This is a genomic window from Beijerinckia indica subsp. indica ATCC 9039 (assembly GCF_000019845.1).
Taxonomy (GTDB): domain Bacteria; phylum Pseudomonadota; class Alphaproteobacteria; order Rhizobiales; family Beijerinckiaceae; genus Beijerinckia; species Beijerinckia indica.
The window spans coordinates 57,502-115,172 of sequence record NC_010581.1 but is presented as its reverse complement, the minus strand read 5'-3'; the positions used below and the strand labels follow the sequence as shown (position 1 = coordinate 115,172).

Below are 57,671 nucleotides of genomic sequence, written 5' to 3'. Positions count from 1 at the left end.
ATCGCAGACGGTCTATCGCATTTTTCGTTCCGGCAAGATCACTTGGATCTTGCCAGCACTTTTGATGATTGCCTTATCCGAAACAGACTGTCTTTTTTATGGACAATCAATCTGTTCCGAAGCTTGAGATTTTCTCAGGCCGTGGTCCGTCCCGCGAGCCAGGTCGAGATTTCGCTCCGGAAGTTTTCAGCCGCTTTCTCGTCTTCGAGTTCGTCCACGAGCTCGGCCGCGAAGGCTTCAAGAAGCAAGGCCTCGGCTTCCTTATAGGGAAGACCACGCGCCTGCAGATAGAAGATCTGCTCTTCACTCAGGCCGCCGCAGGTCGCACCATGCGCGCAGGCGACATCGTCGGCGAAGATTTCAAGCTCCGGCTTGTTGTTCATCGCGACGCCATCGGTCAGCAGCAAGGCCTTGCTGAGCATCTTGCCGTCCGTATGCTGCGCCTCCGGGGCCACATGAATCTTGCCCTGGAACACGCCGACAGATTCCTCGTCGAGGATATATTTGAACAATTCGCGACCGACGCAAGACGGCGCAAGATGTTCAACGAACAAAGTGGTGTCGGCATATTCGCGCCCGCGCAACAGCGAGGCACCCCGCAGAGCAGCTTCCGCCTCTTCGCCATTGAAGCGCAAGAAGATCTGCCGCCGCGTCAGGCCCGCTCCAGAGACCAAGGCGAAACTGTCGAATTTCACCTTGGCGCCGAGGCTGACCATGAACGTGTCGATCCGGATGCTGTTCGCCAGACTGCCGGTCAATTGCGTCGTATGATTGACCTTGGCTTCATCGCCGACCGAGAAGATCAGACAGCCGTTGGTTTGACCGCTGCGGCCACCTTCGCCGAGGCTCGATTCCGCAATGGTCACGGAGGCTTTGGCACCGACAGCGACGAGCGAGCGCGAGAAACGCGCGACCGGCATCGCGGATGCCGTAGCATAGATCAGGTTCAAGGGCTCAGCGATCACCGCGCCAGGCGCGACTTCGACGACAATCCCGTCCTGCATCATGGCGGCATTCAAAGCGACAATCGCATCGCCCGCGCCCAATCCCTCGCCGGACAGCAGCGTGAGAAGCTCGGCCGGTCCCTTTGTCAGAACCGAGGCAAGGGAGTGAACGGTCACCCCGGCCGGGACAGTGTCGGAGAGTTCCGGCACGAAAGCACCGTCCACCAGCACCAGTTTGGTGCCGTGGAGAGTCAGCGCGCCAACATCCTTACGCAGGCCTTCAAGTGCGGCCGGCGTCGGGACGGGGGCAAGAGGCAGAGCCTCACGCATGATCGTGCGCAGGTCGGTATAATGCCAAGACTCGACGCGGCGATGCGGCAAGCCCGCTTCGACAAAAGCGGCGAAATTTTCTTCCCGCAACTTGGCGACATCCGCCGTTCCCGGCAGGGTCGCCTTGACGGCGCCGAAACTCTCGACGAGCGTGGTCTCGGCCGGCGTTCTCGAAGGAATGATCTGAGCGCTCATAATGGGTTTCCTTCCGGCAGGGATCCTTACGCGGCCTTTTCTTCACCGAGATATTCGGCATAGCCGCTTTTCTCGAGTTCAAGGGCGAGTTCCTTGCCACCCGTCCGCACGATCCGGCCGCCGGCCATGACATGGACGGTGTCGGGAACGATATAATCGAGCAGGCGCTGATAATGGGTGATAACGAGGAAGCCCCGGGTCGGCGAACGCAGCGCATTCACACCTTCCGACACGATGCGCAACGCGTCAATGTCAAGGCCGGAATCGGTCTCATCGAGAATGCCGAAGGAGGGTTCGAGCAGCGCCATCTGGAGAATGTCCATGCGCTTCTTTTCGCCACCCGAGAAGCCGACATTCAAGGCGCGCTTCATCATGTCGGATTTGATCCCGAGCTTGGAAGCCGCCGCATTCACGCGCTTCATCAGTTCGGGCGTGGAGAGTTCAGTCTCGCCACGATATTTACGCTGCGCGTTCAGAGCGGCCTTGAGGAAGGTCATGGTCGCAACGCCAGGAATTTCCAAAGGATATTGGAAGGCGAGGAAAAGACCTTTGGCCGCGCGCTCGTTCGGTTCGAAATCGAGCAGATTGACGCCATTCAGCAGAACCTCGCCGGATTCGACCGTATAACCGGGGCGGCCCGACATGACATAGGACAGGGTCGATTTACCCGTCCCGTTCGGACCCATGATAGCTGCGACTTCACCATCCTTCACAGTGATGCAGAAGTCGTTCAGGATTTTGCGGTCGCCGATAGAAACGTTGAGATTCTTGACTTCGAGCATGATGACCCTCGTTAAAAATTCGAATAAGGGAAACCCACGTGACACTGCCTCACGGCAGTATGCGGGCAGCCAAAAGCCATGCGCGCTAAGCCAAGCGCCAAAGCCTACGCGCTCTTGCCATCCATGGCCGGCGATTGATCGAGAAGCGAATATGACCGTTCGAGGCTAGTTCAGCCGCCACTCTCTTCGGCCCCATTCAACGAAGCAGAAGCCACGTCAAGAGCCGAGAGAGTGAGGAGCATTCGCTTGGACGAACCCATCAGGATAGAAATCGAGCGGGATCCGTCCAGGCATGACCTCGGCGGGTCGTCTTAGCCGACGCTGCCTTCAAGAGACACGGCGATCAGCTTTTGCGCCTCGACGGCAAACTCCATCGGGAGTTGTTGCAGAACGTCACGAACGAAGCCGTTGACGATCAGAGCCGTCGCCTCTTCGGCGGAGAGACCACGCTGCATGCAATAGAAGAGCTGGTCCTCGGAGATCTTCGAGGTGGTCGCCTCATGCTCGAATTGCGTGCTGGGATTACGCGATTCGAGATAAGGCACTGTATGCGCACCGCAGGAATTCCCGATCAGCAGCGAGTCGCAATTGGTGAAGTTGCGGGCTCCGGTCGCCTTGCGATGCGAAGAGATCTGACCCCGATAAGTATTTTGCGAATGACCCGCAGAAATACCCTTGGAAATGACCCGGCTCGTCGTGTTCTTGCCGAGATGGATCATTTTGGTGCCGGAATCGACCTGCTGATGGCCATTCGAAATGGCGATCGAATAGAATTCACCGCGCGAATTATCACCACGCAGCACGCAGGACGGATATTTCCAGGTCACAGCCGAGCCCGTCTCGACCTGCGTCCAGGAGATTTTCGAATTGGCGCCACGGCAATCGCCGCGCTTGGTCACGAAATTATAGATACCGCCCTTGCCATCGGCATCGCCCGGATACCAGTTCTGCACGGTCGAATATTTGATTTCGGCATCGTCCAACGCGATCAATTCGACGACCGCCGCATGGAGCTGGTTCTCATCGCGCTTGGGCGCCGTGCAACCCTCGAGATAAGACACATAGGAACCCTTGTCGGCAATGATCAGGGTCCGCTCGAATTGTCCCGTATTCTGCTCGTTGATACGAAAATAGGTCGACAATTCCATCGGGCAGCGCACACCTTCGGGAATATAGACGAAGGAGCCATCCGAGAACACGGCGCTGTTCAGCGTCGCATAGAAATTATCGGTCGTCGGCACGACGGAGCCGAGATATTTCTGCACCAGTTCGGGATGCGTATGCACCGCTTCCGAAATCGGGCAGAAAATGACACCGGCCTTGGCCAGTTCTTCGCGGAATGTAGTGACGACCGAGACCGAATCAAAGACCGCATCGACGGCGATCTTGCGCTCAGGCATCGGCACGACATTGCCTTCGTCGTCGATCATCTCATTCTCGCCCGCGACGACGCCGGCGAGAGCGGCTTGTTCCTTCAACGGAATGCCAAGCTTCTCGTAGACCTTGAGCAGTTCCGGATCGACCTCATCGAGGGATTTCGGACCCGCGGCGCTCTTCGGCGCGGAATAATAATAGAGATCCTGATAATCGACCTTGGCGAAATTGACGCGCGCCCATTCCGGTTCGCGCATGGTCAGCCAGCGACGGTAAGCCTCAAGGCGCCATTCGGTCAGCCACGCCGGCTCGTTCTTCTTCGCCGAAATGAAGCGAACGATATCCTCGTTCAAGCCCTTCGGAGCCTTGTCGGCCTCGATCTCGGAAAAGAATCCGTACTTATATTCGCTTACGTCGATCGACTTGACCTGATCGACGGTCTCTTTGGCCGCTGCCATGCTCTTCTCCTCACCTTCGCGGTTTCAAGGACCGCTGGTTCAGACCCTTCGATCGGGCCTGAACCCGATCAACCCGAGTGGTGACCGGACATTGCCCGATCGTCTACGCGGCAGATTTGACCTGCCTCGCCTTGATCGTGCGGAAAGCCTTTTCAAAGGCCTGCATGAACAAGGCACATTCTTCAAGATGACTGGTCCACCCCAGACTGAGCCTGATTGCCGCACCAGCCAGGGACGGATCGACCCGCATTGCCTCTAGCACATGCGATGCCTTGACCTTGCCGGAGGAACAGGCCGCGCCGGACGAAACCGCCACTCCCTCTACATCCAAAAACATAAGCAAGACCTGTGCCTCCATCCCCGGAACGGCGAAACAGAGCGTGTTGGGCAGACGCTCCACCTCGGTTCCAAAAAGGACGGCAGCCGGCGCGAGAGTGCGAAGAAAGCTCTCGAGCTGATCCCGCAGCTGCGCAAGCCGGACACTGTCCTGCACAAAAGTCTCGCGCATGTCCACAAGGGCGCCAGCAAGACCAGCAATGGAGATCACAGCCTGCGTCCCGGCGCGCTGGCGAAATTCCTGACCGCCGCCGCGCAACAAAGGCTCCCCGAGCAGCACATCCTCGCGCAGGCAAAGAGCCCCGATCCCAGCCGGGCCACCGAATTTATGTGCCGAAAAAATCAGCGCATCGGCAGGCAAGGCGTCGAAATCACATGCGATCTTGCCAGCGGCTTGCACGGCATCGCAGACGAAAAACGTATCAGACGAAGCCGCGCGCAGCAGGGCTTCCGCCTGCAGAACCGGCTGCACGACACCGGTCTCATTATTGGCTGCTTGCAGGGCCAGCATGATGCGCCGCCCCGCATAGCGCTCAAGGACCTTGGCGAGCGCGTCGAGATCAAGCCGCCCGTCCGGCGTCATGCCAATCGTTTCGACCGCGTCGGCAGAAAAGCGATGCCCAAAAAGCACGCTCGCATGTTCGCCGGCATTGACTAAAAGAACATCAAACGGTGCCGTGGGCCGGTTTGACCGTTCGAGACGTGGTGTCAGAATAGCGTTGAGCGCCTCGGTGGCGCCGGAGGTAAAGATCACCCGGCGCGGCAAAGTCTTGACGAAACGCGCCATTGCCTCGCGCGCACCCTCGATTAGAGCGCGCGCAGCGCGGCCTTCGGCATGGATCGAGGAGGCATTTCCGCATAGATCCATGGCCGCGATCATGGCGGCGCGCGCCGCCGGCCGCAAAGGCGTCGTCGCATTATGGTCGAGATAGACTCGCCGCGCCGTCAAACTGATAACCTTCTCCGCGTTCCGTCCATGAATTCGACCGGAGCCCTAGTATCCACCCTCATTTAACCGCGACTCATCGCGGTTCAATGAGGACAAGTGGATAAGTTTAAAACGTGACGTATCGAGAATCTATGATTCTCGATACTAGGGCCGTTCCAGCCCTGCCCCTATATAATATCGCGCCGCACAATTCTCCACGGGGAACTCACCCCATGAGATCGCCCTTTGAGCACGACGCACGCGCACCTTGGGCATCAGAAGGACCGCGCTGTTCGGCAAGCGGATCGGTCATAAGACGGGTTGAAATGGTCCGGCCAAGAATCCTATTCTAAAATGCTTGCAAAATGACCGTTGGCTTGTGTTAAAAGCCACTTCCTCGAGATGACGTGATCGAGATGCATAAGCAAGATCCATGGCCTGGCTCGGGGAAATAGTCGCGATCGCCGCCCTGCGTTTCGAATAGAGTTTCTCTTGATGAGACCAGTTTAAAGAAATTCTAGTCTTTCAAAACCTTGTACGTCAAGCTTGTCCCGGGAGCATGGGGACAGGATAGAATGTCCGAGGTCAGGGCATGAATAGGCGTAGGAGGAGAACGCGGGCCTGCGTCGAGAACAGTTGATGACCTTGCCCGCACAAGCTGGTTCCAACTCCGTGGAGCCTGCGGAGGCCTGGCGGCGCGCCGCAATCAGAATATGGAGCGATAATGCCTGAGGTTATATTTAACGGTCCAGCCGGCCGCCTGGAAGGTCGTTTTCATCCCTCGACCATCCGTGGCGCTCCGATCGCCATCGTGCTGCATCCGCATCCGCAATTTGGCGGCACGATGAACAATCAGATCGTCTATAATCTCTATTATGCCTTTGCCGAACGCGGTTTCTCGGTGCTCCGTTTCAATTTCCGCGGCGTTGGGCGCAGCCAGGGTGGTTTCGACCACGGTCAGGGTGAGCTGTCCGATGCGGCAGCCGCGCTCGATTGGGTGCAAAGCATCAATCCCGAGGCGCGCGCCTGCTGGATCGCCGGCATTTCCTTCGGCTCCTGGATTGGCATGCAGCTTTTGATGCGGCGTCCGGAGATCGAGGGGTTTATCTCGATCGCTCCGCCTGCCAATCGTTTCGATTTCTCTTTCCTGGCACCCTGCCCCTCCTCGGGCCTCTTCGTGCACGGGGATCAGGATCGCGTCGCGCCTTTGAAGGAAGTGATGGGCCTGATCGAGAAGCTGAAAACCCAGAAGGGCATTCTGATCGAGCATGAAGTGGTGGCCGGCGCCAACCATTTCTTCGAAAATTGCGTGGAGGATCTGGTCGAGAAAGTCGGCCTTTATCTCGACCGGAGGCTTGGCAATCCGCCGCGCCTCCCAACCCCCGCCCGCAGCGAGCCGGCCGAACGCTCATCGTGAGCGCTGCGGTTCATCCCGATTTGAAATCCAATTGCTGTCATTCCAACGGTCATCACAAGGGCTGTTGGAATGGTCTTGCCTTGAGCTCAGGCGATAAGGAATGATCCCATGGAGAAAAAGCCTGAAGCGCCTCTCGATCCCTGGCTGAAACTCTTGCTGGAAATGGGGCCTTTTCTGCTCTTCTTCTTCGCCAATGCATGGCCGAAGGTGTTTGCGCCCCTCACGGCACCCTGGCTGCCGCCAAGCCTGATGGCTGGGGAGAATGCCGGCCTCTTTACCGCGACCCTGGTCTTGATCCCGGCGGTTCTTCTGTCGCTGGCGGTCTCCTATGGCCTGACACACCGCCTGCCCGTCATGCCCGTGGTGACGGCTCTGCTGGTACTGATCTTCGGCGCCCTGACGCTCTATTTGCAGGATCCGAGTTTCATCAAGATCAAACCGACCGTCCTCTATGTGGGATTTGCCCTTGCCTTGTTCGGCGGCCTCCTGTTCGGCAAGCCCCTTTTGCCGATCATGCTCGATCACGCCCTGGCTTTGAGCGAACGCGGCTGGCGTCTTCTCACCATCCGCTGGGGCCTGTTCTTCCTCGGCATGGCGGTCTTAAATGAAATCGTCTGGCGGACGCAGAGCACCAATGTCTGGGTGACTTTCAAATTTCCCGGCACGATGATCCTAGTGTTTCTATTCACCCTCTCACAAATTCCGTTCTTGAAACGCCACGAAATTGCCCCCGACGCGGCGTCGCACAGTCCCGATCATTTTTGAACGGATCTCTTGCGGCATCAAAACGGCCGCTGCACTGACGCGCCCTGACGTATCGCTCATTGAAGCGGAATGAAACATAAGGGCCTCAATCTTCAGCAACACCCAAATCATCCCCAAGGGAGACCCAAGGCAGCCACCCTTTGGGATTGAGGCCTAGCGGCAAAAAAAAAGCCGCCCACAAGGGGCGGCCAGCCGAAATGGAGCCTATACAATGGGGAAATGAATGGACTCCGTCGGACTAACGCAGCCGTGCCGTAAAGGTTCGGCCTATCGCATGGACGAAACGCACCCCTCCGCTTTGGGTTGCGTGAAAAAACAGACCTGCGACATTTTAGCCCAAACACTTCTTGGTACAGCCTCGAAAACCTATCCATTGATTTGAAAAATAATGGCTTTCTAAAGAGCTATAAGTCGCTACCGTCTCTCCGACCCACTACCAGCGGTGGAAGGAATCGGCCAGGAGGCCACTCGAAAAACATACGATCGTCGGCCGGAAAAACCGGACATAGCCGTAAAGGTCGAGTTGCGGCTGCGGAATGAGTCGGCAATTGGGGTCGAGCGAAGGCCCCGCCGATTCATGCGGAGTGGTTTCCATTCTAGGCGTTTTGTACCGATCGAGATCGGCCGCCTTGGCCGGCAAAGCCCCGACACCCTCGACCAGAAAAACCACCCCGAAAACAGCCAAGAACAAGGCCAAGACGATTAAGGCTTGCCCCGGAAACAGGCAAAACCTTCTGCTCGTGCTGCGGTGGGGGGGCAAGATCGCATCGCTCATGGTTAGTCTCTCCCATCCGATCGCCCGCCCATGCGGTCCAAAACGATAGCTGAGACTTATTAAACCACGAACATTGCTTGAAGATTGCGCCGCCAGAAACCGCTTTAAAAAGAAAGCATTAGTGGAATTTTGTGACGGGCTCCCGCTTTTCGGAGCCACATCACAAGGCCCGTGAAAGGGGCGCCCCTTCCGGCAAGAATGGCCTATTCCTCCGGCTTGAGGTCCTTCAGTTTCGCGAAGACGGAATCAAGATCGATCGCATCCTCCCCGGCTTCCGGCCGATGCCTGTCGACTGTACCGAAGACGTCTTCCTCGTCACCTTCCTCGTCATAGGCTTGCGTCGTCACTTCGGCGGGCATCAGAGTCTGGCCGCGATCCTCGAGAATCGGACGATCCTTGGCCGCACGATTGACCTCGAAATCAAGATCCATCTGCGTGCAGAGCCCCAGCGTCACCGGATCCGTCGGCGTCAGCGCGGCGGAATTCCAATGCGTCCGGTTGCGGATGGCCTGCAAGGTGGTTTTCGTCGTGCCGACGAGCCGCATGATCTGCGCATCCTTCAATTCAGGATGGTTGCGGACCAGCCACAAAATGGCATTCGGCCGATCCTGGCGGCGGGAAAGCGGCGTATAGCGGGCACCCCGCCGGCGGGTCTCCGGCAGGCGGACCTTCGACTGGGCGAGCTGCAAGGCGCGGCTCGGGTTTTTCTCGGAATGGGCGATCTCCTCGCGGGTCAATTGGCCGGAGGTGATCGGATCATGGCCCTTGATACCGGCGGCGACCTCGCCATCGGCAATTCCCTTGACCTCCAGCGGATGAAGTTTGCAGAAATCGGCGATCTGATCGAATGTCAGCGAGGTATTTTCCACGAGCCAGACGGCGGTGGCTTTCGGCATCAACGGCGCATTGCTCATGACATTCTCCTTGAGACATTCCCCTGCATGAAGCGGGAAACGCTTTCCATAGGCTTGGTTCCCTTCTCGAGCTTGCGGATTTCGCCGCTCATGGCCAACCGAATCATAGCCAGCCGGCCTTGGACGCGTGAAGCCATGCGTCTTGGAACAAACCCCTCCCGCCGGCTCAAGCGCAAGGCTCGAGCCCAAGTCGATTCCAGTCAAGAAAAGGAAGAATCCTTATATAGAGTTCTCCTTCACTAAAAGCAAATGGCGCAACGTCCGGGCCGGGTTCAGAAAAGAGCCCGCGGGAAAGATGTTCCAAGAACCCGTGCATCGAAAAGAGCACATGAAAAAAGCACACAAGGAAATCATTCGCCAAGATCAGCGGCAAGGGGCAGAATGTAGGCTCAAGCCCAAGGGAGCTCTCCATGTGGTTTCATAAGAAAGTGACCATGCCGACCGCCGCCGAGGCCCTGCCAGGACGGGCGGAGCCTATGGCGACGGCGCAAACCCATTTCGTCAACGGCCATCCCCTGCATCCGCCTTTTCCGGCGGGATATGAGACCGCTCTCTTCGGTCTCGGCTGTTTCTGGGGCGCAGAGCGAAAATTCTGGCAAATCGGTGATGCCGTCTTCACCACGGCGGTCGGTTATGCGGGTGGTTTCACCCCCAATCCCACCTATGAAGAAGTCTGCACGGGCAAGACCGGGCATAATGAAGTGGTTCTGGTGGTCTTCGACCCGAAACGCGTGACCTATTCCGATCTCTTGCGTGTGTTCTTCGAGAACCACGATCCCACGCAAGGATATCGGCAGGGCAATGACGTCGGCACGCAATATCGCTCCGGCATCTATGTTTTCGATGAAGCACAGAAGCAAGCGGCGCAAACCGCCAAGGCCGCCTTCGAACCCGCGCTCGCAGCCGCCGGTTTTGGCCCCATTACGACTGAAATTCTCGATGCGCCGCCGTTCTATTATGCGGAGGATTATCACCAGCAATATCTCGCCAAAAATCCAGACGGTTATTGCGGGCTCGGCGGAACGGGTGTGTCCTGCCCCATCGGAACAGGCGTGGCGGCCGAATAGATCAAATCGGCCTTATCTCTTTAAACGCATGGCAAGCACCGGGGAGGACAATGGCGGGACTTCGAGATTTCGATCTCGCGTCTCTCGCCTTCAGGACCCTATGTCCTGATTTTTGCCGGTCCCTCCGCCATGAGCCCGTCCAAGCCTTCCAGCGCCCCCGATTTCACAAGCCTGCTCGACAAGCTCGACCGGAATGACGGGACGATTGGACAGGAAACACAGATGCACGAAGGCGAAAGCGTTGGCGCATCCGTCGACCCTTCGCTTACCCCTTGGAAAAATTGGGTGAACCAGCTTTTCGGTTCGTTCACCCGTTCCGTGCCCTTCGATGCCGCCTGGGCCTCCGCCTATCAGGAAGCCGCAGCCGCCCAGGATGCACGAGACGCCCAAGATCCTCTCACCACCAAGGGAGAGGACTCCCGCGCGCATACCGAAAAACAGGCTAAGACACGGGCTCAGGATCGTTCCTACGCCCATATCCAAATCCAGATTCAAGACGAACAGGAATGGGTTGTCCGGGAACTCGGTCTTCGACCGGATCTGCCGGCGGCGGATCTGCATCGCATCCGCCGCGATTTTGCAAAACGGCACCACCCGGACCGTTATCCGCCGATGGAACGCGCCCTCGCCACGCGGCGCATGGCGCTGGCTAATCTTTTGATCGACCGGCATTTAAAACAAAGGCACGATTGAACCAACGGTGGGATCAGCCACCATTCAGACTGGTCGCCACCCAGTCGAGGACTGAATCATGCCTCGGCGCCCAGCCCAATTCCGCGCGCGCCTTGCCGGCACGCACCCGGCTGTTCGATCCGAGCGCAAAGACAGCGAGTTCGCGTCCCCATTTCGCGATCGCTTCTTCCGCCGACCAGCTTTGCGCCACACCAAGCCCCAATGTCTTGCCAATCACGCGCACAAGATCGCCGAAGGTGGCTTCACCATTTTCGACATAATAGAAACGGCCAGCCGGCGCCTTTTCGAGCGCCAACGCATAAAGATCGACCAAATCGGCAATATGGACATTTGACCAGATATTGAGACCACGACCGATATAACGCGGAATGCCGCTCTCCTTTGCCTGCGCGACCAAAGGTGGAATCTGCACGCTCTGCGCAGGCACGCCCAATGTATGACCATAGATGAGGCTGTTGCAGAGCACGATCGTCCGCACGCCGGGTGCCGCCTCGAGAATCAATTTATTCAAGGCGACGCGATGCACCTTGTCGGGCTCGGGTTTGACCGGCGTTTCCTCGATAAAAATTTTATCGGAGGGCTCACCCATGGCCTCGTCGCCGACGAGGCTCGTCCCGCTCGTATGGATAAAAACCTTGCCGGAGCCCGAAAGACCCGCGAGCAGCGCCTCGACCGCGCCTTGATGATCGCTATCGGCGCAATTGATGACGGCATCAGCGGCACTGGCCTCGGTGCGCAACAGATCGGCATCGTCGAGCGTAAAGATGACCGGTGTAATGCCTTTGGCGCTAACGGCCTCGGCTTTGGCGGGATTGCGCACAAGGCCCCGTACCACATGCCCTTTTTGCGCGAGCGCGGCCGCGACTGAACCGCCAATATAGCCACTTGCGCCCGTGACGAAGATCCTCATAGCCTGACCCCTTCGCCGTGATAAACGGAATAATCGGTATAGCCATGCGCGCCGCCCCCATAATGAAGCGAGCGGTCGGCCAGAGCGAGGGGAAGACCTTTTTCCAGCCGCGCGACGAGATCCGGATTGGCGATGAAAGGCTCGCCAAAGGCCGCCAGATCAATCATTCCTTCCGCGATCAGCGTCTCCGCCCGATCGCGTGTCAGGCCGCCGGCCAGGATCAGCGCGCCTTTGTAACAGGTGCGGAATTCGGCCAGGAAGTTTTGAGGAATGGCCGTGCTGCCGCGCGATTTCTGATCCATCAGATGCACATAGGCGAGGCCGCGCCGGCTGAAGGCATCGGCGAGGAAAAGATAGGTTTCCTCGATTTGCGGATAGGGCTGCATATCGAACAGCCCCCCATAGGGTGACAGCCTTATCGCGGTGCGCTCCGCACCAATGCGGGCAATGACTGCGTCAATGGCCTCAATCACGAAGCGGGTGCGCCCTTCCAGAGTATCGCCGCGATAGGCATCCGTGCGATCATTCACATTGGGATTGAGGAATTGTTCGATCAGATAGCCATTGGCTCCATGCAATTCGACACCATCGAAACCCGCGGCAATCGCATTGGCCGCCGCTTTGGCAAAATCCTCGATCACGCCCGCGACTTCCGCCGTGCTCAACGCACGCGGCGTGGAGACCGGAACCGCGCCCGGCGTGCCATCGTCACGCAAACCCCAGGCCTCGGAATGAAGCGCCGGATGCTCTGTCGAACTGACCGGCGCAATGCCACCCGGCTGGTTCGATACATGGCTGACGCGCCCCACATGCCAGAGCTGAGCGAAGATCGTCCCACCTTCCGCATGGACCGCATCGGTCACCTTTCGCCAGCCGATGATCTGGTCAGGCCGAAAAAGGCCGGGAATGAAAAGAAAACCCTCGGCACTGGGCGAGATCGGCACACCTTCGGTCACGATCAATCCAGCGCTGGCGCGCTGGCGATAATAGAGCGCATTGAGGTCATTGGGGACACCATCGGGATTGCGGGCGCGGGTCATCGGCGCCATGACGACGCGATTGCGCAAGAGATATTTGCCGAGACGGAAGGGTTCGAACAAGCGGCCCATGGATGCTCCTTTCGGATTTCATGCGCACAGATGACAGCCGCGCTCCGGCTCGATAAGCCGCCAGCCTTTCCCAAAACCTGTGAAAAATATTCATAGATCGAATTGAAGGGACAATTGCGCTGACGAAAGGCAATTTTCTCTATGGGTCGTGGGGCGCAATTTCACGCTTCAGCAAGGGACCATCACCACCAACGTCTTTCGCCCATCCTCAATCATTGTGTTGAAACAAACATCAAGAAAGGCGGCGTCTTCCGTTGAGACCATCGGGGCGAGCAGAACAGACCAGTTTCGAGAAAGTATCCCCAGATACAGTGTATCGCCATTCTGTGCAGAAAGATTTTTTCAAACAGGTGCCGTATGCAATTCAATCATCAGAAGCGCTATCTGGTCGTCACTGCCTATTACAAGGAAGATCGCTCTTTTCTGGAGCGCTGCATCCGTAGCGTGCGGGAGCAAACCATGGCAACCGACCATTTGCTCGTCGCGGATGGCTTCGCACAGGATTGGGTGCAGAGAGCAGGCTTACGTCACATTCAACTTGATCAATCCCATAATGACTACGGAAACACACCTCGGGGCATAGGCGCCCTACTCGCGATCTCTGAACGATATGACGGTTTCTGTTTTTGTGATGCAGATAATTGGTTTGAGCCCAATCATATAGCATCCTGTTTACAGACTGCCGCCGATGCGGAACAGGACTGTGATTATGTCGTCGCCCGTCGTTATCTGCGACGTCCGGATGAAACGATCATACCGATCAATGATGAACCCATAGAAAGCCATGTCGATACAAATTGCTTCTTTTTCCTTCCCGGTTCATACCATCTTGTGCATTTGTTTGCGAATATGCCACAAGAATTGTCATCGATTGGCGACAGAGTCTTCTATAACGCATTGCGTCGCCAAAAATTGAACATGGCCGTCGTCCATGAACCGACAGTCAATTATCATTGTCTTTGGAAACCGGTCTATCAAGCCATCGGTGAGATTCCACCCTTGGAGGGAAAGCCCTCGATAGATAATTCTTCTATTCAGTACTGGATTTCCAATCTCAATCCACGCCAGAAAGAACTTCTTTCGCGTCGCACGGGCTTAAGTTTCGGTTAGCGCATCGATCTGGGACATTGATCTGGAATGTCAGCGCCACTTTTTGGAAGGCTCGATACAAAGACTTTGAGCTCATCTCCTATCCGCGCAAAGAGCAACGCGATTGGAGTCAGCCTCAGCTCAAGGCTGTTGCCCTATGACTCGTATCCATCCATCCCCGACATACCAAGCTGTTGACATAGAGATTTTACGTCCTCGATGATCAGGACCAGCACTTAGCGAAAGCTGGATGCTGGTCCTAATCTTTCTCAAAGAAGTGGGTCCGCCATTGCGGGTTGACGCAAAATGCCGACGTCAAGAAATCCACGGCACCCCGGAATATCGAGACGCTCAAGAGCCTCGATGTCAAGATTGAATGGTCTTACGGTCAAATCCAGCTTGCCAGATCGAATCTCGGCACCATCGCTGATATCCGCATTAACGGCGGCATTCCCGAGAGCATCATGATTGGCGATTAAGACGGCTGGATAGGTCGAAAGATTGCGGATGGCCTTGCTGATACTATCATTCGAAAGATGCTGGAGAACCTGCCGAATGATCGCGAGATCCGCCACGCCGATCGGCTTCTCGACGATATCGCCAACGTCAAAGCTGCAATTTGGAAGGTTGGCATATCGGATACGATTGCGCTGAATGAGCATCGGAACAATGTCGATCCCGATAAAAGCCGTATCCGGACAGCGCGCGGCGATCCTTGACCCGATACGAAAATCTCCGCATCCGATGTCATGGACCACTTTAATTTTGTTTGCCTTAATATAATTCGTGACCAGGTCAAGATAGGCCGACATATGTTCCGGATCAGATCCTGGCCCCGAAGAAAAGCCATCCTCCGCCTGCCCCCAAACGGAATGGCGGTATATGGAATCGAATATATCGGCGCGCGCCTCGGTACAATAAGGCGTGACCGCGGATTTGCGCACGGTCATTTGCACGTTGATCAGGCAGACAAGGTTCGACAAAAGCCGCGCCGTCTGTTCTGATACGGGGATATTATATTGCTGCAGGATCGCCTGCATGTCACGATCAACGACCTGCGTAACTTGGTCGACCTTGAAATCGATATTACAATAGAGAGCGATCGGTGTCTTGGAATCACGGCTTGCCACCCAGTGCCGGCAAACCTCCGCATCAAACATATAAAATGTTTCCGGCATGAACCGGCGGACATGCGTTGGATCCGTCAAAAACCAGTCGTGCCGGGGGTGGGGAACCGAGATCGATATTTTCGCCCCATTCCGGCAAACCCGGTACATCTCCCGCATAAAGAACTCAAAGCCATCCCCGATATGTTCAAGGATATGGTGCGCGCGGATTTCACAGATACTATTATCGGCGAAGGGCCAAGGGTCCCTTTCCAGATTTGCGACTATGTCCGGGAAGGCATCCGCGAACATATCCACATTGGTCCACCCCGCCAGATAGACGGGTCCTGAGCCCAAATTCAAACGCGCCTTGCCACTCGCCACATGCGCGGCTTTGATGTTTTTCAGACGATCATATTCCTTCGCGTCGATATAACGGCGAGCGATATGATTATAGGTCGTCTCTTCGCTTCTTATACTGTCTTCATTGAAACGGGAAATATCCGTCCAGGACCTGCTTTCCCAGAGGTGATGACAATAAGCATCGGGAAAGCGCTGATCGGCATGAAACAGAGTTTTTAAACCGGCTTCATCCCAGGTCGGCTCGAAAAAGGCGGAAGGGGGAAGGATTGTGATGTCATCCGGCATAGTTTGTGCGATGACATAAGGAAGCAGAACAGAATGCCTATTCCATTCCGAGTCATCGAACGATCTGTAAGCCTCCCACCATGTTTTGAAAAACAAACTGTTTGGCGGCGCAATCATGACGGCATTGCATAGGCCTTGGATCGGGCGGTCGGCATGACTGCCCGCGAGTTCTTGCCCCATCACGGGTTTTCCCCGAAAAAGCGGTGTGAGGGGACGAACGCAAATCGTATCGAGATCCAGATAAATGCCGCCATAGCGGCAAAGCACTGCCATTCTTACGACATCGGCTTTATGAGCATAGTGCCGGATCGGGCGCCCAAATATCATTTCAGGCGCATAGATGTGAGCCGGTTCTACCAGGTCTTTGACCGCATCCCAATAGGCACTGCATGGCTCATAGGCATACCAGAAGATCAATCGGCACTCTGGATGCAAATCATGGGCTGATTTGATAGCCATGTAATGGACGAAACCGAAAGGCTTATCGCCGAGATCCGGCTGCATGCCGAAGACAAAATGGATCAGTTTCGGAAGCTGTGAGCTATCAAATGAAGGAGTCAGCGGACTTGCAAGTGATGTATCTAAACGCGAAAGCGTTTCTTCGTCTCCGTAATCAAGAAACAAAATAGTGTTATTGCCTTCTGGATTGGCCATTGACGTGTTCTTTCCGCACAATTGTTTAATCAAAAAGCGTAATACAAAGACGATTGGGGATAAGGCATTTTTTCACGGGCACCAGAGCCCCCGAGAAACCGTTTGATATTGCATACAGTCAAACAGGAGCGGGACTCATGTGCTGATAGAACACTGGATACAAGGAGATGAAAGACCGTTGATCGTTTCACATAGCGATTGGTACATCCAACACGGATACATCTTTCTCACGGAGAGCGATGTCTTGCCCATCGAAAGGGCTCGCTCCCAATCGTGATGAATCACTTTTATTCTGGTGAAAACCACATTATCCCCGCGTTCGCTATCCTCCCGCGATCCTTTAGAATCGCGGGTCCTTTCGTTCTCTCAGCACCTGAATATGCCGGTTGAAACTTGTGCGAACTTTTCGTTCTGGGGCTGGGGCATCAAACCCAAAAATGGGTCCCTGTTTGGAATCAGCTTGATGCATTGACCAGATTTGGATCAGCAGCTCATCCGGTCAAATATCGCGGCCCTCGACCGAGAGGGTTAGTTTCTTGACGATGGCTTCGACGGCTGGCTGGTGGGGATAAAGCGCCAGGGCCTTACGCAGGACAGTCAGCGCCTGGCTGTCAAATCCGGTCTGCTCCAGAATGATGCCCATAGTCGTCAGGGCATCGAAATGCCGGGGTTCCAGTTTGAGCGTTTCATCGACATCGGTCATGGCGCCCTGGAAATTGCCAGCCAGGAAGCGGACCTTGGCGCGCTGGTTGCGCGCTTCCGCCCAATCGGGGCGCAAAAGAATGGTTTTGTCGAGGATATCTTCAGCGAGCGGATAGTGCTGCGCCTGGATCGCGGCCAAAGCGCGATTCATCAAGAGCGTGGCCGTGACAGAGGTGGACCGCAGCCAGGTTTCCTCGATCGCCTGTGCCAATCCCCTGGCTTCCTCCTCATCCGAGGCGGCTTGCAAATGATCGAAAAGCTTCGCAAGGAGCTTTTGCCGCTGCACGACAGGATCGGGCGGTGGTACCAGAGCCTTTTTCAAGGCTTCTTCTGGATCGGGCTTGGGTTTCGGTTTCAATCTGGGATTGGCCCGGCCTTGCAACTGGCCGTCACCCCAGGCCGGATCCCGTCCCGGGCGCGCCCTGTTTCCCTCACGAGAAGAATTGCCCGCCCCCTTTTGGTCAAAAGGCCAGCCCTGAAGCGGATTCAGAGGATAGGATGGCGGGTTTGCACCGTCTTCCTGCATGCGCCAGTCGGGGCCGAGTGGCGACGGATGCGGGAAAGGATAAGGGTCCGCCAGCGCCAAGGACCAGCAAGACGACAAGACGATAAGTGCCGACACCGTCCCGACCGACCACAACCAAAGGCGTGGAGCGGGAAAAGGACCAGTCCTTCTGGACAAGGAATCGGGGCCGGGCTGGCGGGCGCGTGCGGAAGACATTAACCTCTGCATGAGGTCGAAATTAGACCAGCCTTGCGCACAGGTCAAAAGCTGACTGATTCGTCAGCCGATTATTTGCCCGCGAAAAGCTCAACCCTGGCGGGCTTTGTAGCGCTTCTGGGTCTTATTGATGATATAGACCCGGCCCTTGCGACGGACCAGGCGATTGTCGCGATGGCGCGTGCGCAGCGACTTCAGGGAATTGCGGACTTTCATCGTATTAATCCTGGGACCATTCGCCGGGGCGTGCGGCATGCATAGAAAGGCGCCACCGGGCATCTTGTGAGCGGTTCATATGCCGCAAGCCGGGCTTTTGCGCAAGTCCTTCCCGCAAAACAGCCTTGAAAACACCGGTGTCGAGGGCCAATGCCTGCGGGGCAGGCATATAACCTGCTTGGTCCTGCCCCATAAAGGGAAGCTTGTCCGCGAAAGCTAAAAAAGACGCTAGTGCTTCCCGAATTTACGGAATACCGATTTCTCGATCCAAGCATGCGTCGTTCTGTCGACCTCGCGAAGCTCGCTATCAGATCAACAGGGGAAAGGTTCGATGAACAACGAACAAGTGGAAATCGTCAAAAGAACGATCATCCGATTGCTGCCTCCCCGACCGGAAGGCAATAGCGAAATCATCATCCAACGCTATGAAAAGCAGAAGAGGGACGCCAACCAGGCCTTCGGCGATGTTTTCTATCCGAAGCTTTTCGAACTGGCGCCCGATACCCAGGAATTATTCAAGGATCTCGAGGGCACCAAGCAAAAATTCCCCGACATGCTGACGCTGCTCGTGCGCTCGATGAACCGCCTGCATGATACGTTGAACACCATGCAGGAACTCGGCGTCACCCATATGAAGCTGGGCGTCAAGGTTGAGCATTACCAGCCTTTCGTGAAGGCACTGCTCTGGACGTTCCATAAGCAATTGGGAGATGAGGTCTTCAACGGCCACGTGGCGGAAGCCTTCGTCGCCGTGCTCTCCCGCATTTGCGGCATCATGTGCAATTCCGCCTATCCGCAAATTCGCGGCTTGCCGGTCGATGCACCCATGCCGACGACGGAGGGTTCTTCCACTCCGCCGACCACCTGAACAATCCGTTCACTCAGCCGCGGCGAGCGTGGTCGCCGCGGAACTGGCCGCTAGCTGGCGCATCAATAAGGCTTCCTCAGCCTGCGCGGCTTGGCGATGCCGTTCCCGCACGGGGCCAAAGCCGCGAATCTTTTCCGGCAAGGCCGCGAGCGCCACAGCCACCGAATGATTGACCGGCGTGAGGCGTGACAGGATGTCAGCGATCGTGCTCTCATAATCGGCGAGCATTTGGCGTTCCTCGCGGCGCTCGCGTTGATAGCCAAAAAGATCGAAAGCCGTACCGCGCACCACCTTCAAACGCGCGAGCAGCCGGAAGACTGGCAGCATCCAAGGGCCAAGGCTGATCTTCGCCGGTTGGTTTCCGGTGCCTTTTCCCTTGTCCTCCGCCCCCTTTTCGTCCACCCGGCGCCGCCACAAGGGATGACGCAGGTAAAAGGTGAAAACCGGCTCACCCTCGAAAGTCTGGCCGATCTGGCGGGCGAAAGAGCCGTCGCTATAGAGCCTGCCAACTTCATATTCGTCCTTGATCGCCAGCAGCTTGAAATAATTGCGCGCGACGGCTTTGGAAAAATCATCGCAGCCGGGCATGATCCTTCGCTCGGTGGCGATAGCCTGTTCGACAAGAGCGAGATAACGCTCGGCATAGGCTTCATCCTGATAGGCGGTCAGGAAAGCGGCACGGCGGGAGACAATCTGGTCCAGCGTCGTCGAAACCGGGAGGATGCGCCCGCCGTCCTTGGCTTGCGCTTTGACGATAATAGCGGCGACAGAGGCTGGATGGGCGGCGGCGCGGCGGCCCCAGAGAAAAGCCGCCTCGTTCATCGCCACCGCTTGGCCGTTGAGGGCGATCGCCGCAAGGATCGAGTTTTCCGCAAGCGGCACCAAGCCTTGCTGCCAGGCATGGCCAAGCAGGAACAGATTGGCGGCGAGCGATTGCCCGAATAAAGCCGTCGCCAGATTCGTCGCCTCGATAAAGGTCACGCCATCCCCGGCGGCCTCCAAAAGAGCTTGGCGGCAGGCCTGCGCCGGCAGATGGTAATCGGCATCGCGCGCGAAATCGCCCGGCAGGATTTCCGCATCGTTGACGAGAACGGCGGTCTTGCCCTTGACGATCGCGGTCAGGATTTTGCGCGATGCCGTGGCGACGAGATCGCAGCCGAGCACCAGATCGGCTTCGCCCTGTCCGATGCGAATCGCATGAATCTGGTCTTCAGCCTGCGCGATTCTCACATGGCTGAACACCGCACCGCCCTTTTGCGCCAGCCCGGCCATATCGTTGATGCCGCATATCTTGCCCTCGAAATGGGCGGCGACGCCGAGCAGGGCGCCAATCGTCACCACACCCGTGCCGCCGATACCGGTCACGATAATGCCGAAAGGCCTGTCGCCGATCACCGGAAGGGAGGGTTGCGGCAAAGCGGGAAATAGATCCGCGACAGTGTCGGCGATCCGTTTCGGCTGCACACCCTCAACGCTCACGAGCGCGGGACAAAAGCCTTCCAGACAGGAGAAGTCCTGGTTGCAGCTCGATTGATCAATGGTGCGCTTGCGCCCGAATTCGGTTTCCTTCGGCTGGATCGCGACGCAATTCGAGACCAGCCCGCAATCACCGCAGCCCTCACAGAGCAATTCATTGATGAAGACACGGCGCGACGGCGCCGCCGCCTTGGCCCGTTTGCCGCGACGGCGTTTTTCAGTGGCGCAGGTCTGATCGTAAAGCAGGACAGTGACGCCGGGCAGCGTCGCAAGGCGGCGTTGCACCGCGTCGAGTTCCTGTCTCGGCTCGATGGTGACACCAGCCGGCCAAGCGATGCCGGGGGTATATTTCTCTGGCTCATCCGTGACCACGGCGATCTGCGCAACGCCTTCGGCGGCGAGCTGACGGGCGATCCGATCGACCGTCGGGCCCCCTTCGAGCCGCTGACCGCCCGTCATCGCCACGGCATCGTTGAACAGAATTTTATAGGTAATATCGACGCCCGCCGCGACGGCGAACCGGATGGCGAGGAGGCCAGAATGGGTATAAGTGCCATCGCCAAGATTTTGAATGATGTGGCCGCGGCGCGAAAACGGCGCCTCGCCGATCCAGTTCGCACCCTCCGCGCCCATATGGGCAAAGCCCTGGGTCGAGCGATCCATGCCGAGCGCCATGAAATGGCAGCCGATGCCGGCATAGGCGCGCATGCCATCCGGCACTTGCGTCGAACGATTATGCGGACAGCCGGCACAAAAACCCGGCAGCCGTTGCGCCACATCGGTGAAACGAGCGGATAGCCGGCTTCCCTGTCGCAAAGTCTCGAGGCGATGGGCCAAAAGCTCCTTGGCCGGGCCGCGCCGGCCATGATCAAGCAGGAAGTCGCCGATGGCCAAAGCGATGTCGCTGGCCTCATAGGCGCCGCTCGCGGGAAACAAGGAATTGCCGTGGCGATCCTGCTTTCCGAGAATGAAAGGATGATCAGCCATGCCATAAAGAATGTCGCGGGCCTGCATCTCGATCAGGGCGCGTTTTTCCTCAATGACGATGATAAGGTCCAGTCCATTGGCAAAAGCGCGCAGTCCCTGCGGCTCGAGCGGCCAGGAACAACCGACTTTATAGAGTCTCAGCCCCAGCTCCGCTGCAGCGTCTTCATTCTCGATGCCGAGATGGACGAGGCCCTGACGCAAATCGAGATAAGTCTTGCCCGAGGCGATCAGGCCGATGCGCGGGGCCTCCCCGCCATTGAAAATCAGCCGATCAAGCCGATTGGCCCGCAGAAAAGCGCGCAGGGCCTCCTGCTTGGCCGTTTGCAAACGCTCGTCCTGAGCAAGAAATATATCCCCAGCCCGGATTCCAAGTCCGCCCGGCGGCAGCCGATAATCGGTGGGGAGAACCGGCTGGATGCGATCAAGGGAAGCATTGACAGTGCTTGTCGCCTGGACGATCTCCTTGACACATTTCATGGCAACCCAAGTGCCGGTGAAACGACTCATCGCCAGGCCTAAAAGCCCGTAATCGAGGATTTCCTGCACATTGGCCGGCGCCAGGACCGGGATCATCGCATCGATGAAAGCGAATTCCGACTGATAGGCCGTGGAGGAGGATTCCGCCGTATGGTCATCACCGGCGAGCGCCAGCACGCCGCCATGGCTCGCCGTGCCCGCAAGATTGGCGTGACGCAGGGCATCGCCACTACGATCAACACCCGGCCCTTTGGCATACCAAAGCGAAAAAACGCCATCAAAACGGCCCTCGCCGGAGAGACCCGCCTGTTGCGCTCCCCAGACGGCGGTCGCCGCCAGATCCTCGTTAAGGCCAGGCTGGAAATGGATATCCTGCGCGTCGAAATGTTTTTTGGCCTGGACGAATTGCAGATCGAGGCCGCCGAGCGGGGAGCCGCGATAGCCCGAGATGAAACCTGCGGTTTTGAGCCCGGCGCGCCTGTCGCGCTCCTTTTGCATCAAAAGCAGCCGCACAACGGCCTGGGCACCGCCGAGCAGCAGCCTTTCCCGCGTCAGATCATAGGGATCCCAAGCGGTTCGAGACCCGGGCTCATTGCCCCGACTGGTCTCCCCATTGACCGCCACCTTCACCATAAAACCCTCCGCCGGAGCGCCGGCTGTCGATCATCAGAATAGGGTGGCCGCAAATTCATTCCAAGCCGGGGTAGCGCGTCGTCAGGCTGTTTCGATGGGAAAATGAGTTTTGCAAGCGTCAATTCTCTGCAATTTTCTGCAACCTTTTGCGAGAATGACCGAGCAAAGCCGGCGTGCCTCGCTTTGGCCGGGATGCAGTATCAAAGAATGCGGTAAAAGGTTTTACCATTTTCTATCCGACTGATTTCGTCTAGAGCATCGAACTTCCAAATTGACCCTATCCGATGCTCGATCTTTCTGAAAATGCACCAAATTCATCCAAAAGAGATGTTCTCTTTTGGATGAATGCTTTCTCCCACACCGCCATCGAGCCTCAATGCGCATGACCATCGGATTACGATCACACCATGCCTGTTTTTCTCCTATTCAGATGAATCTGAGATGTAGGCCGAAGAGAAAATCCCTTTTTAGGAATCTGCCGCGGCTCGGCCTCTGGCTCATCCTGATGACCATGTCGGGGCAAGCGCTCGCCCATCCGCATGTCTTCGTGACGGCACGAGCCCAAATTATTTTCGATGACCAAGGCAAGATCACAGCAATCCGCAATGCCTGGGTGTTCGACCCTCTATATTCCGCCTTCGTCACGCAGGGCCTCGGCAAGGACGGCGGAACGGCGACGCGCGAGGAACTGGCGCCACTCGCCAAGAGCAATGTCGAATCCCTCGCCGAATTCGATTATTTCACCCATGCCAAAGCGGGCGGTGCGCCCCTCGTGTTTGGACCGCCGCAGGACTATACGCTCGAGGAACAGGCCGATAAATCGGTGGTGCTGCGCTTCACTTTGCCGTTGCAGACACCGGCAAGCGCCAGCCGGAGCTTTTCCTTCCAGATCTACGACCCAACCTATTTCGTCGCTTTCACCATGGCCCAGCAATCTCCCGTTCTGCTCGACAAGGCACCCTCGGGCTGCTCAACGAATCAGATCGACGCCAAGCCGCTCGCGGCTGATGAAAGCAAGAAACTGGATGAGGCCTTTTTCAGCGGCTTATCCCCGGGCAGCGATTTCGGACTCAAGCTGGCGAGCCGGATCATCATCGCCTGCCCTTGAATCGATACCCTTGAGTCTCATGCCATCGATCAAAGAATAATCGGTGGGGCCGCAATCACCCTCTTCATCATGAGCTTTTGCAAAGGAGACGTCATGCCCCAGCGCCGCATGCCATCACTCCGCTTGGCCTCCTTTGGCCGACCCCACAGGCTCCTGGTTCTGACCGGCCTCATCCTTTGTGGTTTTGCTATGAGCTCCGGCTTCGCCCAGGGCGTCCACCATCCTTTTGCGGTCGGCGTCAACGAGGGTGCAGCCTCCACGCAAGGTGTGTTTGGTTTCTTGCTGGGCGAGGAAAGCCGTTTCTATCAGCGTCTGACCGCAGCTCTCCGCGCGAGCCGCACCGATGGCGGCGCGGCGGCCACCCTCATCGCCTTGAGTTTCGCCTATGGCATCTTTCACGCAGCCGGTCCTGGCCATGGCAAGGCGGTAATTTCCGCCTATCTTCTCGCTAATGAAAAAATGGTGCGGCGCGGGCTTGTCCTGTCCTTTTGCGCGGCCTTGCTCCAGGCCGGCGTGGCCATTGCGCTGGTCACCATCGCCGCGATGATGGTGCATGCGACCGCGCGGCAAATGACTGATACGGCGCATATTCTCGAAATCGCCAGCTATGCTGGCATGGCTATCCTTGGTGCGAGTCTCACCTTCAACAAAAGCAAAAAGCTCGTCGCCATGGTCTTGGCCGCGCGGGATCAGGCCGCGCGCAAGATGCCGGCGGGCCTTGTTTTTACACCCGCCGGCGCATCCTCAAACTTCACCGCAGCACCGCGTGCATCGGCCTTCAAGGCCGAATCCGTCGACCCCGCATCACCCATCGGTGCATCCACGGGCGCACAAGCCTTCGCTTGCGATGACGGTTGCAACCATCTGCTGACTCTTGCGCCGGATGCCTCGGACAAAGGCATTAAAAGTGCCCTGCTCGCCGTTCTGGCGGCTGGAACGCGGCCCTGCTCTGGAGCCATCCTCGTGCTGATTTTCGCTTTGTCGCAGGGGATCTTTCTGACCGGCGTCAGCGCCACTTTGGCGATGGCGCTGGGCACGGCCATCACCACCGGTGCGCTCGCGCTCTTGACCGTTTTCGCCAAAACCTCGGCGCTCAAACTGGTTGCCGCCAAGACGCCGCTCTCCGGTGGGCCCTATGGCCCTGTGCTCTTGTCCCTCTTCGAGATGGGCGCTGCTTTGCTGGTGCTACTGTTTGGCCTCGTGATGTTGGGGGGCAATTATTTCGGGAAAACAACTATTTTCTAAACAACTTTAACAATAACCGCTCTATAGTTTATGATTTTTCCCATGTATTCTTAAGATATTGCGGTGCATGATGCTCAGAATACCTCCCTGAAAAGCCGGGATTTTCATGAGCGATTCATCCGCACTGCAAGAACGCCTCGATTTCATGGAGATCGAGGCCGCAACCAAAGCTTCGCTGAACGCTTTGTGGCCACAAGTTGAATCGGCCATCGGACCGATTTTGACTCGGTTTTACGACAAGATCAGCCGCACGCCGGCGACGAGCCGATTCTTCACCGACAAGAGCCACATGGGCCATGCGCGCCAGCGGCAGTTGGACCATTGGAAAGTCCTGTTCAATGCCGAATTCGGTGCCGATTATGAGCGCGCTGTTCTCGCCATCGGCCGAACCCATGCGCGGCTCGGCCTCGAACCACGCTGGTATATCGGCGCCTATGCGCTGATCGGGGAAGGGCTTGTCGAAACCTTGATCGAACAGCAATGGCCCAAGCTCTTGCCCTCCGCGCACAAACAGGCGGCAAAAGTGTCATCAAGCCTCGCCAGTGTCTGGAAAGCCTTGCTGCTCGATATAGAACTTTCCATCTCAGCCTATCTCGAAGCGATCGAGACCGAACGGCGCAAGGCCGAGGCTGAGCGCCTCGCCATCGAGACGGAGCAGAAAGAAGCCATCCACCTGCTTGCGGGAGCGCTTGCCCGGCTCGCGCAAGGCGATCTCGTGTCGCGCCTCGATGGTGAGATCGGCGCCGAATTCGCCTCCTTGAAAGAAGATTTCAACGATACGGTCGGCAAGGTGCATCGGATCTTGACCGCCGTGGTGCAGGCCACCGATTCCATCCGCGGCGGCACCGATGAAATGGCACGGGCGGCGGATGACATGGCGCGGCGCACCGAGCAACAGGCGGCGCGCCTGCAAGAAACCGCCGCTTCCCTCGACAAGGTCACACGCGGCATTGGTGAAGCCGCCACGCAGGCCCATCAGGCCTCGAAAATCGCCGCCTCCACGCGCGAGGAAGCCATGCAATCGGGCCAGATCGTCGCCGAGGCCACGACAGCCATGAGCGCCATCGAGGCATCGTCGGGGCAAATTTCACGCATTATCGGTGTCATCGACGAGATCGCCCTGCAGACCAATCTTCTCGCTCTCAATGCCGGCGTCGAGGCGGCAAGGGCCGGCGAAACCGGCAAGGGCTTTGCCGTCATCGCTTCCGAGGTCCGGGCCCTGGCGCAACGTTCCGCCGAGGCGGCCAAGGAGATCAAGAGCCTGATCCGCACCAGCGAGGCGCAAGTCGGCGGCGGCGTCGCGCTCGTCGGCAAGGCCGGTGAAGCGCTCGAAAGAATCATCACGCGCGTCGGGGAAATCGATGGTTTCGTCGCTGAAATCGCCCATTCCTCAGAACGGCAGGCGCGCGGTCTTTCCGAGATCAATGCCACGATCAGGCAAATGGATCAGATCACCCAGCAAAATGCCGCCATGGTCGAGGAATCGACCGCCACCACGCATTTATTGGCGGCTGAAACCTTCGATCTGGCCAAATTGATGGATAATTTTCAGTTGGAGCGCAGGGGACCAGGGACACGCCCGGCAAAACCGGACGCTGGAAAACCGGCCCAAGTCCTCGCCTTTCCCGCACGGGCCTGACGAGCGGAAAAACACGCCAATAATCGTGACTTTGGTTGATTGAAGGCAAGGCTTAAACCAGGCTCGCGCAGAAACGCTGGAGCCTGGTGCAGGCTTCCTCCAAAATCGGCGTCGCCGTGGCATAGGAAATCCGGAAATTCGGTCCCTGTCCGAAGGCCGAGCCCTGCACCACGGCCACGCCCTCGGTCTCAAGAAAGGCCGAGACGAAATCCTCATCGGTTTCGATCAATGTGCCGTCTGGAGTCCGCTTGCCGATCGCCTCGGCGCAGGAGGGAAAGACATAGAATGCGCCTTCCGGCGTGGCACAGCGCAGATATTTCGCCTGATTGACCATAGAGACGACGAGATCGCGGCGCTCCTCGAAAATTTTGCGCCGCTCGGCAATGAAATCCTGCGGCCCTGTCAAAGCCTCGACCGCCGCCCATTGCGCGATGGAACAGGCTCCTGAAGTCTGCTGACCTTGCAACATATCCATGGCCTTGATCAGCTTTTCGGGTCCCGCCGCATAGCCGATGCGCCAGCCCGTCATCGCATAGGATTTCGACACGCCATTCATCGTCAAGGTGCGGTCGATGAGTTCCGGCTCCACCTCCGCCGGCGTCACGAAAGTGAAATCGCCATAGATCAGATGCTCGTAAATATCGTCGCTCAGGACATAGATCTGGGGATGGCGCAACAGCACATCCGTCAGGGCCTTCATTTCCGCGCGCGAATAAGCGGCGCCCGAAGGATTGGAGGGCGAATTCAAAAGCAGCCATTTCGTCTTGGGCGTGATCGCGCGCTCAAGCGCCTCGGGCTGCAATTTGAACCCCTGTTCGATCCGTGTCTCGACAATGACCGGCGTGCCACCGGCAATCGCCACCATATCGGGATAGCTGACCCAGAAAGGAGCCGGAATGATCACTTCATCGCCCGGATTGACGGTGGCGAGAAAGGCATTGAACAGAATGTGCTTGCCGCCCGTTGCGACAATGGTCTGCGATGGCTTGTAGTCGAGATGATTCTCGCGCTTGAATTTTTGAACGATGGCCTCGCGCAGGGGCACGATGCCGGCGACCGGCGTATATTTGGTATCGCCCCGCTCGATCGCCTTGATCGCCGCCTGCTTGATATTGTCGGGCGTGTCGAAATCCGGCTCGCCGACCGACAGCGAGATGACGTCGCGTCCCGCATTCCGAAGATCGCGCGCCTTTTGCGTCACCATGATCGTGGCGGAAGGTTTTACACGCAACAGGGCATCGGCAATGAAGGACATGACTCTATCTCTGGGCGGAAATTCAGGAGAAACCAGGAAAGGAGCTGTTTTACGGGGCTCTCGCCACGCCGACAATTGAAAAAGATTGAAGAGCCGGTTGAGGCGCGGTTCTCGGTCTTTTTAGGAAGCCGTAAACCCTAAAAGGACGAAGGATTAGACCTCGCGCCGCCTTACTGTTTCATGAAGGAAGGCAGGATTGTGGCGGGGGCCCGATTCTCATCGAACCGGTTCGATCCCTGCCTAGTATCGAGAATCACAGATTCTCGATCCGTCACTTTTTAAACTTATCCACCTTCATTGAAGCGCGACTCGTCGCGCTTCAATGAAGGTGGATACTGGAGCCCAATCAAGAATTGGGCTCATGAGTTCAAAATCGCACCAGCGTATGGGGAGAAACAATCGGCATGTCCATCGGGGACCATAAGCCGTCGAGGCTCGAGACCGGCTTTCTTCCGGCTATTTCACCGCGTCTCGCACGCCGGCAATTTCAGATTTCCGTGGCGCTCGTCGTGATCATAGCTGTCGGCGTTTATGCCCTGCTCGCCTCCCTCAACGCACCGCGCCATGCGTCGGATAGGCCCTTGTCGAAGAGGCCGGCCGCGACACCACTCCTTGCCAGTCAATAAGCGCCGCGGAGCAAACGCGAGCCTCTGACCGGAATGGTCTTCGCCTTCAGGCGAAAAACATTCCGGAGCGCGAGGGCGCTATCTGCGACCGCTGGCAGAGACGAACATCGGGATTAACCAGCGTTCTTCTTCTTGAGGGCGTCTTCCCAAGTCACTTCCTGGTAATCAGAGACGGCGTCATATTTGAGACCGACATCGGCCAAGGCATCGAGCTTGGCTGCGGTATCGTATTTCTTCAGCTTTACCTTATCGACATAGGTAATATCGATCAGTTCGTTATAGACCGATGTATCGTCGATGAAGATCGTGAAGAATTTAATGCCGTTAAGCGTGAAGTAGAATCGCGCGCCACGCGGCAGATCACTGACATAGATGATATTGACGCTGTTCGCGTCGAGCGCCGGGCCGAAGGTTTCGACGAGTTTGGGCAGCGTCTCGAATTCCTTGATGGAACCGGACAGGAAACCGATTGCCGGCTTGCCGGCTTCCGAAACCGTGAACACTTCCTTCAAAATGGTCTCGGGGTCGTCATAGGAAATATCACCGCGAAAGCCAAAACGGCCGTCGACATGGGTATCGCCTTTCAGAGTCGGTTTCAGAAGCCGGCCTTCGGCGTCCAATTTGGCATAGGGAGTGTCTTTGACATCGGTCATGGGGAGAAAAACCTCGATCCCGTCTGAGAAGTGGCTGACATTGGCCGAAAAGCTCAACCGCTCGAGATTTGAGCGCGCTCTTGCCGAGATCGAGGGAAAAAGATGAAGATCCGGCAAGGCTCGACAAACCAGTCTTTCAACTGACCTATGTCACGATGATCGAAGCTTCCCTCACTGCCTTCAAACCCTTTGGGCGTTCCAAACAATGTGTCGGCAAGATAGTCGGCTTTCTCCCTAGGGGCAACTCAATGTCCCTCCTTTGGCCATCGCCTTTGACGCTGGCCGAAAATTGCGTGCCGAATCATGCCCTTAAAAGCATTAGCCCCAAAAGCGGAAACCACTTTCGGGGCTAATCTTATGCGTTTTCAAAGATCGAGAGCCTGTCTTCAGGTGGCTGGCGCCTGCAGATCCTTCTCCAGGGGCCGATCCGCGGGCAGAAACAGGCTGAGGATTGCGGCGACCAGAATATTCAAGGTCAGCGCGATCAGACCGACATAAAGCGTCACATTCCAATCCCCGTACACGAGCTTGTGCAAGGGTTTCAGCCCGTCACTCCAGGCCAGATAGGTCCCCACGACGAAACCCACAGCCCAGCCGATAAGAAGAGCCTTGGCCTTGAAGAACCGGGTGAAGAGACCAAAGATCAGGGCCGGGAAAGTCTGCAGGATCCACAGGCCTCCAAGCAATTGCAGGTCGAGGGCGAATTGGGTCGGCAAGTAGATAATGACCAAAAGCGCGCCGACCTTGACCAGCATGGAGGTGATCTTGGCCACTTGCGCCTCACCGGCCGGTGTCACCTGTGGATTGACATAGGCCTTCCAGAAATTGCGGGTGAAGAGATTGGCAGCGCCAATGCTCATCACCGCCGCCGGCACCAAGGCGCCAATGGCGATGGCCGCGAAGGAAAAGCCTGCGAACCAGCCCGGAAACAGAGTCTGAAACAGAGCCGGCACGACATCATTATTGTGGCTGAGCTTGAGGCCGGCCGCATGGCCCATATAGCCGAGCAAAGCGAGCAGACCCAACAGCAGCGTATAGGCTGGCAGCAACATGGCATTCTTGCGGATCGTGTCGCCGCTTCGGCTCGCGAAAATACCTGTCAATGTATGCGGATACATGAAGGCCGCGAGCGCCGAGACGAGCGCAAGCGACGCATAGGGAACCATCTGCGCGGGCGCCAGCAGAATGCCGCCGGAGCCTTTGGCCTCGAAAGCCGCCTGAGCCGCCTGGAACACCGCGCCATAGCCCCCCAGCTTGAACGGAACGATGGCGATCGCGACGAGGACGACGATATAAATCATCACATCCTTAACGAAAGCGATCAGCGCGGGGGCTCTGAGGCCAGAGGAATAGGTATAAAAAGCCAGCACCAGAAAGGCGATGATCAAAGGCAATTCGCCCGTGAGACCCAGCGCCTGGATCACCGCGGCCATACCGACGAGCTGCAAGGCGATGTAAGGCATGGTGGCGATGACGCCAGTGGCGGCGACGGCGAGTTCGAGGCCACGCGAGCCATAGCGCCCATGCACGACATCGGCGGCGGTCACGTAATTATTGTCTTTCGCGACCTTCCACAAAATCGGCATGACCGCGAAGACAAAAGGATAGACAATGATCGTATAGGGCAGCGCGAAGAAACCGAAGGCTCCGGTCGCATAGACCAGGGCTGGCACGGCGATCACCGTATAGGCTGTATAGAAATCGCCACCGACGAGAAACCAGGTGATCCAGGTCCCAAATTGGCGACCGCCGAGCCCCCATTCATCGATATGGGCAAGGGTTTTGGGACGCCGCCAATAGGCGGCGACAAAGCCCAGAAGCGTGACGAGCACGAAAAAGAACAAAAAGACGCCAAGCGCCGCGTAATCGATCTCAGTCTTCATGGGAAATCCGCCCGCCCCTCTGGAGGCTCCGATAGACAAAGAAAAGCAACAGGGAGGTTATTGGCACCCAGGCAAGCTGATACCAGTAGAAGAAGGGGAAGCCCAAGAATTCCGGATCGGCATGATTGTAAAAAGGAACCCAGAGCAAGCCTATGTAAGGCAATATCAGCAGCAACCAGATCGGTGACATGGCGTCTTCCTCGAGGCGAAGCAGGATCGAATGGCGATGATCTGCCCCGCTTAAAATGTGGCACAAGCCCGCAAACCACCCCTACTCGTAGGAAACAGGCCAGCAAGGCCGAGCCGCTTCGATCACGAGGGGTTTGTGGCAATATTAAAGCATCGGCCCCAAAAGGGGAGGCCGCTCTTTAAAAATTTGATAATTTTTTCAAAACCCTATTACATGGGTTTACAGCCTGCGCCCTTGTATGCGCACATGTGAAGCCGGGCGGGAAAACCGCCCGGCTTGTCACCAACCCTTCCAAAAACAAAAGGCGCGAAAGACAAGGGGTCGCGGGGCCCATCACCCCACCACCATGTGTTCGTTATTTGTTTTTGTCTTCGAGTTGCGCCTTGAGCGCCGCCAATTTGGCAAAGGGCGAATTGGGATCGATCGCCCGCTCGGCACTGCGTTTTTCGGTCGAAAAATGGCCACGTCCTTGCCCGCGTTCACCATTTTCGCCGGTGCGCGGCTGATGCGAACGATGCTGCGGGGGGCGTTGTGCATTGGGGCGATTCTGGCCGGACCGTTCGCCCGCCGGCCGATTCTGATGACCGCGCCTCTGCTGTTTCTGATCATCCCGCTTCTGGTCATCCCGCACGGGCGCATGCGCGGCATGTTCTTGTCCCTGACCGGCCTCTTGACCGGCTGGCGAGCCCGCAAGCCCGCTGATTTCGGCCGGTGCACCCTGATGCGGAGCCCGATGCGCTCCCTGATGCGGTCCTTGCCGATGATCGCCACGCCCCTTTGGCCGGTGCTGTCCGGCCTCGGCCGACGCGCCCTCCTGATGCGGCCGGCGTCCCCGATTGTCGGGCCGGCGCGCATGATTTTGGCGATGGGGCCGCCAGACTTCGATCAGCACCTCTTCGACGACCACAGGCTCACTTGTCCCGGCTGCCTCTGTCTCGACGGTTTCGGATTCGGCCGGTTTTGCCTCGTCTGTGGCGGGCTCAGTAGAAGCCTCCGATGAAGCGTCAGCGGTTTCTGTCGCGGGCTCGTTTTCGGGAGCACTCTCGGCCGAGGCCTCGCCGGAAGCCGCAGCGGGCGATTCGGCGACAGTCGTAAGGCCTGGTTCCTCGACCGCGACAGTTGCCGCTCCCTCAGCCTGAGCCGAATCAGTTTGCGTAACATCGATTTGCGCCCCATTGATTTGGGTCGCCTGGGCCGAGTCTTCTGAGGTTGCATCGGCCTGCACGGTCTCTGCGGAGGCCGCTTCGCCTGCGAGCGTCGGCTGAACCGGCTCGGTCGCAGCAAGCGGCACCAGCTTATGGGTAATCGGCGGCCCCTTACGCTGTTCCGATTGATAGCCGAGCGAACGCAGGATCGAGCCAAAACTCTCGCCGGAACAGCCGGCGAGCGATGTCATGGCGACGGTGACGACGAAGCCATCACCATCAGCGGTACCGGCCGGTGGCTCGCCGGGCGTCGTCCCAGGCCGGTAAGAAACGGCTGGCCGGATCAGATCAGCGAGGCGTTCGAGAATATCGACGCGCACCGCCCGATCGCCGCAGACGCGGAAACCGGCTGCGCGATAGAATCCCTTCGGCACATCCTTGTCGGCGACGAAGGAGGTGCGGCCGGAGGCGGCGAGATGCGGCACTTCATCGAGGCCCTTCAGCTCCTCGACCCCGCCATTCTTCAAGGCCCAGAGCTGAGCCGCAAGCGCGCGCGGCGCCGGCTTGAGCAAAGCCGGCAGATAAAGATGATAGGCGCCGAATCTGATGCCGAACTTGCGCAAGGCGGCACGGGTCTCCTGCGCCAGATTCTTGACCTCGTCGGCGACCTTGGCCCGCTCCAGGACGCCCAGGGCCTCGGCCACCTGGAAGGCGATGCCGCGGGCAATGCCCTCAAGTCCCTCGCTTCTTTCCAGTTCGGCAAGGGGGCCGAGATATTTCTTGACGTGTTGGGCAAGCCAGAGCTCGAGGCGCCGCTGGACCTGCTCAAGAGACGGGCCCGTCAGATGCTCGTCGGCGATGACGCGCACGCGGGGTTCGAGCACATGTTCACCGGCAATGATTTTGCCGACCGGCTCGCCGAGCCAGCGAATGATTCCATCATTGGCCAGGACGAAAGCCTCGTCCACCGCTTCATGGACACGATTGGCGCGGCTTTCAATCTCGCTTGCCAGCGCTTTTTGCGCGGCGGCGGCCAGGGCCTTGGCGGCTTCGCCCTCGGCCTGCGGATCGGCCGTGAAGCGAAATCCATTGAGCTGGCCTACGTGCTGGCCTTCCACCATCACTTCGCCATTGGTGGTGATTTCCGCTTCCATGATCGCATTCTCTCTCAAACGGCGCATGAGGACGCTGGTCCTCCGGTCGACAAACCTTTGGGCCAGCCTCTCATGCAAGGCGTCGGATAATGTGTCCTCTACCTGACGCGTCACGCCCTGCCAATGCCGAGGATCGGCTAACCAGTCGGAACGATTGGCGACAAAAGTCCAAGTGCGGCATTGCGCGATGCGCGCGGACAGAGCATCGATGTCACCATCGACCCGCGCCACGGCCTCGATCTGGCGGGCCAGCCAATCCTCGGGGATGCGGCCGGCACGGACCACAAAGCCGTAGATCGCCAGCACGAGCTCCGAATGGGCGGCCGGTGAAAGCTTCCGATAATCGGGAATTTGGCAGCATTCCCAAAGACGTGCAATGTCACCACGATTCGTGGCGGTGCGCTGCACGGTTGCATCGCGCGCCGCGACATCGAGCACCAATTGATCCACGGCCAATGGCGCGCGGGTCAGGCGCGGCTCCTTTGGCAGCATGTCGAGCGAGCCGGCGAGATCGGCGAGGGACGAAAAATCGAGATCAGTGTTGCGCCATTGCAGCATGTTCACAGAATCGAACCGATGCTCTTCCAAGGCTTCGATAAGATCCTCGTCAAAAGGCGCGCAACGCCCGGTTGTACCGAAAGTGCCGTCCCGCAAATGGCGGCCGGCGCGCCCAGCGATCTGGCCGAATTCGGCCGGCGTCAGGCGCCGATAATGCCAACCATCGAATTTGCGGTCGGCGGCGAAGGCAATGTGATCGACATCAAGATTGAGGCCCATGCCGATCGCATCGGTTGCGACAATATAATCCACTTCGCCGTTCTGATACATTTCGACCTGAGCGTTGCGGGTCCGCGGCGAAAGCGCGCCCAGCACTACAGCCGCGCCGCCGCGCTGGCGCCGGATCCATTCGGCGATCGCATAGACTTCCTCGGCGGAAAAGGCGACGATGGCGCTACGCCTTGGCAGGCGCGCCATTTTCTTTTCGCCAGCAAAGCTTAGCTTGGACAGGCGCGGGCGGGCGAGAAAATGCGCGCCGGGCAGAAGTTCGGCCAGGGCACGCTGCATGGTCGCGGCACCAATCAACAGAGTCTCGTCACGCCCGCGCCGGTTCAATAAGCGATCGGTGAAGACATGACCCCGGTCGAGATCGCTCGCGAGCTGGATTTCGTCGATCGCCACGAAAGAAAGATCGAGATCGCGCGGCATGGCCTCGACGGTCGAGATCCAATAGCGCGCCGTCGCCGGTTTGATCTTTTCCTCGCCGGTGATGAGGGCGACAGCACCCAATCCAGCCTTTTCGACGACACGATGATAAACCTCACGCGCCAAAAGCCGCAGGGGCAGGCCGATCATACCGGAGGGATGCGCCAGCATCCGTTCGATGGCGTGGTGAGTCTTACCCGTATTGGTCGGACCAAGCAGGATGCTAACGCCCTTGGCGCGCTCCTGCCGATGCAATCGCGTGGCCGGAAATAAAAGAGTCATGGCATGACCCGGCAAGAGGAAATTTGACACGGCTGAGTAATGTCGAGCGGCTGAGGAAACTCCTTGCAAGCAGCTCCGCCCGGAGCAACAGGGGTGCGGTGACCGGTCAGGCCTGAGGCGGTACAGTCATGATTGGCGTTCTGATTACCACAGATAGTATAAGAGAATGAAGCGGCAACCCCACGCTTCCCCAAGGAAATCGCGGGGTTGCAACAAGGGAGGCCGCTGGCTCGGCTAGCCTTGCATCTCCTGCTTCCAACTCTCAGCTTCAGCCTCCTGCCTCGATGTCTGGGCCATTTGGCCGGGTCTTCGAAATCGAACCAAACCACGGAACAGACAAGGAACAAATCACGGCCGAATCGCTGATCTTAAACAAATCTGTTTTTGTTCCCCTTGACGAAGGGAGCGACAGATAAGGTCGAATCGACCCAAAATCACCGCTCCTTGCCGCTTACCTGTGACTTTGAAACAACTCTGGCTTGAATTTTTCTCGGAATTTTTGACATACAAATACTGAAGCGCAGCAGTATTAAACCAGTCAAAATATTGAAATAACAATACTTATTTATTCGTATGTGGGGTCTTGAAGGCCGTTTTATGAGTCATCCGAACGGGAAAGCAGGCAGCCCTGACCATCAGACTGTTAGATTTACACTCATAATTTCAGATAATGTTCCTCATGGAGATCCCGTCTCTGTGGCTTTTCAGTGTGTTCTTGCTCCTAAAATCTGAGCGATTGCCATAATCGACACATGACGACGCAACAAAAGCTTGAAACTTCGAGTTAGACGCACGATGAAGCCAAACGTCCCGTCAGCGTTACGCAGAGAACCGGCCCTTATCGCATGGTTCCTCGGTTCCACGGCTTTGAGCCGAGTGACCTCCGACACAATCACGTCACTCTCGCTCGTTTCGGCTCTCACGGCGGTTATACCTGGCCATGCCGCGGCCCAGACGCATGATATCGATAGGGCCGCAGCTTATTATCTGGCCAGCGAAGTCGGACTCTCGGTCCGTCCCGTCTTTGTCGGTGGCACATTGCGCACCGATCTCACGAAGGGCGTTTACGGACAGAATTTCACGCTCGATGGCTCGCCGACCAACACAATCGATCAATTCGGCAAGGACTCAACCTTCACCGGTGTCTTCTCTGACGGGACGGCGGGCATTGCGGGCAATCTCGTTTTTACCAATAGCGGCAGTGACGGTTCGATCCCCAATTCGAACATCATCGGGCTGCTGGAGGAGGTCGGACAGAATTACGCACTCAATGGTTCGCCGACCAACGCAATCGATCAACTCATCAGGGTCGCAGCCTTCACCAACCTCTCTGGCGGGACGGCGGGCATTACGGGCAATCTCACTCCCTCCAATAGCAGCAATAGCGGCTCGGTGACGCTGACCGGGACGAATATCTATACCGGCATGACGACGATCATGCCCGGGGCCCATCTGATCATTGGGTCCGGCGGCTCGATCACCCATTCGAACATCATCGCCAATTCCGGGTTTCTGGAGGTCGCTCCCCAAGGCGCCGTCGCCGTTTCCGGCATCTCCAGTAATCGCTTTGGCCTCATCCTTAATGAGGGAAGCTGGACTGGCAATGTCGCAAACTCTATCGCACTGGCCATCAATACCGGGACCTGGAACGGCAATGTGGCAAACTATATCGGCGTGGCCGGCAATGCCGGGACTTGGAACGGCAATGTAACAAACTACACCGGGCTGGCCATCAATGCCGGGGCTTGGAACGGCAATGTGGCAAACTATACCGGGCTGGCCATCAATGTCAGGACCTGGAATGGCAATGTGGCAAACTATGCCGGGCAGGTCACCAATCTCGGGACTTGGAACGGCACTGCAACAAACTATGCCGGGCAGGTCATCAATAGCGGAAACTGGAACGGCACTGCAGCAAACTATACTGGGCAAACCACCAATCTCGGGACTTGGAACGGCAATGTATCAAACTATGCCGGACAAACCACCAATCTCGGAACTTGGAATGGCAATATATCAAACTATGCCGGAGAAACCATTAATGTCCGAAACTGGAACGGTAGCCTGTTGAGCAATACCGGTGGCATCCTCAACAACGGTACATGGAACAGTCCTTTCCTCACCAATGATAGAGGGTCAGTCACAACCACAGGCACTGTGAATGTGGCATCAACACTCACGAACGGAGGCACGTTCTACGCAAAAGGCACAGTGAACGCATCCTTGATCGAGAACACAGGCTCGTTCAATGTTATAGGCCCCCTCACCGGCACGATAGGGACTTTCAATAATGCCGGAACACTCAACCTCGCCAATGGCAATGTCACGGATGTGTTTCGGGTCGGCGCCTATCAAGGCCAAGGGGGACGGCTTATTGTCGATGTGAACCTTTTGAACAATACCAATGCGGTGCGCGGCGATGTCCTGCAGGCTGACACCACGAGCGGCACGACCTATGTCTCGATTGATAATGTCGCCCATGGGCGCAGCTATTTCGCGACGCCCATTCCGATCATCCAATCATCCGGCGGCGGCACGACCTTCGATCTAGTCGATACACCTTCGGCCGGCCTCGTCGATTATAATCTCGCGGAAGTGTCACGCCATAATTGGAGCCTCGTGTCCTCGATCAATCCGAGATCTTCGAGTTTCTCCGCATCGACGGTCGCGTCCGCCCTCGCTTTGAATACGGGCTTCTTCCAGAACGCGAGCAGCTTCGTCTCCTTGCCGGAGTCCCCTGAACCCAACAAATGGGCGGGCGGTCCCTGGATTCGCATCGCCGATGGACGCAATGATGTCAATGCGATCGGCACGACGCCCAACGGCAATGGCGGCGCCCGTTCAGCCCCCTCCTTGGTTCGCACACGCTTCAACGGTTTCCAGACGGGCGTGGATCTTGGCTATTACAATATCGAAAATTCAGGCTTCAGCGCGGTTTTGGGCATGACCGCCGGCCGGGCCACGCTGAATTCCAGTGAACTCAGCGGCTACAACAGCACCAATGCCATCCAAGTGCCCTTCATCGGCATTTATGGATTATTCGCAGGACATGGATTCTTCGCCGACTTCCAGGTGCGCGAAGATTTCTATCAAATGAACCTCTCCTATCCAGAGGCCTATGTTCACGGCAATTCCCTGACCGGAACCAGTCTCGGAGCCAATGGCTCGATCGGTTATCACTGGAACATCACCAAGGACTTCTTTGTCGAGCCCACGGCCGCACTCATCTATTCGGACTTGCACGTCAACGGACTTCAGGTTGGGATCGATCCCGCCAATGATGTTTACGGAACAGTGACCTTCCAGCCGATCGAAAGCCTGCTCGGCCGTTTCGGCGGCCGCATCGGCGCGAACTATGTGTTGGAAGACATTGACCTGGTGATGCAGCCATTCCTGATCGCAAATGTCTGGCGGGAATTTGCCGGCGACGCGAAGAGCACGTTCAACGCGAACGGCAGCGCGGTGCCGATCAGCCTGACGCGCGTCGGAACCTTCGGCCAAGTGGGCCTTGGCTTTTCCAGTTCCGTGCTGAACACCGGTCTTGTCGGCTTCTTCCACGGCGATTATCGGCTCGGCGACCAGTTCCGCGGCTATGCGCTGAATGCGGGCTTACGCTACCAGTTCTAGGCCACAAAGCAGATCCATCACCCCTCCAGGCTTAGCCCTAAAAGACTTCATCTCTAGCTCGCAACTATAAATATTAGTGAAGTAAGCGCCGCCTTATTCGAAATAATACCCTATTATAATACAGAACTAAATTATTATAGCTTGAGATTATCTTATCATCTCGACTGTGAATGTCTTGCTGCGTCCGGTAAAGCGGGCCTATACTGGCGCAAAATTTGCTTGCGAAACTGCTGGATGTTTTCCATCCACCCCTTGACGATGGTGCGACAGGGCGGAGCCAGGATAAAGGCTCGGCCACGGGAACCAGGACAACGGATCACAGCATGAAGACTTTCCTCGATTGGTCGGCCTACGATACCTATGGCATTGGCGACGCCTATTCCGGGATCCCCGCGACGGGTGGCAATTATGCCAAGGCGGTCGCCGTCTGCATGCATAGCCGCGATTGTCAGAACACCGGCAAGGGCGTCATGTGCCCGAGCTATCGCATCACAGGCGACCGCGCCCATTCGACCGAGGCACGAGTCGCCGCTTTCAAGGCCGCGCTCAACGGCGAATATGGCGATAAATCCTTCGATGATCCCCGGCTCGCCGAATCCATGGATCTCTGCGTCTCATGCAAGGCCTGCAAGAAGGAATGCCCGAGTTCGGTCGACATGACCCTGATCAAAACCGAATATCTGGCACAAAAACACGCGATCCTCGGGGTTCCGAAACGGGCGATGCTGTTCGGCGCCATTCCGCGTTGGGCCGCCCATTATCGCAAATTATTGCGGCTGGGCACAATTCTGCGCAACCGCTCCAAAACCCTGGCGTGGCTCGGGGAACGCTGGTTCGGCATTGCCGCTGAACGCGCTTTGCCGGTTCTCGCAGCCAAACCTTTCGCCGGAATCGAGACAAAGGACGCGGGGGAACGCGGGGAGGTGATCCTCTTCGTCGATACATTCTGCCATCATTTTGATCCCGAGATCGCCGAGGCAGCCACCACGGTTCTCGAAAGCGCGGGCTATAAGGTGAGGCACGCCAAGCCCGCCGCCAGCGATGCCGAGCCGGACCGGCCTTTGTGCTGCGGGCGCACCTATCTCACCACCGGTCTGGTGGAAGAGGCCCGCGCCGAAGGCAAACGCGTGCTCGAAGCCTTCCGGCCGGAGATCGCCAAGGGCACACCGATCATCGGCCTCGAACCCTCCTGCCTGTTATCCCTGCGCGACGAACTCTATAGTCTCGGCCTCGGCGCGGAAGTGGGTGACCTTGGTAAAAATCTCTATCTGCTGGAGGAATTTCTGGTCCGCGAGCATCAGCGCGGCATGCGGCTCAGTCTGAAAAAACTCGATATGCCCAAGGCTCTGGTGCATGGCCATTGCCATCAAAAAGCATTCGGCGTCATGAAAGCGACCCGCAAGGCGCTCAGCTTCATTCCAGGCTTTACCTTCGACATTGTGGAATCGAGCTGTTGCGGCATGGCTGGCAGTTTCGGTCTCGAGGCCGAACATTACAAAGCCTCGCTCGACATGGCCGAGATCAGCTTGCTGCCGGCCGTGCGCGAGGCCTCGTCCGATGCGCCGATCATCGCCAATGGATTTTCCTGCCGGCATCAGATCCAGCATGGCAGTGGCCGCAATTCGATGCATATTGCCGTTTTGCTGCGCGACGCCCTCGCCTGAGACAAGTCTTTATCGAGACCCTGTTCACCCTTCTCCGGCCCGTCATCGACGGGCTGTTTATTCATCGCGGATTTCGCCTGGTGGATTTCGCTTGAGCCCTTGTCTCCCCTCACGCATGAGGGCTTGGCTGGCCGCCATTGCAAATCCGCCCGGGCCGGCATAGAACGCGCATAAGAAATGTGGATTAGATCCAATTACAGGGATTTTATGTGAAAAAGCCCCTTCCTCCTCACTTGCGGCGGCTCGAGGCCGAGTCGATCTTCATCATGCGGGAAGTGGTGGCGGAGTTCGAACGCCCGGTGATGCTCTATTCCATCGGCAAGGATTCGAGCGTGATGCTACACATCGCGCAAAAGGCGTTTTTCCCATCGAAACCTCCGTTTCCCTTGCTGCATGTCGACACGACCTGGAAATTTCGCGAAATGATCAGCTTTCGCGACGAGGCCGCGAAGCGCGTCGGCATGGAATTGCTCGTCCATATCAACCAGGACGGCGTCAAGCGCGGCATTTCTCCCTTTGCGTCCGGCTCTTCCGTCCATACACAAGTCATGAAGACGGAAGGCCTGCGCCAGGCGCTCGACCAGTGGAAATTCGACGCGGCTTTCGGCGGCGCCCGCCGCGATGAGGAGAAGAGCCGCGCCAAGGAGCGCGTCTTCTCGCATCGTTCAGCCGCGCATGCCTGGGACCCGCGCAATCAGCGCCCGGAACTCTGGAGCTTGTTCAATACCAAGATCCGTCCGGGCGAATCCATGCGCGTTTTTCCGCTCTCCAATTGGACTGAACTCGACGTCTGGGATTATATCGAGGCTGAGGACATCCCCGTCGTGCCGCTCTATTTCGCCAAGGAGCGGCCGGTCGTCGACCGCCAGGGCGCGCTGATCATGGTCGATGACGATCGTCTGCCGCTCAACCCCGGCGAGAAGCCACGGCTCGAAAAAGTCCGTTTCCGTACACTCGGCTGCTATCCATTGACCGGAGCCGTCCGTTCAGAGGCTGAATCTTTGAGCGAGATCATTGCCGAAATGCGCGCCTCGCATACATCGGAACGAGAAGGCCGGCTGATCGATCACGATGAGACGGGCTCGATGGAAAAGAAAAAGCGCGAAGGATATTTCTGATGGCCGAGGTCGCGATCCAACTCGTCTCCGCGACACCGGCCTCGGCGGGCGTTGAGACCACACAGCAAGAGCATACACAATTTGATCGGCTCACGCGTCAGACCTTGCGGTTTTTGACCTGCGGCTCGGTCGATGACGGCAAATCGACTCTGATCGGACGGCTCCTCTATGATCAAAGCCTGATCCTCGACGATCAGCTCGCCGCCCTCGAACGCGACTCCAAGAAACACGGCACCGATGGTGCCAATATCGATTTCGCTTTGCTTGTCGATGGCCTGGAAGCCGAGCGCGAACAAGGCATCACGATCGACGTCGCCTATCGCTATTTCACGACGCCGCGCCGTTCTTTCATCGTCGCCGATACACCCGGCCATGAACAATATACACGCAATATGGTGACGGGGGCCTCGGGCGCCGATCTCGCCATTCTGCTCATCGACGCCCGCAAGGGTCTGCTCACTCAGACCTGCCGCCATGCGGCGATCGTTTCGCTGACCGGCATCAAACATATCGTTCTCGCGGTCAACAAGATCGATCTCGTCGATTATGACGAAGCGCGTTTCAACGAGATCGTCGCCGATTTCAAAAAATTCGCGGCGCCGCTCGGTTTCGAGAGCCTGCAGCCGATCCCCCTTTCGGCGCGTCATGGCGACAATATGTCGGAACGCAGTGCCCTTACCCCCTGGTACAAAGGGCCGAGCCTGATTTCCTATCTCGAGGACGTGAATGTCGAGCAGGACCGGCGCTCGGAACCCTTCCGCATGCCTGTGCAATGGGTGAACCGGCCGCATCTCGATTTTCGCGGTTTTTCCGGCACGCTCGCAAGCGGCCGCGTGAGTGTCGGTGATGCCGTGATCGTGGCAGCATCGGGCCGCACATCGACCATCGCCCGCATTGTCACCGCTAATGGCGATCTGGACAGCGCCGAGGCCGGGGATTCCATCACCCTCACCCTCAATGACGAAGTCGATATTGCCCGCGGCGATATTCTCTGCACGCCCAAGGACCGGCCCGAGGTTTCCGATCAATTCGCCGCCCATCTGATTTGGATGAGCGATGAGAAGCTTTTGCCCGGCCGTTCCTATCTGCTGAAAGCCGGCACACGCAGCGTGCCGGTGACGGTGACCGAGCTCAAATATCGGCTCGATGTCAATAATCTCGGTGAGCTCGCAGCAAAGACGCTCAGTCTGAATGAAGTCGGTTTCTGCAATCTCGCAACGACCACGCCGCTTGCTTTCGACCCCTATCAAGCCAATCACACGACTGGCGCCTTCATTCTGATCGACCGGACCACCCATGCGACCGTGGCGGCGGGCCTCATTGCGCATGGCCTGCGCCGTGCGACACATATTCATCGCCAGGGCCTGAATATCAGCAAGGCCGATCGCGCCCGCATCAAGCACCACAAGCCTGCCGTCCTTTGGTTCACCGGTCTTTCGGGCTCCGGCAAATCCACCATCGCCAATCTCGTCGAGTCGCGTCTGTATGCGCATAATGTGCATACAATCCTGCTCGATGGCGATAATATCCGCCATGGCCTCAACAAGGATCTCGGCTTTTCCGATGTCGATCGCGTGGAAAATATCCGCCGGATCGGCGAGGTGGCGAAATTGATGACGGAAGCCGGCTTGATCGCGATCTGCTCGTTCATCTCACCGTTCCGCGCCGAGCGCGACTTGGCCCGCTCACTCCTTGATGAAGGCGAATTCATCGAAATCTTTGTCGATACGCCAATCGAGGATTGTATCGCGCGTGACCCGAAGGGCCTCTACAAAAAGGCGATTGCCGGCGAGATCAAGAATTTCACCGGCATTGATCAGCCTTATGAACCGCCGCTCAATCCGGAACTCGTTCTAGGCCGTGAAAGCGCGCAGCAAGGTGCGGCCAAGGTCATCGCCAAATTGATCGAACTCGGCTTCATCGACGAGATCGAGAATCTCGACGATTGGTCGATTTGAGAATTTGCCAAAGCCCGGCAATGGATTAATCTCGCCTTCCTCAAAGGTGCCTTTGGCTCATCCGGAGAGGGAGGCGAATGATAAAAGAATATAAAACCTCTGGATTAGCAATATTGGCCGGTTGGGCTTTGGTCACCATCATGGCCGCCTTCCTCGTCACGGCCGGTTGGGACTGGTATCACTATGGCCATCTGAGACTTTGCCTTCCAGAAGATAGTCTTGGAGCACCTTACGGCCGTTACGATCCTCCAGCCAATCCGCAAGAGCTTCGCACACCACGGTATTGGTGCGCCTATTCAACATTGATCGCGGCACAAAGAGGAGACCGGTATCACGATATTGAGCATTTGAAGAGACGCACACCGAGTCTTTTGGAAGGAATACAGCTCGATACAGGCAAAGCTCCTCCCGTGGACCTGACAGCGTCTCCTTCCAATAATATGATCGGCAACTTTTTTCATGTCGTCGCGACACGGATTATTCGTCTGGCTTCCAAGGTCCTTGGTTCCTGGTTCAATAATAAGTTCGTTCCGGTGTGGAACAGTTTTGTCGCGGATGATGCTGATCCCTCATCAGCCGGTATTCGTTTTGTCCTGGCTGCAGGTGCTCTCGCTCTGTTCGTGGCGATGTTGGCAATGACCATCAAGATGACATGGGAATGGGCTCAGACTGTCTGGAGCGCGAAAGATGCGTCGCGGGCGTCATCTCCACATTAAGGACAGCCTATGATAGGTGACGGAATGCCGTGCTGAATTCGACGCAATCCTTGATCCTGCCGCCCGATGGCCGCCAATCCGAGACCGCTTTGCGGGTCGCACGCGGAACGCGGCGGCTGCTCCGCGCCCTGCAATTCTCCACAGTGACGGAATTGCCTTTATTGTCCGGCCGCAGGGCCGATCTTGTCGCGCTGGGGGAATCCGGCGCGATCCATATTATCGAGATCAAATCCTCGATCGCCGATTTCCGCGCCGATCATAAATGGCAGGACTATCGCGCCCATTGCGACAGGCTCTATTTCGCCATTCCACAGGATATGCCTGTCGAGATCATGCCGGAGGAAGCCGGCCTCATCATCGCCGACTCCTATGGCGCGATGATCGTGCGGGAAGCGCCGGACCATAAAATGCCGCCCGCCACGCGGCGCGCCATGCTCTTGCGTTTCGCCCACGCGGCCGCGCATCGCCTGCACGGATTGAGCGATCCGGAGATGGCTCTCTGAAGATGGGTTATTGACCGCTGCTCAGCCGGCGCTTATTCGCCCGCACCTTGCGGTTGTAATGTTTCGATGTCTTCTCGATGACGCTTTGCGGCGTCGAGCCGAGCTTGCCGGTCATGGCCTTGACGCCAAGATTCAAATTGGCCTTGATCTTTTCATTGACCATCCGGCGCGCTTCCCGTTCCGCCGCCTTGCCGCCGGCCACAAGTTTCATCATGCGCAAGGCGATGACACTCGAAGCTTCGACACTGAGCGTTAAGGCGGAGAAGCTCGCGCGCAGCCAGGGATTGCTCTTCATCGGCGCTCCAGTGCAAGGCTCGAGCGAGGAACCGGGCAAGGGTTAAACGCTGCCTGTGTGAATTTACACCCGAAGCCTACCACTCTTTTTCAGAAATTCAGCGCTCTTTCATCGCCTCGGGCGGAGCGAGGGCGTTCAAAGCCGCGTCCTCTTTGAGCATCGTGCCGGTGCCTTGCAAATGTAAGGCATAAGAAGCAATCGCACCGATGCGCCTCGCCGCTTCTTCCAGTGAGAGGCCGCCCGGCCTGATATTCGAGATACAATTGCGTTGCGCGTCCGTCGTCTTGCCCGGCACCGGCGCGAAAGTGATATAGGCGCCGAGACTGTCCGCAGCCGAAAGGCCCGGCCGTTCACCAATCAGCACGATCACCAGCCGCGCACCAAGCGCCGAGGCGATTTCGTCGCCGAGCGCCACGCGCGCCTGCAAGGCGATCACCGGCGGTGCGAAACGGAGGGGCAAGCGCTTTTCGATCAGAGCGCCAAGCCGCGCCGCCTGGCTCTGCACCGCAAGGGCGGAAAGCCCATCGGCCAGAACGAGGCTGATGTCGTAAAAGCCTTCCCGCAATTTTTCGCGCGAGGCCTCATCGAGCCGGCGGCCGAGATCGGGGCGCTGGAGATAGAGCGCGCGATCGCGTGCCTGACTCTGGACGATGATCGGCTTGAGAGGATCGAGTTCAGAACACAGTTTCTCACTGTCGAGCGCGGCATGGACGGCATCGCGCGCCCTGGCGTGATCGCGCTGGAATTCAAGGAGGCGCGCGGTCGGCAAGCCATCGCCGCAGCGGCCGAGCGCGATGCGGGCCGGGGTTTTCTCCCTCAGAAAGACCCAAGGATCAGCATAAGGATCGCTCATGGAAAGGCGGCGAGAAGTTTTTGCGCCTGTAGCGCCGGGCGGATCCGCGATTGCGAATCCATAATGCCCATTTTAAGGAGCCAGGCCTCGAATTCCGGCGCTGGTTTCAGGCCGAGAACAGAGCGCAGATAAAGCGCGTCATGATAGGAGGTCGATTGATAGCCGAGCATGATGTCATCGGCTCCCGGCACACCCATGATATAGGTGCAGCCCGCGACACCGAGCAGGGTCATGAGATTGTCCATGTCATCGGAATCGGCTTCAGCGTGATTCGTATAGCAGACATCGACGCCCATGGGCAGGCCGAGAAGCTTGCCGCAGAAATGATCCTCGAGCCCCGCCCGGATGATCTCCTTTCCGTCATAGAGATATTCCGGCCCGATGAAACCGACGACCGTATTGACGAGCAACGGAGAATAGCGTCGCGCGACCGCATAGGCGCGCGCCTCCATCGTCTGCTGATCGACATCATAATGTGCGTCAGACGATAAAGCCGAACCTTGTCCGGTCTCGAAATAGAGAAGATTGGCACTGGCATCGGCGCGATTGAGGCCGCGCACCGCCGCATGCGCTTCATCGAGCAGCGGGAGATCAACGCCAAAGGCTCTATTGGCCGCTTCCGATCCCGCGATCGATTGAAAGACGAGATCGACGGGACCTCCTTGCGCGATGACATCCAATGTCGTTGTCACATGCGCGAGCACACAGGCCTGGATGGGAATGTCGAAACGCAGGCGCAGCTCTTCGATCCGTTGGAGCAATGTCAAGGCCTGCGCGGCGCTATCGGTCGCGGGGTTGATGCCGATACAGGCATCGCCGCAACCATAAAGCAACCCATCGAGAATCGATGCGCCAATGCCTGCAAGATCATCGCTTGGATGATTGGGTTGCAAGCGCACCGAGAGCCGCCCCGGCAGGCCGATGGTGGTGCGAAAATGCGTGATGACGGAGATTTTCCTCGCGACGGCAATCAGATCCTGATTGCGCATGAGCTTTGAGACGGCCGCCGCCATTTCCGGCGTGAGGCCGGGGGCAAGTTTTGCGAGGCTTTCGGTGGTGGTCGCGTCCGATAGAAGAAAATCGCGAAATTCGCCGACGGTCATCGCAGCAACGGGCGCGAAGGCCTCCGCGTCATGCGTGTCCACGATGAGGCGTGTCACTTCATCCTGTTCATAGGGGATGAGCGGCTCGTTCAGAAAGGTTTTCAGCGGCAGATCGGCCAGTGTCATGCGGGCGGCGACCCGCTCCGCATCGGTGTCCGCCGTGAGCCCCGCGAGTCTGTCGCCCGCGCGCAAAGGCGAGGCGCGGGCGAGAAGCGTGCGCAGATCGGGAAAGCAATAATGCGTGCCGGCTATGGTGCTGGAATAGGGCAAGATGCTGCCTCACAATCAAAGCCGGTCGATACAGTTTCATGAAACTGACAAAATCGAACCGGAAACTAGATACCATTTTCCAATTCGAATGGAACCGCTGCGTGATACAAACCCATTAAAGAGCTAATGCCAATCCGCGATCGCGGGGAAGAGAAATCACAATGGGCCAATGCGCATCATGATTTGGCATCGAGACCCTCCTCATATGCCGCCTTCAACAGGAGGATACCCTGAATATTGAAAACAACGGCTCCTTCACCCGAGCCGGCTCTGAGCCACGGCAGAAGACGCTCGGTTTTCTGGTGAACTCTCTCTGATACGGCCTTCCCCACTGCTTCATGGAGCGTGGAAAAATACTCCCTCTTCGTTGGATCGTATTTATCGCAGCTTGTAAGCGGTTCCAGTCCTTCAGGAACCCAAAGTAAAGCTATCTCTTGTGTAGCCATAACTCTCCCTCTGAGCCTACAGCTCAGCATATAGGGCGCATTCACTGGAAATACCAGAATTCCGCGCAAGCCTGGAACTGAAAGCCTCTTCTTTCTTGCAATATACAGGGTGAACGGGGCCTCATCCGTTCCGGTTAAAATCCGTCTTGCTCCCATTACAGAATTGCTCGGCGGTTCATCAACGCCAACACCGCACGTCGCTACGAAAAAAGCCGATGCACAAACGTACACCGGCTCCCCTATTCAAAGCTTGATGATATCGCGGCCGCGACATCCGGGCGCTGAATATGCCCCGGACCATTCCACATTAAAGCGCGGATGGTTATACGTAAAGCTTGCCGCCCTTCTCCAAAAATTCGGCACTCTTTTCGGCCATGCCCTGTTCGCGCTTGGCTTCCTCTTCCGCCATGGCGGCGGCTTCCACACGCAGATCCTGGGTGATCTTCATCGAGCAGAATTGCGGTCCGCACATGGAGCAGAAATGGGCGACCTTATGGGCGTCCTTCGGCAGGGTCTCATCGTGGAAATGCGCCGCCGTTTCCGGATCGAGGCCGAGATTGAACTGATCCTGCCAGCGGAAATCGAACCGCGCCCGCGAGACGGCATCATCGCGGATCTGAGCCGCCGGATGGCCCTTGGCGAGATCGCCCGCATGGGCCGCGATGCGATAGGTGATCACGCCCACTTTCACATCGTCGCGGTCGGGCAGACCCAAATGCTCCTTCGGCGTCACATAGCAGAGCATGGCGCAGCCGAACCAGCCGATCATCGCCGCACCAATGCCGGAGGTGATGTGATCATAGCCAGGCGCAATATCGGTCGTTAGCGGCCCAAGCGTATAGAAGGGCGCCTCATCGCATTCCTTGAGCTGCTTTTCCATATTGATCTTGATCTTATGGATCGGCACATGGCCGGGGCCTTCGATCATGACCTGACAGCCTTTGGCCCAGGCGATCTTGGTCAATTCGCCCAGCGTTTCGAGTTCGGCGAATTGCGCCGCATCATTGGCATCGGCAATCGAGCCGGGCCGCAGGCCATCGCCCAGCGAGAACGAGACATCATAGGCGCGCATGATGTCGCAAATCTCGTCGAAATGCTCGTAGAGGAAGCTTTCCTTGTGATGCGCGAGGCACCAGCGCGCCATGATCGAGCCACCGCGCGAGACGATGCCCGTGGTGCGCTTGGCGGTCAGCGGCACATGGGCCAGCCGGACACCTGCATGGATCGTGAAATAATCGACGCCCTGCTCGGCTTGTTCGATCAAAGTGTCGCGGAAAATTTCCCAGGTCAGTTTGATCGGATCGCCGTCGACCTTTTCGAGCGCCTGATAGATCGGCACGGTGCCGATCGGCACCGGCGCATTGCGCATGATCCAGTCGCGGATATTGTGAATGTTGCGGCCGGTCGAAAGGTCCATGACCGTGTCGGCGCCCCAGCGGATCGCCCAGACGAGCTTTTCGACTTCTTCCGCAACGGAAGAGGTCACAGCCGAATTGCCGATATTGGCATTGACCTTCACGAGAAAATTGCGGCCGATGACCATCGGCTCGAGTTCGGGATGATTGATATTGGCGGGAATGATCGCACGGCCCCGCGCGATCTCGTCGCGCACGAATTCCGGTGTCACGAATTCGGGGATCGAGGCGCCAAAGCTTTCGCCATCCTTGAGCCGGGCGGCGGCTCCCTCCACGGCCTGTTCGCGGCCGAGATTTTCGCGCGCGGCGGCGTAGATCATTTCTTCCGTAATGATGCCAGCCTTGGCGAATTCATATTGCGTCACCAAGGCACCGGTGCGCCCGCGCAAGGGCGCGGCATTGGCCGGGCAGGGCGGCACCAAGCGGTCGGCCGAAACGGAGCCATTGTCTTCCGGCTTGACGGCACGTCCGGCATAGGACTCATGGCCCGCGCGTTTTTCGAGCCAGACGGCGCGGGTGCGCGGCAGGCCCTTGGCGAGATCGGGCTTGAAATTCTCTTCCGAATAGGGACCAGAGGCATCATAGACGCGCACCGGCGGCTCGCCAGACGCCGGATCGAGCGCGATCTCGCGGAACGGCACGCTGAGTTCGGGATGGCTCTGAGGATGGTGATAGACCTTGCGCGATCCCGGCAGAGGGCCGCAGGTCACAGTCTCGGGAACGAGACTTGAGCGTTTGTGCTGAATGTTCATGAGCCGGTTTCCTCCACTCACTCTTCGGCTCGCTCCGCGTTCGGCTCGAGAGCGAGGCTTATCGATGATGTCGGCAGAGGCGGGCGGGCGGATCGGAATGGCCGATGGAAGCCCAAAGCCTTTCCCTGCGCTGGCATTACCCAGATTCAGGTTCAACGGGTGTGATCTCAGCCGTCCCCTTCAAGAAGACAGCACCCCTTGGCAATGGGGTAAGGTAGACACATCACGGATAAAGAGCAAGCCGTACCGAAGGAGGGTAGCGTCTCAGTTTGAATTTCGCGTTTCGAGCCTGATCGGATGCTGGTGCCCGCATCGGATCATCCTGGAAGCGGATATTCAGCGCGGCGGCGGCCTGTCGCCGTCGCGCCCGATCAAGCCGATCGATTGTTCACGCTACGTGGCCGGTTCTGACATCGTCACCCGGTTCTTGACGCTGGGGCGCTCCTGCATCCTTGCGTACCAAGCTTGAAGCGCCTCGCACTCCGCAGGCACCGGCAGCTTCACAATCTCCGCAAAGATCAAACCGCCGATGACCGTGATGTCGGCCATCGAGAAGATCTCACCGGCCACGAATGGCTGTGTTCTCAGAACGCCATCGAAATAGTGCATCCCCCTCACGGCTTTGTCGCGCTGACGAAGCCCCCACTCGGCGTTCTGATAAATCTCGACGTCAGGTCCAAGCCCTGGTGTGGCGTGGTGGAAATAAACACTGATGGCGTCGAGCAACTCCAACTCGGCGCGCTTGCTCATCATATGGATCAGGCCTTTTTCGCGCGGTGTCCTGCCAGTGAGAGTCGGAGCGCCATCGAGGGCGTCGAGATATTCGGTAATGGCCGTGCACTCGGCAATCAGGGTCCCATCATCGAGTTCGAGCACCGGCAGCGTGCCGGAGTAATTCTTGGTGGCGATGAACGCGGGCTTCTTGTGCTCACCTTTGTAAAGATCGACCATCTCAAACCGGACGCGCGATTGCAGGTTTTTCTCGGCCAAAGCGATACGCACACGCGCCGGATAAGGGCCCGTGGGAAAATCGTAAATCTTCATCCTAGGCAGCTTGATTACATCGAATGGGGTGATGTCGGAACTCATAGCGCACCTCTACCTGCCAATTGGTAGATATCACACATAGGGCTTTAAATTGAGGCGGTCAACGTCTATCTGTCACTTGGTAGGCAATCGATGGCGAGGCAGTGAGGCGTGCAATGAGTTCAAGCTCTCGGGAAGCTATACTGGCGGCGGCCAAACGGACGGCACAGGCGCATGGCTACGCCGGCTTGAATTTCCGCGATCTCGCGGACGAGGTAGGCATCAAGGCTGCGAGCATCTACTACCACTTCCCAAGCAAGGCCGATCTCGGCGCAGCGGTGGCGAGGCGCTATTGGGAGGACACAGCGTCTGCTCTTGAGTCCATGTTAGCCGAAACCTCGGATCCGGTCCGCTGCCTGCGCCGATATCCAGAGGTGTTTCGCAAGGCACTCGCGACGGGGAATCGCATGTGCCTGTGCAGCTTCATGGCTGCCGAATATGATGACCTGCCCGAAGCGGTGAAGCAGGAGGTCCAGGCCTTTGCTGATGTCAACGTGGCGTGGCTGAGCAGGCTCCTATCCGCTGCGGCCCTAGTCAGTGACGGGGAAAGTGAACAGAGAGCACGCGCCATCTTCGCCGCCGTCGCTGGCGCGCAACTCATTGCGCGGAGCCGCTCGGATATCGCGCTCTACGACAGCTTGATCGACAGCTATCGTGCAGTCGCTCTCCTGCCCGCGTAAGCGGCGCAATCTTCCATGGCCCGCAATCTTCCATGGCCGATGTGCACCAGATGAGGCTCAGGTTTTCGAAACCCTACGAGACTCCGCTTTCTGATAATTCCGGCATAAAGGGGAAGTCATCTTTCCACCCCTAGCCAAAATTCAAACTGAGACACTCCCCGAAGGAGGGGTGCTTTATCCCACCCCCAATCCGTCCCGCCCACCGCGCCAATCGGTCCCGGTGAAAGCCCCCTTCCCCGGGTTTTCAGTCCGCAACCGACATGATAGTTCCGAAGGCGAAACGGTCGGCCTCGTCCCTTTTTGTTTGCCGGCCAGCGCCACCTCGCGCCCTTTCTGGAGAGAATTCGCAAGATGACGCCATCCATCCTTGAGGCCTGCAAGGCCAAGGCAAAGCCCTGGTTCGAATCCTTGCAGGATGCGATCATTGCCGCCTTCGAAAAAATCGAAGCGGAAGCCCCAGGCCCCTTCCTTGATGATCAGACGCCGGCCGCTGGGCGTTTCACCAAACAACCCTGGACGCGCAAAAATCCCGATGGCGAGGATGGCGGCGGCGGTTTCATGGGGTTGCTCAAGGGTCGCGTCTTTGAAAAGGCGGGCATCCACGCCTCGACCGTCTTCGGGCGTTTTGCGCCGGAATTCGCGAGCCAGATTCCGGGTGCGGAGGCCGATCCCCGGTTTTGGGCGTCAGGTCTTTCGCTCATCGCCCATCCGGTCAATCCCAATGTGCCGACCGTGCATATGAATACGCGCTTCGTCGTGACCAGCAAGGGTTGGTTCGGCGGCGGAGCCGATCTCACGCCCATGCTCGATCGCCGCCGCATGCAGAACGACAAGGATGCCATCGACTTCCACGCCGCCATGCGCGAAGCGTGCGACAAGCACAAGGATGTCGCCGATTATCCACGCCTCAAGGACTGGTGCGACGAATATTTCTATCTGAAACATCGCAATGAGCCGCGCGGGATCGGCGGTGTCTTCTTCGATTATTTCGACTGCCCGGACGAGACGATTTTCGACGCCAATTTCGCCTTCGCCCAGGAGATCGGTCGTGCCTTTCTCGCCATCTATCCTGAAATCGTGCGGCGCAATTGGGCACAGCCCTGGACCGAGGCCGATCGCGACGAACAATTGGTCCGGCGCGGCCGTTATGTCGAATTCAATCTGCTCTATGATCGCGGGACGATTTTCGGCCTGAAAACCGGTGGCAATGTCGAGGCGATTCTTTCTTCGCTACCCCCTGTCGTCAAATGGCGGTAAGGGCCGCGGACAGAGGATGATCCCCAAGAACACGAAGAATTTTTCACCTCCCATCCCCGAGGCGGGCATGGATCGCGGGACATATATAATCATTTCCAATGATTTAAGGCACCCGCCCCGATTCTGCTCACCGGTCCAATCCTAAGACTTGGGTCTGGACCCGCTGGCCGGACATGGACTAAGCAGAAAGCCGTGCCAGGAACGGGCTCTGGCCATGGGCATTCTATCAAGCAAAAGAATGCCCTTCGTGAAGGAAAGCGTCCTTGCAGTTCATCTCTTTCAATCCGAATTTGGAGAGATGCTTTACCTTTATGAAAACACCAGATTTTTTTCAAAAAGTGGCCGCACTTTTTGGTTTGATGCGGTAGATGCGGTAAAGGGCTAATCAGGGGATTAATGCCATGAGCTTCGAAGCTGGTGATATCGTGCAATTGAAATCGGGCGGCCCGGCCATGACGGTTTCCGGCAGTAGCGCAGAAGGCATTCATTGCCTCTGGTTCGCCGAAATCAGCGGCGAGGTGAAGTCCGCGGTGATTCCCCCGATCTGCCTGGAACTGATTGTCCTCGACGATGATGAAGATCTCGATGACGAAGAAATCGAGGATGACGAACCCTTGCCCATCAGTTCTGGCCGGCGCCGAAGGCAATAAAGCGAGGGGGCTCAAGCCCCCTCTTGCGGCTTCGGCAGGCCGAAGGTCCAAACCTTATGCGCCCCGTAACTCCAAACCATGACAATGCCGGTCGTTAGCGCCTGCGCCAGCAAATAGGGGATCTTCAGCCCCCTGACCAGACCGAGCATGCAGAGCCAGGTCAGACCAAATCCGACAGCGGCAACCAGGATGAAACGCCAGATGGCTTCCCTGTGACGACGCTCCGATTGGAACGTATGGCGCCGGTTTAGCCAATAGGAACAAATGCCGCCGCCACAATAGCCGACCAGCGTCGCGATGATGACGTCCACGCCCATGGCCTCGACCAGAACGATCAACAGGCCATAATGAACCACAGCCGCGCAAAGCCCCACGCCCGCGAACGTCGAGAACTGTCGCAACGAAATCACCATACCCATTCCTGATCCATGCAGTCCGGGCCCTTTTCGGCACGGCCGCGGGTCCCCGCTACGCCCTATCGCATTCAATCTGACGGTTCAAAAGCCATGATCGATTAAAAAATCGCTCATGGCGAAGGGCGGACCTTGTCATCGTTCTCGATTATGGCAAAACAAGCGTGGCCTTCGCCCGCCGTTAACACCAAGAATCAGCATTACGCGTCTTGGTCTCTCGAATGAAGTTTTTCCTGAAATGGCGAATATTCGAGGCAGGAAACAGGGGACGCCTAGGCGACCCTTGCTCACAAGGTCACGCTCGATCCCGGCAGTGGACGGCAAGGAGTGCAAAGCAGTGAATCGCAAAATCTTTTCGAAAGCATCTTTGATCATGGCCATGGGCCTTGGCACGATTGCCCCGGCGCTGGCGCAGCAGCCTCAGGCCGGCCTCCTCGAAGTCGGCGTCCTCGAGTGCAATATTTCACCCGGCGTCGGCTTCGTCATCACGTCCAACCGGGCCCTGTCCTGCTCCTTCCGGCCGCATCGCCGACACCTCCCCGTTGAAAATTATACCGGTACGATCCAGCATTTCGGCCTGGACATTGGCGCGACCGGCCCGGGCAAGCTCATCTGGACCGTCGTTTCCACCGGTGGTCCGATCAAGCAGCGTTACCCCTTGGCCGGCGTCTTCACCGGTGCTGTCAGCAGCTTCGCCATTGGTGGCGGCATCGGCGCCAATGCGTTGATCGGCGGCAATGCCCGTTCGTTCACTCTGCAGCCAGTTTCTCTGACCGCTCAGAGCGGTCTCAACCTCGCGGCGGGTGTTGGCACCTTGACGCTCGAACCCGTGCCGTCCGTCAAGTAAAGACCGGCACACGAAACGTTCAAAAGGGGCCGATGGTCATTCAGAATGATCATCGGCCTTTTTGCATGGACCGCCCGGCGACAGCCGGCACGAGAGTTGCGGGTTTACGCCCTGCTCCTTAAATAGGAGCGCTGCCGCAATCGGGCGCGACCGCCTTCGCGGGATGTGCCCAGATCGAAGTCAAGGCTCTGCCTAAGCCCGAGGTCCCCATGTCTGCCGCTTCCTTGAGCCCCCTCCATGCACGGCTGATCATCATCGGCTCGGGCCCAGCCGGTTATACGACGGCGATCTATGCGGCGCGCGCCATGCTGGAGCCGGTGCTGATTTCCGGGATTGAAACCGGCGGCCAATTGATGATCACGACTGATGTCGAGAATTATCCGGGTTTCGCCGAGCCGATCCAGGGTCCCTGGCTGATGGAACAGATGCGGACGCAGGCGGAACATGTCGGGACAAAGCTCATCGCCGATCATGTCATCAAGGTGGAACTCGGCCAACGTCCGTTCCGGCTCATCGGCGACAGCGGACAGATCTATACCGCCGACAGCCTCGTCATCGCCACCGGCGCCAAGGCGAAATGGCTAGGCCTGCCCTCAGAAAATACGTTCAAGGGTTATGGCGTTTCCGCCTGCGCGACCTGTGACGGGTTTTTCTATCGCGGCAAGGATGTCTTTGTCGTCGGCGGCGGCAATACCGCCGTGGAGGAAGCTCTCTATCTCAGCAATCTGGCGAGCAAGGTCACGATTATCCATCGCGGCGAGCGGTTCCGCGCCGAACGCATCCTGCAGGAACGCCTATTCAAACAGGACAATGTCGAGGTCCTGTTCAATCAGGCGATCGAGGAAATCTGCGGCACCGACCAGCCTTTGAACGTTACGCATGTCCGCCTCAAAAACACCAAGACTGGGGCGATCGAAACACGCGAGACGCACGGGGTTTTCGTCGCAATCGGGCATCAGCCGGCCTCGGAACTGTTTGCGGGCCAGCTCACCATGAAAGCCAATGGCTATCTCTGGACAGCGCCCGATTCGACCGCCACCAATATTCCCGGCGTTTTCGCAGCGGGCGATGTGACCGATGACATTTATCGGCAAGCGGTGACAGCCGCGGGCATGGGCTGCATGGCGGCGCTCGAAGCCGAGCGTTGGCTGCTCGCCGAAGGCGAATTGCGCCACGCAGCCGCAGAATAAATCAGGAAGAGCACTGGAAGAGTGACGTCCCTATTCCCTTCTCTACCGCATGCCTGCTATGTTACATCAGCATAGGTTAGGCTAAAAGCCGAACCCGGGCCAAACACGATCCCGGGCGGAGCGCGAGGGGGAGAGGCTGTGGATTGGGATAAGCTGCGCATTTTTCATGCGGCGGCCAAGGTCGGTTCCTTCACCCATGCGGGTTCCATGCTCGGACTCAGCCAGTCGGCGGTGAGCCGCCAAGTGGGCGCGCTTGAAGGGGACCTGCAAGTGCCGCTGTTTCATCGGCACGCCCGCGGCCTGATCCTGACGGAACAAGGCGAGGTCCTCTACAGGACCGTGCAGGATGTGATGGCCAAACTCGACCAGGCCCGCACCCGTCTCAACGAAAGCCGCGAGCGGCCGAATGGGGATTTACGCATCACCACCAATGTCGCCATCGGCACGGGCTGGCTGACGCCGCGCCTCGGCGAATTCCTCGATCTCTATCCCGATATCAGGCTGCATCTCATCCTGACCGATGAGGAACTCGATCTTGGCATGCGCGCCGCCGATGTCGCGCTGCGATTGCGCGAGCCGGTCCAGCCCGATCTCATTCGCCGCCGTCTCTTCACGGTGCATTATCATCTCTATGCATCGGTCGATTATGTGAAATATCATGGGCAGCCGCAAAGAATCGAGGATCTCGATGATCATCGGCTGATTTCCTATGACGCCGCGGCGGCCAGCTATCTCGATGATCTCAACGCGCCCTTGCACATCGGGCGCAACGCCAAACATCCCCGCCTGTCCGCTCTCTCCGTCACCAATATCATTGCCTTGCAGAAAGCCGTCGAGCAGGGGGTCGGCATCGGCGTCCTGCCGGATTATCTGAAAACCAGCCAGGTCGTGCAGATCATGACCGATGCCGTGACACCGGAACTCGAATGTTACCTCGTCTATCCCGAGGAACTGAAAAGCGTGGCCCGTATCCAGGTGTTCCGCGATTTTCTGGTCTCGAGCGCGCAACGCTGGAATTTCTGATACCGCTCGAAACCCCATCCTCTTTGCACTCACGGGCGCCGATCAGGTGAGGACGTCACGCGGCCTTTCGCCAGAGGGAACAGGCTTTTCCTCGGGCAAGACTCCAGCCTGTGTCGATTATGGCCTGTACGGCCTGTTCATGCGGATGCGCCGCGTCACTCCCCGCGAATGATTGACGAAAAAGATCCGCTGCATTCGATCTTTTTGGCGGACTGACACGCTGTGTCCGCACGATCGGTCACATCGGGCTTTTGGTCGCACCCCTGGACCGCCACCTGTGGCATAGTGAGGCATCCATCTCGGAGCCATCATCTCGCCGTTCCAATGATCATCGCCCATGCTTCTGGTCGGCTGAACGGGTTGTCTTCGTTGTTTTAAAATTGCATGCGATTGATCTTGAAAGTGATATCCGCATTCAGGTCTGATTCTTCTTAAATCTCCCGAATTGGGGCATCACCTTGGACGGAAGCCTGTATAGTTTAGTAAACGCTTGCCAGTTTTGTGTAGAAATACACAAGATTGCTCCGTTCTAGAGCATCAAGCTTGTTCTTAGGCTTCCCGGCCAAGCAATTATCCCGTAAGTCCTCTTGATAACCACATTTTTTTCTTGATAGGCTCACCTCAAAAATATTATGGCCTGATCTTCCCCATAGGGATATCGTCACGCATATTAAGGTCATCAGAGCGTTTCCATGGTGGCCAAGAAAGGGTTCCCAGGACTTGAAAAAACGCTTCGGCTCGATCTGCAGAGGGGCCTTGAGACGTATCGAGGAAATGACAACGATACGGTGAAAAGGCTTTACAATTCTACTCTTCACGCATTCCAATGCGTGCATTGGAAAAGATTT

At 57.6% G+C, this 57,671-nt stretch carries 47 protein-coding genes and 1 riboswitch; of the genes, 23 read left to right on the top strand and 24 right to left on the bottom strand.

Features of this window, described 5'->3' with window-relative positions; genetic code table 11:
• Positions 1–134: 134 nt before the first annotated feature.
• From BIND_RS00510 to BIND_RS00495, 4 genes are all read right to left on the bottom strand, one after another.
• Entirely contained in the window at positions 135–1,469 is a 1,335-nt protein-coding gene (locus tag BIND_RS00510) for a SufB/SufD family protein (RefSeq protein ID WP_012383117.1), read from the bottom strand.
• A gap of 26 nt (positions 1,470–1,495) precedes the next feature.
• Entirely contained in the window at positions 1,496–2,251 is a 756-nt protein-coding gene (gene sufC / locus BIND_RS00505) for a Fe-S cluster assembly ATPase SufC (RefSeq protein WP_012383116.1), read from the bottom strand.
• Between the two features lie 311 nt (positions 2,252–2,562).
• Positions 2,563–4,083 carry a Fe-S cluster assembly protein SufB gene (sufB, locus tag BIND_RS00500; protein WP_012383115.1) on the bottom strand — a complete coding sequence of 507 codons (1,521 nt, stop codon included), beginning with the start codon at positions 4,081–4,083 and terminating at the stop codon, positions 2,563–2,565.
• Between the two features lie 103 nt (positions 4,084–4,186).
• Positions 4,187–5,368 carry a cysteine desulfurase family protein gene (locus tag BIND_RS00495; RefSeq protein ID WP_012383114.1) on the bottom strand — a complete coding sequence of 394 codons (1,182 nt, stop codon included), beginning with the start codon at positions 5,366–5,368 and terminating at the stop codon, positions 4,187–4,189.
• Between the two features lie 703 nt (positions 5,369–6,071).
• Here BIND_RS00495 and BIND_RS00490 point away from each other — a divergent pair.
• Both BIND_RS00490 and BIND_RS00485 read left to right on the top strand, forming a co-directional pair.
• Complete coding sequence (locus BIND_RS00490) at positions 6,072–6,764, top strand: alpha/beta hydrolase (RefSeq protein ID WP_012383113.1); 693 nt, start codon at positions 6,072–6,074, stop codon at positions 6,762–6,764.
• Between the two features lie 108 nt (positions 6,765–6,872).
• Positions 6,873–7,529, top strand: coding sequence for a septation protein A (locus tag BIND_RS00485; protein WP_012383112.1), 657 nt, complete (start codon positions 6,873–6,875; stop codon positions 7,527–7,529).
• Between the two features lie 433 nt (positions 7,530–7,962).
• Here BIND_RS00485 and BIND_RS00480 read toward each other — a convergent pair whose 3' ends face one another.
• Both BIND_RS00480 and BIND_RS00475 read right to left on the bottom strand, forming a co-directional pair.
• The gene (locus BIND_RS00480; RefSeq protein ID WP_012383111.1) at positions 7,963–8,304 is read right to left on the bottom strand and encodes a hypothetical protein; all 342 of its coding nucleotides are present in this window, start codon (positions 8,302–8,304) and stop codon (positions 7,963–7,965) included.
• Positions 8,305–8,507: 203 nt separating this feature from the next.
• Positions 8,508–9,218: a DUF1013 domain-containing protein gene (locus BIND_RS00475; RefSeq protein ID WP_012383110.1), complete on the bottom strand. Its 711-nt coding sequence runs from the start codon at positions 9,216–9,218 to the stop codon at positions 8,508–8,510.
• Positions 9,219–9,628: 410 nt separating this feature from the next.
• Here BIND_RS00475 and msrA point away from each other — a divergent pair, with 410 nt between their 5' ends.
• Positions 9,629–10,285 carry a peptide-methionine (S)-S-oxide reductase MsrA gene (gene msrA / locus BIND_RS00465; protein WP_012383109.1) on the top strand — a complete coding sequence of 219 codons (657 nt, stop codon included), beginning with the start codon at positions 9,629–9,631 and terminating at the stop codon, positions 10,283–10,285.
• A gap of 129 nt (positions 10,286–10,414) precedes the next feature.
• Positions 10,415–10,978, top strand: coding sequence for a J domain-containing protein (locus BIND_RS21140; RefSeq protein ID WP_012383108.1), 564 nt, complete (start codon positions 10,415–10,417; stop codon positions 10,976–10,978).
• Between the two features lie 13 nt (positions 10,979–10,991).
• On the opposite strand, the gene BIND_RS00455 is transcribed toward BIND_RS21140, so the two are convergent.
• Complete coding sequence (locus BIND_RS00455; protein WP_012383107.1) at positions 10,992–11,888, bottom strand: NAD-dependent epimerase/dehydratase family protein; 897 nt, start codon at positions 11,886–11,888, stop codon at positions 10,992–10,994.
• Positions 11,885–12,997: an alkene reductase gene (locus tag BIND_RS00450; RefSeq protein WP_012383106.1), complete on the bottom strand. Its 1,113-nt coding sequence runs from the start codon at positions 12,995–12,997 to the stop codon at positions 11,885–11,887. Before BIND_RS00450 ends, BIND_RS00455 begins: the two co-directional genes overlap by 4 nt.
• 357 nt (positions 12,998–13,354) lie before the next feature.
• Here BIND_RS00450 and BIND_RS00445 point away from each other — a divergent pair, with 357 nt between their 5' ends.
• Positions 13,355–14,107: a glycosyltransferase family A protein gene (locus BIND_RS00445; protein WP_012383105.1), complete on the top strand. Its 753-nt coding sequence runs from the start codon at positions 13,355–13,357 to the stop codon at positions 14,105–14,107.
• 248 nt (positions 14,108–14,355) lie between these two features.
• Here the strand turns inward: BIND_RS00445 and BIND_RS19890 are convergent, their stop codons facing one another.
• The 3 genes from BIND_RS19890 to ykgO all read right to left on the bottom strand — a co-directional run bounded on the left by BIND_RS19890 (position 14,356) and on the right by ykgO (position 18,133).
• Positions 14,356–16,494 carry a glycosyltransferase gene (locus BIND_RS19890; RefSeq protein ID WP_012383104.1) on the bottom strand — a complete coding sequence of 713 codons (2,139 nt, stop codon included), beginning with the start codon at positions 16,492–16,494 and terminating at the stop codon, positions 14,356–14,358.
• Between the two features lie 499 nt (positions 16,495–16,993).
• On the bottom strand, positions 16,994–17,917 hold the full coding sequence (locus BIND_RS19885; protein ID WP_012383103.1) for a tetratricopeptide repeat protein: 924 nt from the start codon (positions 17,915–17,917) through the stop codon (positions 16,994–16,996).
• 90 nt (positions 17,918–18,007) lie between these two features.
• Positions 18,008–18,133 (bottom strand): type B 50S ribosomal protein L36, encoded by a 126-nt coding sequence (ykgO, locus tag BIND_RS00425; protein ID WP_012383102.1) that lies wholly within the window; start codon positions 18,131–18,133, stop codon positions 18,008–18,010.
• A 331-nt stretch (positions 18,134–18,464) separates the two neighbouring features.
• Here ykgO and BIND_RS00420 point away from each other — a divergent pair, with 331 nt between their 5' ends.
• Positions 18,465–19,001, top strand: coding sequence for a globin domain-containing protein (locus tag BIND_RS00420; RefSeq protein ID WP_012383101.1), 537 nt, complete (start codon positions 18,465–18,467; stop codon positions 18,999–19,001).
• 9 nt (positions 19,002–19,010) lie between these two features.
• Here BIND_RS00420 and BIND_RS00415 read toward each other — a convergent pair whose 3' ends face one another.
• Positions 19,011–22,574 (bottom strand): indolepyruvate ferredoxin oxidoreductase family protein, encoded by a 3,564-nt coding sequence (locus tag BIND_RS00415; protein ID WP_012383100.1) that lies wholly within the window; start codon positions 22,572–22,574, stop codon positions 19,011–19,013.
• 376 nt (positions 22,575–22,950) lie between these two features.
• Here BIND_RS00415 and BIND_RS00410 point away from each other — a divergent pair, with 376 nt between their 5' ends.
• The 3 genes from BIND_RS00410 (at position 22,951) to BIND_RS00400 (ending at position 26,566) form a co-directional block, all read left to right on the top strand.
• Positions 22,951–23,682 carry a DUF1007 family protein gene (locus BIND_RS00410; RefSeq protein WP_012383099.1) on the top strand — a complete coding sequence of 244 codons (732 nt, stop codon included), beginning with the start codon at positions 22,951–22,953 and terminating at the stop codon, positions 23,680–23,682.
• Positions 23,683–23,775: 93 nt separating this feature from the next.
• Positions 23,776–24,927: a nickel/cobalt transporter gene (locus BIND_RS00405; protein WP_012383098.1), complete on the top strand. Its 1,152-nt coding sequence runs from the start codon at positions 23,776–23,778 to the stop codon at positions 24,925–24,927.
• A 106-nt stretch (positions 24,928–25,033) separates the two neighbouring features.
• Entirely contained in the window at positions 25,034–26,566 is a 1,533-nt protein-coding gene (locus tag BIND_RS00400) for a globin-coupled sensor protein (RefSeq protein ID WP_012383097.1), read from the top strand.
• 52 nt (positions 26,567–26,618) lie between these two features.
• On the opposite strand, the gene BIND_RS00395 is transcribed toward BIND_RS00400, so the two are convergent.
• Positions 26,619–27,821: a pyridoxal phosphate-dependent aminotransferase gene (locus tag BIND_RS00395; protein ID WP_012383096.1), complete on the bottom strand. Its 1,203-nt coding sequence runs from the start codon at positions 27,819–27,821 to the stop codon at positions 26,619–26,621.
• Positions 27,822–28,225: 404 nt separating this feature from the next.
• Between BIND_RS00395 and BIND_RS00390 the strand changes: the two genes are divergently transcribed.
• A complete protein-coding gene (locus BIND_RS00390) occupies positions 28,226–28,447 on the top strand; it encodes a hypothetical protein (RefSeq protein WP_012383095.1) in 222 nt (73 codons plus the stop codon).
• A gap of 113 nt (positions 28,448–28,560) precedes the next feature.
• Here BIND_RS00390 and BIND_RS00385 read toward each other — a convergent pair whose 3' ends face one another.
• The 4 genes from BIND_RS00385 to BIND_RS00370 form a co-directional block, all read right to left on the bottom strand.
• Positions 28,561–29,100 carry a hypothetical protein gene (locus tag BIND_RS00385; protein WP_012383094.1) on the bottom strand — a complete coding sequence of 180 codons (540 nt, stop codon included), beginning with the start codon at positions 29,098–29,100 and terminating at the stop codon, positions 28,561–28,563.
• Between the two features lie 386 nt (positions 29,101–29,486).
• Positions 29,487–30,983 carry a monocarboxylate uptake permease MctP gene (mctP, locus tag BIND_RS00380; protein WP_012383093.1) on the bottom strand — a complete coding sequence of 499 codons (1,497 nt, stop codon included), beginning with the start codon at positions 30,981–30,983 and terminating at the stop codon, positions 29,487–29,489.
• The gene (locus BIND_RS00375; RefSeq protein ID WP_012383092.1) at positions 30,973–31,173 is read right to left on the bottom strand and encodes a DUF3311 domain-containing protein; all 201 of its coding nucleotides are present in this window, start codon (positions 31,171–31,173) and stop codon (positions 30,973–30,975) included. The genes mctP and BIND_RS00375 overlap by 11 nt, the downstream gene beginning before the upstream one ends.
• Before the next feature lie 355 nt (positions 31,174–31,528).
• Positions 31,529–34,957 (bottom strand): helicase-related protein, encoded by a 3,429-nt coding sequence (locus BIND_RS00370; RefSeq protein WP_012383091.1) that lies wholly within the window; start codon positions 34,955–34,957, stop codon positions 31,529–31,531.
• 876 nt (positions 34,958–35,833) lie between these two features.
• Between BIND_RS00370 and BIND_RS00365 the strand changes: the two genes are divergently transcribed.
• The 6 genes from BIND_RS00365 (at position 35,834) to BIND_RS00340 (ending at position 44,543) form a co-directional block, all read left to right on the top strand.
• Complete coding sequence (locus BIND_RS00365) at positions 35,834–38,584, top strand: autotransporter domain-containing protein (protein ID WP_041777847.1); 2,751 nt, start codon at positions 35,834–35,836, stop codon at positions 38,582–38,584.
• A 323-nt stretch (positions 38,585–38,907) separates the two neighbouring features.
• Complete coding sequence (locus BIND_RS00360; protein ID WP_012383089.1) at positions 38,908–40,248, top strand: (Fe-S)-binding protein; 1,341 nt, start codon at positions 38,908–38,910, stop codon at positions 40,246–40,248.
• A 209-nt stretch (positions 40,249–40,457) separates the two neighbouring features.
• The gene (cysD, locus tag BIND_RS00355) at positions 40,458–41,366 is read left to right on the top strand and encodes a sulfate adenylyltransferase subunit CysD (RefSeq protein WP_012383088.1); all 909 of its coding nucleotides are present in this window, start codon (positions 40,458–40,460) and stop codon (positions 41,364–41,366) included.
• On the top strand, positions 41,366–43,324 hold the full coding sequence (gene cysN, locus BIND_RS00350; protein WP_012383087.1) for a sulfate adenylyltransferase subunit CysN: 1,959 nt from the start codon (positions 41,366–41,368) through the stop codon (positions 43,322–43,324). The genes cysD and cysN overlap by 1 nt, the downstream gene beginning before the upstream one ends.
• Positions 43,325–43,401: 77 nt before the next feature.
• On the top strand, positions 43,402–44,040 hold the full coding sequence (locus BIND_RS00345) for a hypothetical protein (RefSeq protein WP_012383086.1): 639 nt from the start codon (positions 43,402–43,404) through the stop codon (positions 44,038–44,040).
• A 29-nt stretch (positions 44,041–44,069) separates the two neighbouring features.
• A complete protein-coding gene (locus BIND_RS00340) occupies positions 44,070–44,543 on the top strand; it encodes an MmcB family DNA repair protein (RefSeq protein ID WP_012383085.1) in 474 nt (157 codons plus the stop codon).
• A gap of 7 nt (positions 44,544–44,550) precedes the next feature.
• On the opposite strand, the gene BIND_RS00335 is transcribed toward BIND_RS00340, so the two are convergent.
• From BIND_RS00335 to BIND_RS00310, 6 genes are all read right to left on the bottom strand, one after another.
• Positions 44,551–44,838 carry a hypothetical protein gene (locus BIND_RS00335; protein WP_012383084.1) on the bottom strand — a complete coding sequence of 96 codons (288 nt, stop codon included), beginning with the start codon at positions 44,836–44,838 and terminating at the stop codon, positions 44,551–44,553.
• A 97-nt stretch (positions 44,839–44,935) separates the two neighbouring features.
• Positions 44,936–45,691 carry an ethanolamine ammonia-lyase subunit EutC gene (gene eutC / locus BIND_RS00330; RefSeq protein ID WP_012383083.1) on the bottom strand — a complete coding sequence of 252 codons (756 nt, stop codon included), beginning with the start codon at positions 45,689–45,691 and terminating at the stop codon, positions 44,936–44,938.
• Positions 45,688–47,064 carry an ethanolamine ammonia-lyase subunit EutB gene (locus BIND_RS00325; RefSeq protein ID WP_012383082.1) on the bottom strand — a complete coding sequence of 459 codons (1,377 nt, stop codon included), beginning with the start codon at positions 47,062–47,064 and terminating at the stop codon, positions 45,688–45,690. The genes eutC and BIND_RS00325 overlap by 4 nt, the downstream gene beginning before the upstream one ends.
• Before the next feature lie 176 nt (positions 47,065–47,240).
• The gene (locus tag BIND_RS00320) at positions 47,241–47,741 is read right to left on the bottom strand and encodes a hypothetical protein (RefSeq protein WP_148210521.1); all 501 of its coding nucleotides are present in this window, start codon (positions 47,739–47,741) and stop codon (positions 47,241–47,243) included.
• 91 nt (positions 47,742–47,832) lie between these two features.
• Complete coding sequence (gene thiC / locus BIND_RS00315) at positions 47,833–49,677, bottom strand: phosphomethylpyrimidine synthase ThiC (protein WP_012383080.1); 1,845 nt, start codon at positions 49,675–49,677, stop codon at positions 47,833–47,835.
• A 104-nt stretch (positions 49,678–49,781) separates the two neighbouring features.
• Positions 49,782–49,886, bottom strand: a riboswitch (TPP riboswitch).
• Between the two features lie 184 nt (positions 49,887–50,070).
• Positions 50,071–50,721 carry a glutathione S-transferase gene (locus BIND_RS00310; protein WP_041777844.1) on the bottom strand — a complete coding sequence of 217 codons (651 nt, stop codon included), beginning with the start codon at positions 50,719–50,721 and terminating at the stop codon, positions 50,071–50,073.
• A 158-nt stretch (positions 50,722–50,879) separates the two neighbouring features.
• On the opposite strand from BIND_RS00310, the gene BIND_RS00305 reads away from it, so the two are divergent.
• The 3 genes from BIND_RS00305 (at position 50,880) to BIND_RS00295 (ending at position 53,350) form a co-directional block, all read left to right on the top strand.
• A complete protein-coding gene (locus BIND_RS00305; RefSeq protein ID WP_012383078.1) occupies positions 50,880–51,443 on the top strand; it encodes a TetR/AcrR family transcriptional regulator in 564 nt (187 codons plus the stop codon).
• Positions 51,444–51,794: 351 nt separating this feature from the next.
• On the top strand, positions 51,795–52,700 hold the full coding sequence (gene hemF, locus BIND_RS00300) for an oxygen-dependent coproporphyrinogen oxidase (protein ID WP_012383077.1): 906 nt from the start codon (positions 51,795–51,797) through the stop codon (positions 52,698–52,700).
• A 401-nt stretch (positions 52,701–53,101) separates the two neighbouring features.
• Positions 53,102–53,350: a YodC family protein gene (locus BIND_RS00295; protein WP_012383076.1), complete on the top strand. Its 249-nt coding sequence runs from the start codon at positions 53,102–53,104 to the stop codon at positions 53,348–53,350.
• Between the two features lie 11 nt (positions 53,351–53,361).
• Here BIND_RS00295 and BIND_RS00290 read toward each other — a convergent pair whose 3' ends face one another.
• A complete protein-coding gene (locus BIND_RS00290) occupies positions 53,362–53,769 on the bottom strand; it encodes a GtrA family protein (RefSeq protein WP_341872308.1) in 408 nt (135 codons plus the stop codon).
• A gap of 331 nt (positions 53,770–54,100) precedes the next feature.
• Between BIND_RS00290 and BIND_RS00285 the strand changes: the two genes are divergently transcribed.
• The 4 genes from BIND_RS00285 to BIND_RS22125 all read left to right on the top strand — a co-directional run bounded on the left by BIND_RS00285 (position 54,101) and on the right by BIND_RS22125 (position 56,995).
• Positions 54,101–54,610, top strand: coding sequence for a DUF992 domain-containing protein (locus BIND_RS00285; RefSeq protein ID WP_012383074.1), 510 nt, complete (start codon positions 54,101–54,103; stop codon positions 54,608–54,610).
• A 209-nt stretch (positions 54,611–54,819) separates the two neighbouring features.
• Positions 54,820–55,800 (top strand): thioredoxin-disulfide reductase, encoded by a 981-nt coding sequence (trxB, locus tag BIND_RS00280; RefSeq protein ID WP_012383073.1) that lies wholly within the window; start codon positions 54,820–54,822, stop codon positions 55,798–55,800.
• 138 nt (positions 55,801–55,938) lie between these two features.
• The gene (locus tag BIND_RS00275; protein ID WP_012383072.1) at positions 55,939–56,823 is read left to right on the top strand and encodes a LysR family transcriptional regulator; all 885 of its coding nucleotides are present in this window, start codon (positions 55,939–55,941) and stop codon (positions 56,821–56,823) included.
• Between the two features lie 46 nt (positions 56,824–56,869).
• Complete coding sequence (locus BIND_RS22125; RefSeq protein WP_280109987.1) at positions 56,870–56,995, top strand: hypothetical protein; 126 nt, start codon at positions 56,870–56,872, stop codon at positions 56,993–56,995.
• The last annotated feature ends 676 nt before the right edge of the window (positions 56,996–57,671 follow it).

Bases quoted from the DNA above. Each gene is read 5' to 3' on its own strand.
- BIND_RS00510 (WP_012383117.1), bottom strand. From the start codon at position 1,469: ATGAGCGCTCAGATCATTCCTTCGAGAACGCCGGCCGAGACCACGCTC.
- sufC (WP_012383116.1), bottom strand. From the start codon at position 2,251: ATGCTCGAAGTCAAGAATCTCAACGTTTCTATCGGCGACCGCAAAATC.
- sufB (WP_012383115.1), bottom strand. From the start codon at position 4,083: ATGGCAGCGGCCAAAGAGACCGTCGATCAGGTCAAGTCGATCGACGTA.
- BIND_RS00490 (WP_012383113.1), top strand. From the start codon at position 6,072: ATGCCTGAGGTTATATTTAACGGTCCAGCCGGCCGCCTGGAAGGTCGT.
- BIND_RS00485 (WP_012383112.1), top strand. From the start codon at position 6,873: ATGGAGAAAAAGCCTGAAGCGCCTCTCGATCCCTGGCTGAAACTCTTG.
- BIND_RS00480 (WP_012383111.1), bottom strand. From the start codon at position 8,304: ATGAGCGATGCGATCTTGCCCCCCCACCGCAGCACGAGCAGAAGGTTT.
- BIND_RS00475 (WP_012383110.1), bottom strand. From the start codon at position 9,218: ATGAGCAATGCGCCGTTGATGCCGAAAGCCACCGCCGTCTGGCTCGTG.
- msrA (WP_012383109.1), top strand. From the start codon at position 9,629: ATGTGGTTTCATAAGAAAGTGACCATGCCGACCGCCGCCGAGGCCCTG.
- BIND_RS21140 (WP_012383108.1), top strand. From the start codon at position 10,415: ATGAGCCCGTCCAAGCCTTCCAGCGCCCCCGATTTCACAAGCCTGCTC.
- BIND_RS00455 (WP_012383107.1), bottom strand. From the start codon at position 11,888: ATGAGGATCTTCGTCACGGGCGCAAGTGGCTATATTGGCGGTTCAGTC.
- BIND_RS00450 (WP_012383106.1), bottom strand. From the start codon at position 12,997: ATGGGCCGCTTGTTCGAACCCTTCCGTCTCGGCAAATATCTCTTGCGC.
- BIND_RS00445 (WP_012383105.1), top strand. From the start codon at position 13,355: ATGCAATTCAATCATCAGAAGCGCTATCTGGTCGTCACTGCCTATTAC.
- BIND_RS19890 (WP_012383104.1), bottom strand. From the start codon at position 16,494: ATGGCCAATCCAGAAGGCAATAACACTATTTTGTTTCTTGATTACGGA.
- BIND_RS19885 (WP_012383103.1), bottom strand. From the start codon at position 17,917: ATGTCTTCCGCACGCGCCCGCCAGCCCGGCCCCGATTCCTTGTCCAGA.
- ykgO (WP_012383102.1), bottom strand. From the start codon at position 18,133: ATGAAAGTCCGCAATTCCCTGAAGTCGCTGCGCACGCGCCATCGCGAC.
- BIND_RS00420 (WP_012383101.1), top strand. From the start codon at position 18,465: ATGAACAACGAACAAGTGGAAATCGTCAAAAGAACGATCATCCGATTG.
- BIND_RS00415 (WP_012383100.1), bottom strand. From the start codon at position 22,574: ATGGTGAAGGTGGCGGTCAATGGGGAGACCAGTCGGGGCAATGAGCCC.
- BIND_RS00410 (WP_012383099.1), top strand. From the start codon at position 22,951: ATGCGCATGACCATCGGATTACGATCACACCATGCCTGTTTTTCTCCT.
- BIND_RS00405 (WP_012383098.1), top strand. From the start codon at position 23,776: ATGCCCCAGCGCCGCATGCCATCACTCCGCTTGGCCTCCTTTGGCCGA.
- BIND_RS00400 (WP_012383097.1), top strand. From the start codon at position 25,034: ATGAGCGATTCATCCGCACTGCAAGAACGCCTCGATTTCATGGAGATC.
- BIND_RS00395 (WP_012383096.1), bottom strand. From the start codon at position 27,821: ATGTCCTTCATTGCCGATGCCCTGTTGCGTGTAAAACCTTCCGCCACG.
- BIND_RS00390 (WP_012383095.1), top strand. From the start codon at position 28,226: ATGTCCATCGGGGACCATAAGCCGTCGAGGCTCGAGACCGGCTTTCTT.
- BIND_RS00385 (WP_012383094.1), bottom strand. From the start codon at position 29,100: ATGACCGATGTCAAAGACACTCCCTATGCCAAATTGGACGCCGAAGGC.
- mctP (WP_012383093.1), bottom strand. From the start codon at position 30,983: ATGAAGACTGAGATCGATTACGCGGCGCTTGGCGTCTTTTTGTTCTTT.
- BIND_RS00375 (WP_012383092.1), bottom strand. From the start codon at position 31,173: ATGTCACCGATCTGGTTGCTGCTGATATTGCCTTACATAGGCTTGCTC.
- BIND_RS00370 (WP_012383091.1), bottom strand. From the start codon at position 34,957: ATGACTCTTTTATTTCCGGCCACGCGATTGCATCGGCAGGAGCGCGCC.
- BIND_RS00360 (WP_012383089.1), top strand. From the start codon at position 38,908: ATGAAGACTTTCCTCGATTGGTCGGCCTACGATACCTATGGCATTGGC.
- cysN (WP_012383087.1), top strand. From the start codon at position 41,366: ATGGCCGAGGTCGCGATCCAACTCGTCTCCGCGACACCGGCCTCGGCG.
- BIND_RS00345 (WP_012383086.1), top strand. From the start codon at position 43,402: ATGATAAAAGAATATAAAACCTCTGGATTAGCAATATTGGCCGGTTGG.
- BIND_RS00335 (WP_012383084.1), bottom strand. From the start codon at position 44,838: ATGAAGAGCAATCCCTGGCTGCGCGCGAGCTTCTCCGCCTTAACGCTC.
- eutC (WP_012383083.1), bottom strand. From the start codon at position 45,691: ATGAGCGATCCTTATGCTGATCCTTGGGTCTTTCTGAGGGAGAAAACC.
- thiC (WP_012383080.1), bottom strand. From the start codon at position 49,677: ATGAACATTCAGCACAAACGCTCAAGTCTCGTTCCCGAGACTGTGACC.
- BIND_RS00310 (WP_041777844.1), bottom strand. From the start codon at position 50,721: ATGAAGATTTACGATTTTCCCACGGGCCCTTATCCGGCGCGTGTGCGT.
- BIND_RS00305 (WP_012383078.1), top strand. From the start codon at position 50,880: ATGAGTTCAAGCTCTCGGGAAGCTATACTGGCGGCGGCCAAACGGACG.
- hemF (WP_012383077.1), top strand. From the start codon at position 51,795: ATGACGCCATCCATCCTTGAGGCCTGCAAGGCCAAGGCAAAGCCCTGG.
- BIND_RS00295 (WP_012383076.1), top strand. From the start codon at position 53,102: ATGAGCTTCGAAGCTGGTGATATCGTGCAATTGAAATCGGGCGGCCCG.
- BIND_RS00290 (WP_341872308.1), bottom strand. From the start codon at position 53,769: ATGGGTATGGTGATTTCGTTGCGACAGTTCTCGACGTTCGCGGGCGTG.
- trxB (WP_012383073.1), top strand. From the start codon at position 54,820: ATGTCTGCCGCTTCCTTGAGCCCCCTCCATGCACGGCTGATCATCATC.